Genomic DNA, 53,371 nt, shown 5'->3' on the forward strand with positions numbered 1-53,371 from the left:
CCCCACGAGGGGGGAGATTGGCAGCTTCGGCGCCGCGCTCCTCTGCGCAAATCATTCTCGTTCTCCGAAAGAAGGACACACCCCATGACATCCCCCCATGCCGATGCCCTCGGCAAGGCGCGGACGGCTGCCGATTTTGCTTCCGTCATCGCCTTGCTCGACACCGACCTCAACGACGCGCTCGCCCGCAGGCGCGACCTGCAGCAGGCCGAGGACCGCGCCATCTTCGGCGATGGCGTCCTCAGCGAGGCGCGCGCCGCGCTCGACGCCTGCAACGCGACAATCGCGCTCATCGAAAAGACCATCGAGGCGGCCGGCAAACGCCCCGCCGCCGCCGCCGAAAGCGAGGCCCGCGCCGATATCGCGGCGCTCGGCGAGGAGATCGGCGCCAGGGCCGAAGCGCTTGCCGCGCGCTGGCGCGATGTTGCCTGCCTGGTCGAACTGCTGCGCCAGGAACTGTTCGAGGCCGATGCGCTCGCCCGCGCCATCGCCACCGCCAACGGCCTGTTCGATGCCGCCGGCGTGCCCGACCTCAAGATCAACCTGACGACAACCCGCCGCGCCGCCATGGCCGGCGCGCGCGCCGCCGCACCCGCCCGCCTCAGCCGCCCGGCGATCCAGGCCGACAGGATGCTTCTGTCCTTCCTCAGCCCCGGCGGCGCGCTCGACCCGCGCCCGGCGCTTGGCGCGCCGGTCGAGGGCGTCAGAAGCAAGTTCATCCCCATTGCCGGCGCGCGAGGCTGACCATGTGCACACTTGCTCTTCTCGGCACCGTTCTTTCCGTCGGCGGCGCGCTGGCCGAGGGCCAGCAGCAGAAGCAGATGGCCGACTATCAGGCCAAAGCCTATGAGCAGCAGGCGCAGGCCGACGCGCAAAGCGCTGCCTTCGAGCAAAGCCAGGAACGCCGCAGGCAGGACCTGCTGCAGGCGCAGGCGCGCGCCCAGGCCGGCGCATCGGGCGTCGGCATATCCGGCTCGCCGACCGAGGTGCTGGCCGCCAATGCCAGGCAGGGCCAGCTCGACCTCAAGGCGCTCCAGTACGGCTCGCAGCTGCGCCGGAACAATCTGGCCACGCAGGCGGCCATCTCGCGCTTTACCGGCAGGCAGGCGGCGACCGCCTCGATCTTCAAGGTCGGCGGCAATCTCATGTCGGCCCTCTACGACCCGGCCAAGGCGGTGAAGTTTGGCAAGGGCGCCTTTCCGCCGGCACCGGGCGGCTTTTCCACCGGAGGCCTCTACTGATGGCGACCATTCCTCTCCATGTGGCCCGGCGCCGGCTCGATACCGGCAATGTCGTCTCCTATCCCGAGGGGTCGCCGATCGGCAGGGCGATGCAGGGCTTTGGCGACGAGCTTTCCGCTGTCGCCGAGCACTACCGGCAGATGAAGGAGCGGCAGGAGGCGTTCGACGCCGAGCTGGCGCGCCGCCGGTTCAGTGGCCGGATCGCGCAGGCGGAAGACGAGGTGGCGGCGAACGCGCCGGCCGACGGCGCCGGCCTGCACGACACCATGTACGGCCAGGTCGATCCGCTCACCGGCCGGGTGGTCAAGCCCGGCCTGTTCGACACGCTGTTCGACGATGCCTTGCCGAACATGCCCGAGAGCCAGCGCGCCGCTTTCGCCAGGCAGAAGGAAGCGATGCGGGCGGTCGGCTCGGCACGCATGGCTGCGAGGCAGCAGGCGCGCCGCGACGACTATGAGCTGGCCGAATGGACCAAGGTGCAGGACGCTTCGCTTGTTGCCATCGCGCAGAGCGACCCAGCTGACACCAGCACGTTCCAGGCGATCAGGCAGAGCGGGCTCGACCTGATCGGCAAGATGGGCAACCCGGTGGCAAGACAAGCGGCCGAAGCTGCCTGGCGCAGCAACACGACAAATGCGCTTGCTAGGCGATAACCGTCCGTGTCTCCGTTTGCCGCATTCGGGATAATTGCCACCCCCAAGCCTCGCTTTCGCGGGGCTTTTTTCATGGAGCAATCCTGATGGCCCAACCCGCAACTGCCGCCGTTCGCCTGTTGACCGGCGAACGAGAGCCCGTGCGCCTGGCGACCATCGCCAACATCGCCCTTTACGGCCTGCAGATCATCGACGGTGTTCCGGCGCAAGTCGGCGACCGGGTTCTGGTCAAGGATCAGACGAATGCCACGCAGAACGGCATCTATACGGCGAGCGAAGGCCATTGGCCTCGCGCCGCCGACGCCCACAACGCCCGCACCATGCAGAAGGGCACGACGGTGTACGTGCAGCAGGGAACGGTCTCGGCCCATTTCGTCTATGTCTTCGAAACATTTGATCCGGTGATCGGCGCCGATGCCATCACGCTCGCTTACTACCTTTCTGACGACACGCTGGGCGACGCGGTGGGCGCGGCTGCTGCGGCGCGCTAGGCCAAGCGGCCTGAGCGGTCGTTCCACACTCATTCTGCCAGCACGCGCTGGATCGAAGAATCCAAACCTCGCTGTCGCGGGTTTTTTTTCATGGAGCAAGCCTTATGGCCCGACCTGCAACTGCCGCCGTCCGTCTTCTCACGGGCGAGCGCGAACCTGTACGCCTCGCCACCACGGGGAATATCGATGTCGATACCGGCGGCCTGCTGACGATCGACGGCGTCGTGACGGAGGTTGGGGATCGCGTGCTGGTCAAGGACCAGACCGACGGTTCGGAGAACGGTATTCGCACGGCTTCAGAAGGGCAGTGGTATCGGGCGGCCGATGCGCGGACCGCGCGCACCATGCAGAAGGGGACGACTGTCACAGTGCAGGAAGGCGTAGTGAACGCCGGCAATGTCTTCCGCTTCAACACACTAGATCCTCAGATTGGCGATGATCCGATTGAGATAGTCACCAGTCAGCCGACAGCAGACCAGATTCATGGTGCGAGCAGCAAACCTGTTCCAGTTGATGCAGACGAATTTGGCTATGCCGATAGCGAAGCCAGTTTTGGCCTGAAGAAGGCCACTTGGGGTAATCTCAAGGATGCGATCCAAGTCACCCAGCCGTACACTGGGGCCTTCGCGCGCCCCGCCATCGCAAAACTCAAAAACGGTCCGGTGTGCCTTGAGGATTTCGGCTTCGTCTCGGGCAATGCTTTGGCAGCCCTCAACCTCGCCTTACCGAGCGGCGCCCCGATTAGACTCGACGGCCGGACGTATGATGTCGCCGGGCTTGCCAACGTCGTGACGAACACTCCGGTGAGCATTGAGGGCGTGCCCGGCCTGTCAGCGCTCCGCTTCACCACGGCGAATGCAGGTCTCAGGATTAACCAGGCCGACTACAACGACCCCACGATGATCCGGGGGGTTATGCTTCTGACCACTCAGCAGGAGCCTGGCGCAGCGCTCGACGTCACGTACAGCAAGACGGACAGCATCACCAACAGAGCCGTGGGGCGCTGCATTTTGGAGGATGTCTGGTGCCGTGGTGAAGACATCAACTTGGCCGGCTGGTCGCAGGGCATCAAGATAACCGATGTCTTCGCCGCTGAGATCATTCGCCCCAATGTCGTCGGCCGAAAGAACAATGCACTGTCCGGTGTCGCCGTCTTCAAGAACATGACGGCAGGCATCGACATCATCGGCTCGGATACCCCGACGTTGTCGGCGGTTCCCGGCAACATCATACTCCAGTCGCCATATGTCTCGCACAGCAACTACGGCGTTCGCTCGCGCGGCGAGGTTGAGGGGCTGATTTGCAATTCCCCTGTCTTTGTTGCCGCCGATATTGGCCTCTCAGCCGTCTATACCACCACGCGGGTTTGGACGAAGGTCGAGGGCGGCCACGCATCGATCTTCACGATGGGCGTTGAGCTCGTGAATGGGCCGCAGTCCTTCGTCAACAAGATGTGCATCTACAAGAGCCCCATCACGCACACCAGCACACACGCTGTTCGCATGACCAATTGCGACGCCGGCTCGGTCACCGACATCATCGCCATCAACCAAAGCCAGGCTAACGATGCGCTGGTCGATGGTGAATTCAATGGCGTCATCATGGAGAACTGTAACCGAGGCGCAATCTCCAACATCAACCATGAACGCCCCTCAAAGACCGTCGTCCTGATGGGCACATCGTCCGGTTGCGAGGTTCGCAACCTTCGGCCGAATGCCACCTACCCGAACGCCACTGTCGCGGTATTCGAAGACACTTCCAGCGGCGGCACATGGGGCGCGAACGTATATTCAGCCGGGAACCAGCCTATAGCTGCGGTGCAGAACGTTGGCGCGGTGACGGTTGCCGGTACGCTCACCACCCTCGCGTCATCGCCCTCGCGCGCTGCCTATAAGGGTGAGCGCTATCTGGTGCAGGGCATGGTCATGGCTACCAAAGGCGCGACCGCTGGCGAACTGGTCACACAGCTGACCAAAAGCGGAACCTGTACAGGTGTGTTTGGTCTTCTCTCCCGCGGAGCCCAGGCGATTTCAGCCAATGTCGCCCACAGTGTCTCCGGTATATTCACGGTCACCGTCTCCGGCACGCTGGCCTTTTCGCTCAGCGCCACGTCGACCGGCTCTGATAGCAATGTCGTAGCGGGGGACGGACAGTTGAGCGTGACACTGCTGTAGCGCCCGGAGCCGCCTTTCGTAACATCGCCTATACACCGAGGTATCGCTTGGCTCGAAGCGCTAGACCGCGAGCGCGCTCTTTCCACGGGCGCGACATTCGCTGCGACAAGATCCTCGTCTCGTTCTGGTTGCACAGGTTGCCGGATCGGACGAACTCAAACAGTTGTTCATCGAGGGCATTGTGTCGGCGAAGGAAGGACTCCATTTCCGGCTCACGAAACAGCTGTGGGTCAAAATGCTTGGAGCTTTTATTTTCCCGCCTCGCCACGGATACTTTCTTGCCTGTCATTGTGTATAGGAGGTCCGTGAGCCGGTCAGGCGTGGCAACAAATTTGAACGAGCCGAACGAGCCGCCCGCCACGGGCTCCCTGTCCTTGGCTAGGTAAATAGCCTGAATGTCGAGGAAATGCCATCTGTATTTGAGCAAATTGGCCTGAATAGCTGGTATGCCGTAGCCGGAATTCCGGATTTGCTCCGACATGCCTTTCACCACTTCGAGGTTGCTGTCGTAGCCGCTGCGATGGAATATCTCTATTACCCAGTTATAGTGCGACCGCACCCGATCAGTCGGATCTCGAACACAGGCAAAATACTCAACACGGCGGTTGGTGAACTGCCGGATGCGAGTGCTGGCCACTGAGTAGGGAATGTGACCTGAGACCCACGACAAAGCGTCCAGCCGATGCATATTGGCATCATCGTAGAACCACCCTTCAGAATGGATTGATCCGTCTGGAAGCAGTTTCATCAGATAGGAGTTAACCGTCGATCCGGCGGTCTTTGGAACGTGCACGAAAAAGATGAGCGGCGCGCGCTGGTACCGCTTCTCGCGATAGCCGTGTGACTGAAAATGTTGCCGGCCGCTGGCGAAAACACCCTTTTCTACCGCCGCTCTGACATCCGGATTAGCGATCAGATAGTCGTCTTCGCAAAAATTCTGATCCGTAACGGCTTCCAGTCTCATAGTCCCTCGCTCAACGCTCGAGAATAGAGCGCCGCTCATTGGGAAAAATGTACTGATCGTCATAACCTCAACAGATTCTCACGCGCTCGCGCATGAGGGCCGCCCCAGCAATCATCCTTCCAATCCCCGGGGAGATCCATTCGCCCTCGGATATCATCATAGCTGACGAGGGCGCTCCGCGCTCCCATTCGTTTGCTCGTGCAAACGATGTTGGTCGCCAGCTGGCGGGAAGTCAGTCGGTGCTGTCTTGGATTTTCTTCCGGAAACCTTCGCAGTTTTGCGCCGGGGTCTTTTGGACTCGATCGTCGCTGAGAACGGTCCGCTTTCCAGTTCCTTATAGACATCGAAAAGGGTGACGTGCTCGCCAAGCCGGTAAATAACTTGCTTGGTCTCGTAGAGATACGCACTTGACTCCCGATCGAGACGTCGTGCTGCTGGCCCCAAAAGACGCGGGAACCGCAAGGACATGTTGTGGACTAGGTTGGCTTTCAGCATCCAAAGCTTTTCATCAGCGGCCAGCTTATTCCACATCTCACGGCCCTTCTCCGACCGCAGCCATCGGAAAAGCGATACGTGGGACTTCAAGTACTGCCATATCTGGACACGGCGGTAGTGCTTAAAATCCGGTTGGCGAGATTTGTCGGCAAGAACGTGAGCGAGATATGCCATCGTCACGATGTATTCGGAATGATAGCGCGAACCTGGCAGAAGATGTTTGGCGACGTCGCTGTAGATCGGGTCATTGGCGACATCATGGTTGAGCACCTTGAAGCCATCATCTATCTTGGCATTGATCATCGTGAAACCGAAGGACACTTTCGAGACGCCCTGGAAGGCTAGGTGTCTCGGTTCGGCAACCACTTTGTTTGCCAAAGCCAAGGCAAGGTTGGCGAAATAATAGTCGGGGAAAGGCGAATGCATGACCCTGCCATTGACCCTCATCCGCTCTAGTAGATCGCGGCTGCAGCAAAAGGCGGGCATGTTGAACATGAACGACCGCCGCATTCCTAGCGAGTTGTCAACGGAGCGCCGTACCTCCTTGGCATCCAGAACGAAGGGATAGTCACGGTCCTGAAGGAAGTCGGCCATTTGCAGGTCAGCGACATAGCCTTCCCTGTTGGTCGGAACGACCCCTGGATGCATAAACTGGTACAGATTTGAAAAGACCAGATCGGGGCTGTCGAAGCGTTCGGCCAGATAGTTGATGCGCTGAAAGAAGCCAGGCACGATGCCGTCGTCATCGCCGATCATGGTGACGAATTCGCCCTTGGTCATATCGATCGCGCCGTTCCAGCTTTCTGTCACGGGAAGGAATTTTTCAGACCGCTTGACGTGAATGCGCGGATCGCCAAGTGCGGCGATTGCGGGGGAAATGGGACTCTTCGAGGCATTGTCGAAGACACAGATTTCCCAATTGTCGTAGTTCTGATGCGTGACGGTCTTGATCGCGTCAAGGACGAGATCAAGACGATTGTGCGTAGGAATTGCTATCGAGATGAGGCGTTCTCGGTTCGATTCCTCAGGCGCCATAAGGTGTTCGACCCTCTCAGAGAGAGGGACTTTCTGCTCGAACGAAACACCGAGCAATTTGGTATCAAGCCGAGGGTCGTGACTATAGCCACCCCAAGTCATGATCTGATGGGTGTGTTTCTCGTCCTGCGAAATATGGTCGTAGGAGCGGGTCTGGTTGTCGGAAACCAAGAGGTTTGACTGGTCACCGGAGCGAAACCCACCGCAAGTCGGCCATTGATCCATGCGATAGCCGATGCCATCTGCGCCAACCACCAGCAGATCGAGTCCTTTCTTGAGAATTGAAAGCGAAAGGCCGTTGAGTCCGCTCTCAAAACGGCAACATGCGAGCTTGCCGCTGCCTTCCATCCCGACTGACAGGAAGTCAGCCCGGCGCACCATAAAAGCATTGCTGCGGATATGAGGGTTCGGAAAGTGAGGGACATCCCGAATTTCGCGAAGGCTGCCATTGGCACCAAGACAGTCAACCCAGACTTGTTGCATCATCGTCTGCTGAAGATGCGACAGGGTGGACCGATTGCGCAGAACGTCGCCGAGCATTCGGCGGATACGGTGGCGCTTCGACTTTGCCGCTCGCACGGTGTGCGGAGCCCAGCTATTCAGCAGCCATGCAAACTGTCGGGTTGATGCCCGGTCGAATCTGGTGGTCGGCTGAGGCGACGCCCATGCCAGAAACTGGATGACCTTGTAGCTGCTGAAGAGACTTTCTAACGAACCGGTGGCGCCGACCATGCCAACCCCTGGCTTGGACATATTTGCCCACAGTTTCGCAAGCCAGTTTGCGGTGCGCAGATGGGAAAAGGTGTTCAGGCAGCAAATGTACTCGTTGTCGATCTTCAGCGCAGCTTCGTGGTAGGCGTGGATATCGAGCCCGATGTCGTCCGGCACCGATATGATCTTATGCCGGATGCCGGTGAAAATTGCTTTGACGGCGGCAAATTCGCCGGGCTTCGCAAAGCCTTTGCAGAGAATGAACAGGTCATGTTCCTGGCCGGCGGGATGCTTGCGGTACGTCTCAGCAAAAGCCTCGAAAGATTGAAACCCTTCGTGAAGTCTTGCCAGATAGACGACTGCAATTTTTGCCGGCACGGCAGATCTCCCAGTTTGATTCAGCGGGGGCCCTTATCACTTCAGGCCTCCGTACTGCAATTGATTGTCGTGCGACAGCCGCAACTTTTTGGGCGTATTACCGTCCGCTTAATGCCCCTTCCGAAATACTATGCACGAGAGTCGGAACGGACGCCCCCCCTTGTTACCCGGATTGGTCGTCGACGCCACCATAAAAGATGTCACGTTGGCCAACTTTGGTCGCTGCGCAAAGGCCCTCGGGGCCGATCTAAGGAAGATCACGGATGCGCAGATCGCGACCCTCTACCCGCACCGCCCTCGTGGCGTGCGTTTAGCCTGCAAAGCATCGCCGTCCCTACAAGATCGGAATGGGCTACATAGACAGCCGACGGATTGCCGTCAGCGCCCGTCGGATCGGCGCGGTTACCTTCCAGGATGTACTGTTTCTTAACGCGGCGATCTCGCCCTGTGCTTTCTGCAGCGCCTCGCTGGCAGATTTCAGCTCGGCATCGGATGACTTCAATGCCTCACCGGCGGATTTTAGCTCGGCATCGGATGACTTCAATGCCTCACCGGCGGATTTTAGCTCGGCTTCGGATGACTTCAGTGATGCGTGAAGCTTTTCTGTCTCCAGCCGGCCATCAGAAACCTCGGATCGCAACCGCTCGATCTCGCCGACGTTATCCAGCGCCGAGGCCGTGACGTTCACGAATTGCTCCTGTTTTTCCGTTGCGACTTTCACTTTGTCACCGATACCAAGGTGCGCAACCAATTCAAGGCTTCCTGAGGGCAATTCGGCAGCGCCGTCGTTCACCTTGAAAATACGGCCTGCGATGTGGCGTCTGTTCTCTTCACGCCCGACGCCTTTGCGGACAATGCAGATCGAATTGGCGAAGGCCACCTCATCGATGTCAATGTCGATATCGCTCAAGGCCACATTGTAGCGTTCGGCATAGTTCTTCAGCAGGTTGAAATCGGTGCGACCGTTTCGCCAAAACTCCTTGTTCACCACATCGGCAAGGAGCTTGAAAAACCCCATGGAACTGAGTTCGAGATCAGAACTGCCGCCAAAGCCTTCCCAATAAGAAGTATGAAGGTCTTCCACCACATAAGCGCCGCCGGGCTTGATGCTGGGAAAATACAGCGCGAATGATTCGATGACATCGCTAACGATATGCGAGCCGTCGTCCACTATGATATCGAAAGTCGCTGTGTCGGCAAGGATCGCCTCCCTGGTCTCGGCAGAGTTCGCATCTCCGACATAGACAGCTATCCGGTCATCCTGAAATGTGAGTTCGCGGCATCTCTCGTCAATGTCACAGCCTAGAATACGCGTGGCGCTCCTAAAATACTTTCCCCAGATTTCCAGGGAGCCGCCGTTCTGTACGCCTATCTCCAACAGGGTGATCGGCTGCTGCCGATAGCGAGCAAAATGACTGTCGTAGGCGGCAAAATATGTGGTCCACTTGTCGGAGCCCAGGCCATCATGAGCGTCGAAAATTTCCCGAAGCGTCGGCAGCTCCATATTCTCTCCCGTCTGAGTAAGGGCGACGCTGGGGCGCAAGCCGTGGTCCCGCTTACAACCAAAAACCAGGCGCGAAAGCAACCCCCGATCAACTGGACCTAAGCAAGCTGGGCGCTGCAGGGGCCGAACTCTCCCCGCTGAAATGTGCTTGATGCCGGAAGGATGAACGGGTAACTCCGACGGCCATGCAGCCCCGGCAGACATTCCCGATGACAGACATGCCGCGCGGCCTCGCCGCGGTCTGTGATGCCATCGCGCAGTGCGTGGACTTGCCGACCGCTGGGCAGCTGTCCCGCGTCCGGCGTGGCGATTTCGGCCGCGGACTCTGAGATGCCGGCCGACGCCACAGAGCCGCTGATCCTTTTCTACACGACGGTCTTCGGCAAGCCCGTCGACATCGCCTCCATACAGTGCGACCTTCCCGGACGCTGGACATTGGACAAGCGTCGCATTGCCGAGGCGGCGGCGGTCGTTTTCCACATTCCGGACTATCGCGAGATCGGCGATGCCTGGAAATATCCCGGCCAGTACTGGATCGGCTGGACGATGGAGAGCCGGCAGAACTACAAGCGCTTCGCCGATCCGAACTACATGCGCCATTTCGACTTCACCATGACGCATGAGCGCCGATCGGACGTCTGGACGCCCTATCTTCCTCGCGCGTGCTGGTGGGAGGAGGTTCGGGCAAAACCGGTCGCGGCCAAGACCGAAGCGGCTCCGCTCGTGCTTTTCCAATCGGCGCCGCTGAACCATAGCGGCCGCGTCGACCTGGTGAGCGAGCTTGCCCGCCACATCGGGCTCGATTCCTACGGACGGCATTTCCGCAACCGGACGATCGAAGGCCCCGATCGCGGCCCGGCGACGAAGATCGCGACCGTTTCGCGCTACAGGTTCTGCCTGGCGCTGGAGAACTCGAGCGAGGCGGATTACGTCACCGAAAAGATTTTCGATGCCTTCGAGGCCGGCACGGTGCCGGTCTATCTGGGTGCCCCGAATGTCGACGAATACGTGCCGCCGAATTCCTACATCAACGCGGCAGATTTCAGCGATGCGGCCGATCTGGCGGCATATCTGCGCCATCTGGTCCAAACGCCTGACGCCTACGAGGCCTATTTCGCCTGGCGCTCGCAGCCGCTGCCCGAGCGCCTTGTCGCGCGCCTGGAAGAGGCGGAAGCATCCGGGTTCTGCCGGTTGATGGAGCTCGTGCATCGACAGATGCAGCGCCGTCCCGCCCCACAAGCGGGGCGGCCCCGGCTTCCCTTCGGCTTGCGGTCCTATGTCAGGACGCGGCTGCGCAAATGGCAGAAGAAGGTTCCAGCCTGAGGGCGGCGAAGATATCGGCGTAAGGTTTCGCCTTGCCGGCGACTTGTCCGCTAGCGCGCGTCGTAGTTGAAGGGATTGAGGCGACGCGCTTCAAGCGGCTGCCTGCGGGCTGTGTCGCCGGTGCCCGTGCATTCCGAGCAGTGGACAGTCGTACCGGGGCATATGTGGCGATGCGTGCCTGCGGGACAGCAATGGCCGTTCGAGGCGCGCCATCGCGGACACTCGAAAATCCTGCCGGTGCCGCCGCAGCCCTGGCACTCGCCCGCTTCGGAAGATAACAAACTCATTTCGCCCAAACCCGGCGCTGTCTCCCAAGCGCCAATCCCCAAGCCGACACTGCGACGAGCCCCACTCGCCGGTGGTCAAGCTTAGGGAAGGGTAATTAAGGTTTCTCTAAAACACCAATTCTTTTCTGCGGCCCCGGCCGGAAATCCACCGCTTGGCGTGGCGCCTATCGAACAGCGCGTTTGCCAACCATTTTCGGCCACCACTGCGCGACCATTTCTTCCCCCGCAACCTCAAGAGGTTTTCTATGGACCGCAACTTTGCGCGGGCGCTTGCGCTCGTCTTGAAATCCGAAGGCGGCTGGTCGGACAATCCGGCCGATCCGGGTGGTGCCACCATGAAGGGCGTCACGCTTGCCAATTTCCGCCGCTATGTGAAAGCGGATGCCACCAGGGCCGACCTCAGGAAGATCAGCGACGAGCAGATCGGCACCGTCTATCGACGCTTCTACTGGGATGCCGTTGCCGGTGCCGAGCTTCCGGGCGGCCTCGACTACGCGGTGTTCGATTTTGCTGTGAACAGCGGGCCGGGCAGGGCGGCGAAATACCTGCAGGCGATCGTCGGTGCCACCCAGGACGGCAGGATCGGCCCGGCGACGCTGAGCGCCGTGCAGGCGAGACCCGCCGGCGCAGTCATCGACGCGCTCTGCGATGCCCGGCTGGCCTTCCTGAAGCGGCTGCCGACCTGGCCGACCTTCGGCAGGGGCTGGAGCGAGCGGATCGGCTCGGTTCGCACGCAGGCGCTGTTGCTTTCGGCGGCCGCGCCGCCTCCAGATCCGTCTCCGGCAGCCCCGCGGGCCCAGCCATCGGACGCTTCGCCGGCGCCTGCTGCTGCTCAGGCTATCCCGACCGCGCCTGGCGGGCGCAATGCGTTCTGGCGCCTGGTTTCGGCGATTTTCAAACTCATCCTTGGAGGCAAGCCAGCATGATTGCCGTCATCATCCGCATTGCGCTGCGCTACGGCGCCGGCGTCCTCGTCGCCCGTGGCCTGCTTGGCGCCGGCGATGCCGCCGCCCTGTCCGGTGATCCCGACATCCAGATGGCACTCGAGACCGGCGTCGGCCTGGCGCTCAGCGCCGCAACCGAAGCCTGGTACGTGCTGGCGCGAAAATTCCACTGGTCGAAGTGAGGGGACGCGAAAATGGTCGAGATCTTCACCGAGCTCATCCGCCAGGCGCTGCCCTGGGCTATCGGCGCGCTGCTCGTCGCCGGCGCGCTCGTCGTGTGGTGGCTGTCATGACGGCATTGCTCTCCTTCTTCCTCGGCAACCCGACGATATCCGCTCTGCTGGCGTCGGTGGTTGCCGCACTTGGCTGGGGTCTCCGCCAGCGGCTGGCCGGCGCCAGTGCCGAGCGCGCCCGGCAGGCGGCCAAGGAGGCTGCGGCGCGCGACATCGCCAGCCGGATCGACAACGATATCGGCGCGCTGGGCGCCGACACAGTCCGAAAGGAGCTGAAATCATGGGCAAGGGACTGATCCTCGCACTGCCGGTGCTTGTCGCGTTTGTCGTCGCCGGCTGCACGACCGCCTCGAGCGGCTTCTGCGCAGTCTCTTTGCCGCTGCGCCTGTCGGCCAAGGCTGTCGACGCGTTGTCCGACCAGGAGGCGAGGGCGCTGCTTTCGCACAATCGCAAGGGCCAAAAGCTCTGTGGCTGGAGGCCGTGATGCACGAGCTGTTCGATCTCCTCGGCATCAAGGGGCCGGTGGTGGCCGCCGGCCTTGCCGGCGGCGTGCTCAGGGCGCTGTCGCGCCATCGCTACAAGCTGCGCGAGATGGTCGCCTCGCCGATCTGCGGCGCGCTGGCGGCAGCCTATCTCACGCTGCCGGTCGTATCGTATTTCAAGGCCACCGGCCTGCCGATCCCCGATCCGGCCGACGACACCACCACGCTCGCCGCCGCCTTCCTCATCGGCGTCTCGGCGATGTGGATCTCCGACATCCTCTTCGAGGTCATCGTGCGAAGGTTCAAGGCGGCGGCCAGGGAGGAGTGACACGCGCGTCGATGGCATTCACGACTGGACGAATGCAGCGACAATGCCCACCTTAGGGGAAATCCTAAGGAGACATGGTATGGCGACTTCCACCGAACGCGCAGTCCTTGCCGGCGGCTGCTTCTGGGGCATGCAGGACCTGATACGGCGCTATCCCGGCGTGATCTCGACCCGCGTCGGCTACAGCGGCGGCGACGTGCCCAACGCCACCTACCGCAACCACGGCAGCCATGCCGAGGCGATCGAGATCATTTTCGATCCCGCCCGGATCGACTTCCGGACCCTGCTCGAATTCTTCTTCCAGATCCATGATCCGACAACCAGGAATCGCCAAGGCAATGATGTCGGCATGAGCTACCGTTCGGCGATCTTCTACACCAGTGACGAACAGCGGCGCATTGCCGACGACACCATCGCCGACGTCGATGCCTCGGGGCTGTGGCCGGGCAAGGTCGCCACCGAAGTCGCACCCGTGGGTGACTTCTGGGAGGCCGAGCCAGAGCATCAGGACTATCTGGAGAAGTATCCCAACGGCTATACCTGCCATTTCGTCAGACCGGGCTGGAAGCTTCCGGTTCGTGAAAAGGCCGCTTCATAGGCCCGATCGGCGCGCGGCGAATTTCCCTGCCAGCGCCGGAACATTAGACGACGCTAAGAGTTCTTTTTCCGGCAGCGCGCAACGGTATGCTGCCTCATCGGGACCGGCATCCCGGTCGGCCCGCGTCTTCTGCGAGAGGCGCGGGCTTGCTCTGTGTCGACGATAAGATTCCGACAACCGATATCACCAGGATCCCGCCCGTCGTGCTGAAAGGCACGGCGGGCTTTTTGCGTTTCAGGGGTTCGGCAACGCTCCGCGTCCGCACCGGACTGCTCGCCCGGATACGCCGTCGGCCTCAGCCTTTGGCTCGGCGGCTTTCGGTCTCGTGGCTGCCGATCCAGTGCGCGCGGATGCGGTCGCTGGTTTCAAGGTAAGCCATGTCGATCAGATAGGTCAGCAGCTTCTCGCCATCGGCCTCGGCCTTCTGGCGCAATTCCCGCAATATTCCCTGCGCGAACTGCAGGTTTTCCATTTTGCTAGGCTGGTCCATCGGTGCCCCCAAAGTCTGCAAATGAATTCTGGCTGACTGTGCTTGCATGAAGATTGTAGTGGAACTAACGGCGAAGCTGTACTCGGTTGCAACAGCGGCTGATCAGCGAAGCTGTTGGACATTTTTCGGAAATGTCGATATTTTGCGCGACCAATCGGACCGCGACCATGCACGAAGACGAGGGCAGCACTCCCGACAAGTTGCAGGCCATGCTGGATGCGATCGCCAGAAGCGGTAACTCGACTCAGAGTGCGCAGGCCGATGTCGGCAAGCTGAAGGCGGATGCCGCTACAGCAGCCGCGGTGTTGGTCGAAATTTACGGCGACACGGCCCTGGAACGTGCCAGGCTGCTGGAGAGCCGCTCGCCCCAGTCCCATTTCGCTCGCATGGTGACCGCCGAGGTCAGCAGGCACGGCAAGGTCCCGCCCAGAAGCTAGCAAGGTTTGCGCTAGGACGATTTGCGCCTCCTTGATCCGCCGCCGCCAAGGCGTTGCTGCACTTCGTCCTGGGCATTGTCCAGAAGATAGCCGAGCAGATCCTGCCCGATCGATTGCGAAATTTCCTTGGCCTGCTCGATAAGGCTGTGGATCTCGCGCAGCGAGGCCTCCTCGCTATCGGCTTCCCGCGTGAGGTCGACGAACCAGCCGGGATACAGAGCCGCTTCCCCGAGATTGTCGACATAGCACTGGCCAACGGACAGGATCTTGCGAAGTCCCATCTTTTCCGAGCGCACCATGTAGACCTCGCGGAAGCTCGATGTCCGCTCAACCGCCCTGCGGATCGCCGTATGGACCCTCAGGCGATCCTCGGCCTCGATGCTTTGCATGCATCTTTCGAGCGATGCGCCATGGGAAAATTCTTCAAGCGTCAGCCCGAAATAGTCGGAAAGATTGGCGTCACCGTAGACCCGGTCACGCTTGATGTCCCAGGTCCAGAACCCATCGATCGGTGGATATCGCCGATGAACTCCGCGACCACGTTCAGGTGCCGACTCCATGAAAACCGCCCCGTTCGGTTTCAAGATTCGCAACACTATGTAGCAAAATCCGAAAGAAACAAAGGTGGCCTTTTGTACAAGCCCAGCAAGACTCTCCACGCCAACTCGACCACGTACTTGAGTAGGATAGTTGACATATCCAGAGATATGAACCCGGGAGAATTTTCTTTCATTAAAAGAATATATGATCTGGTAGCGCAACCACAACTTGGTACTTCACCAGATAACCAAAACGCTTGAGTCGCAAAATAATACTAAAAGTTGTATGAATCGCCGGTCAAGAATAGGTTCAGGCATTCTTAGGTTTTACGAGGCCGACGCGGCAATGCTGGAAGTGTTGCCTGAGCCGCGCCGGCCAAAGCGGGTTCCAAAGGTCCACCGCAAGATGATTCTTAGCCGACCATCGCCACCTCGGCAAAGCGACCGCCGGTTGCAAAATGCGGCACCGGCCTGCCGTGCTCGGTTAGAGGGGCCGCTGCTGCACGCTAGGCCGACTTGAGCAACTGGCGGATGCCGCCTGACAGCAGCTCGCCGGCGTCGGGCCTGCCCGTCGGGCCGTCAACGCCGCTCTCCTCGTCGAAGCGGTCATGCTCGAACTGCGGGGCTTCGGGCAGGGGCTGCAACCAGTGCTCGCGCCGGGTGATCCAGAGTTCGTAGTCCGGCTGCAGTTCGGTCGGCGCCACGTCGAGGCTGCCGATCATCACTTCGACCTCGTCCTCGCCGACCGAGGTGACGCGCCCGCCGCAAGTCGGACAAAAGCTCCTGCCGCCGTAGGTGCTGACGATCCCGGCCGTCTCGAACGCTGCGAGCGGCCACACAGCGAAAGCCGAATAGGCTGATCCGCTGGTCTTGCGGCAATCCTTGCAATGGCAAAGCCCGACCCGAAGCGGTTCGCCGATCACCGAGAACTGGACACCGCCGCACAGGCAGCTGCCGCTTCGCCTGATATCGCTGGACATGGCTGTTCCTCCTGCCGGCGCCCTCCTCAAGCCTGCTGCGACATCGCGCCGGAATGTCTGCCCGAATCAATTCGCACGAGGCGTAACGGTTCCACGCCTACATGCGGGGAGGGCGCGAGCTCGCATCAATTCGGGAAATCGAAAACCGGCTCCTGGCAGCGATAGAGGCGGCACTGGCCGTCGCGTGTCGGTACGGCGGCGGCGGTCGGCACCTCCGGCCAGTCGCATTCGTTGCCGAACTGGCGCACATACCGGTCATAAGTGTTCTGCCCGGTGGTCAGCACCGCCGAGCGATGACTTTTGACAAGGGCTTGCGTCTGTTCGCAGGTCATCGTGCGGGTATCCGGCCGCGAATGCGCCGGCGTCGCGGCAACGATCATCGCACCGGCAATGCATGCGATCGCGTGAGCTCTCATCTTGGGATCCCTCCGGCGAGCAAGAGTGTCTAGAAAACCGCAAGATACTTCAGCAGCGAGATGATGCCGATGATGATGACGACGATCTGCGCGATCTGCCGGGTGCGGCCATCGAGAGGCAGCCGCTGGACGAGATAGAGCACCAGGATGATCACCAGGAAGGTGATCAGAATGCCGATAAGGACTGATGACGCCACGTCTTCTCTCCCAAGTCTCTAAAGTAAATCAAGATCAAATACGTGGTGGAAAACGCCGCGGCTGCCCGGTTGGTTCCTCTCGGACAATTCCGCTCGAGCCTGCGATGCTGGCGAAGGTTCCCTCACTATTTTCCCCTTGCGTGATGAAAATGGGCTCGAAAAGCGTCGTAGGCGCCCTGTATCTGCCGATCGGCCGAGCCCGCGTGGTCCGGCACTGGCGCGTGAAAGTTTCAAGGGCGCAAAGCGCGTCCGGCGCTTTCGCTTTGCCGGATGCTTGCTAAAGCTGAAGCGAAATGTCTGCCGGGCCGAGTCTGTCGAGGCAGGGACTGACGAGCTTGGACGGAACTTCTGCCAATGACATTGACGGGCGCGGCCGCACTTCTGATCCTTGTCCTGACCTATGCCGGCGTCGCCGTCGGCCGCATCCCCGGACTGCGCCTCGACCGGGCAGGAATCGCGCTGCTTGGCGGCGCGGCGATGATCGCCGTCGGCGCGCTCAGCATGGAGGACGCCTATCGCGCCATCAATTTCGACACCATCACGCTGCTGCTCGGCATGATGATCGTTGTTGCGCATCTGAAGGTCTCGGGTGCCTTTCGCGCTCTCGGCGGCTTCGCCATCGAGCACGCGCACGCGCCGTTCATGCTCCTGGTGATCTTGACGCTTCTGACTGGTGTGCTCTCGGCCTTCCTGGTCAATGACGCGATCTGCCTGGTGATGGCGCCGATCGTTGTCCACGTCACCCGCGTCATCAACCGCAATCCGATCCCCTATTTGATCGCCACCGCCACGGCCTCCAACTGCGGCAGCGTCGCCACCATCACCGGCAATCCGCAGAACATGGTGATTGGTGCGCTGTCGGGCATTTCCTACCCGGCCTTTTCGGCCGCACTGGCGCCGGTTGCGCTGTTCGGCCTTGTCGTCGTCATCGTCATCGTGCGCATGGTCTACCGGGCCGAATTCGCGCGCACGGCCGAGCTAACACCCGAGGTCTATCGTGGCCGCATGCTGCCGGGGCAGGTGCTGAAGGCGGCGGTCGTCTGCATCGGCCTGGCGATCGCCTTCTTCGCCGGCGTGCCCGTCGCCAAAGCGGCGCTGATCGGCGGCGCCATCCTGCTGCTCACCCGCGCCATCAAGCCGGCCCGCATCTACCGCGAGATCGACGGGCCGCTGCTGTTCATGTTCGCCGGCCTGTTCATCGTCGTTGCCGGTGCCGAAAAGACGCTGCTGACATCAGACATGATCGCCTCGGCAAAGGACCTCGGCCTGGACGACGTCTGGCGGCTCTCCGGCTTCACCGCGGTGCTCTCCAACATCATGAGCAATGTGCCGGCCGTGCTGGCACTGCGGCCGTTCATACCGGGCCTGGAAAATCCGGAGCGCGCCTGGCTGGTCGTGGCCATGAGCTCGACGCTGGCCGGCAATTTCACGCTGCTTGGCTCGGTCGCCAATCTGATCGTCGCAGAGCAGGCGCGGCGCGCCGGCACGCCTCTGTCCTTTGGGGCGTTCTTCAAGGTCGGCCTGCCGCTGACGCTGATCACGCTTGTTGCCGGCACCGCTTGGCTGGCATTCGGGTTCTAACAGCTAGTTCCTGCTCCCAGATCGCGCCCGAACGAGCGTCGCCGCGGCATGTCCGGCCGCCTTGATATAATCGGGGTTGTGGTGGATCAGCATGCTCGAGAAGGCGCCGTCCATGAGCAGCACGATCTCGCGCGCCAGCATATGCGGCGCTGTGACGTTGTGGGCCGACAGTTCGTCGGCGAGCCATTTCTCGAAATTTGTCTTGTGCCGCGATCCGGCCTTGACTGCCGGATGTCCGGGCGTCGAGGCAAGCTCCGCGGCCGTGCGCAGGAACCCACATCCTTTCCATTTGGGATGGCGGGCGACACGCGCCAGATTGGTGAAGATCGCTTCGACCTTGCGGTCGGCACCACCTTCGGCGGCATCGAACCAGCCGGCCATCTGCTTTAGATTGGGCTGGTCGCGGGCATCGAGATAGGCGGCGATCAGGTCGTCCTTGCTCTTGAAATGATAGTACAGCGTCCGCTTGGTCAGCCCTGCCTTCTCGGCGATGGCATCGACGCTGACGCGGCCGATTCCTTCGGCATAGAAGAGCTTCGTCGCGGCATCGACGATGCGTTTGCGGGTAGGGCTGGCGAGGTCGATCATGCCGCTATGTATACCGACTAGTAAATATACAGACAATCCGAAAGCTGATCCCCTGCGGCCCTTCCATGCAGGAGGTGAAAGACATGACCAAGCTGGTGCTTTGCGATATCCGCGACCGCGTCGCGGTGCTGACCCTCAATCGTCCCGAAAAACTCAACGCCTTGAACTACGCCCTGATCGACCGCCTGCTGGCGATGCTCGATGCGGTCGAGACCGACGATGCCATCGGCGCCGTCATTCTCACCGGAGCAGGGGAGCGCGCCTTCTCCGCCGGCGGCGACATCCACGAATTCTCGGCCAGCGTGGCGCTTGGCGCCGATGTCGCCTTGCGCGATTTCGTCATGCGCGGTCAGCGGCTGACGGCGCGGCTGGAGGCCTTCCGCAAGCCCATCATCGCCGCCGTCAACGGCCTCGCCTTCGGTGGTGGCTGCGAAATCACCGAAGCCGTGCCACTTGCCATTGCCAGCGAGCGAGCCCTGCTCGCCAAGCCCGAGATCAGGCTTGCCATGCCGCCGACCTTCGGCGGCACGCAGCGCCTGCCGAGGCTCGCCGGTCGCAAGCGGGCGCTCGAACTGCTGTTGACCGGCGAGGCGTTTTCACCGCAGCGCGCGCTCGAACTCGGCCTCGTCAACCAGGTGGTGCCGCACGCGGAACTGATGTCGGCCGCACTTGATCTCGCCCATCGCATTGTCAGGCACTCGCCAGCGGCGGTGGCGAGCATACTCACCGCGGTGGCTCGCGGCCTCAATCAGAGCATTGCCGAAGGACTGCTGGTCGAGGCCGAGCAATTCGCCCGCATGGCCCCGACTGCCGACCTGCGCGAAGGGCTGGATGCCTGGATCGTGCGGCGCAAGCCGGGCTTTGGCGGCTCGTGGACGCACATCACGCGGCCGGACGAGGCGAGGCGACCCTCATTGGCGCCGGATGAGCCTGGCGCACAGGATCAGGGCGCCGCCGCGACACGACCTTTTATGTCGGGGTGGAAGCGGCAGAAATAGTCCGCCTCCGATAGGCGCTGGGTGGGTAGACCTAATTTTCCTAAGCCTAGGCGCTAGAACTACTCGCTTGCGCATTGGCGACCGGTGGCTCCACCTTAGGCTCCATTCGCAGCCGCATTGTCGGCGGTTGGCAAAGGAGGCATCGATGGTCGCTCTCGCTCGCAGGCCCTGGGTTTCATCGCTCTGCGACGAATTTGCCCAGCAGTTGGCGCAGAAGACGAGCGGTCAGAAGACCGACGCCGTCATGGCGGCGATCAATAGTGGGATCGAGCTGAACCGGTCGATCCACGATGCGGACTGCATCAACCTCAACCCGGCGACCAATGTGATGAACCCGAAGGCCGAAGCCGCACTGGCTTCCGGCCTGGGATCGCGCCCGTCGCTGGGCTATCCCGGCGACAAATATGAAATGGGATTGGAGGGTGTCGAGCAGATCGAGGTGATCGCCGCCGAGCTGGCAGCCGAAGTTTTCGGCGCCAGCTATGCCGAGATCAGGGTGCCGTCCGGCGCCATCGCCAATCTCTATGCGTTCATGGTTGCGGCTCGGCCGGGCGACGGGATCATCGTCCCGTCGCCGGCGATCGGCGGTCATGTAACCCACCATATGGCCGGCTGCGCCGGGCTTTACGGGCTCGACATCCACACCGCACCGGTTGATGCCGACGGCTATACCATCGACGTCGGCAAGTTGCGCGACATGGCCAGATCGGTAAGGCCGAAGATGATAACCATCGGCAGCAGCCTCAATCTTTTGCCGCATCCCATTCGCGAGATCCGGGCGATAGCCGACGAGGTCGGCGCGCTGGTGCTCTTCGATGCGGCGCATCTGTGTGGGATGATTGCCGGACACGTCTGGCAGCAACCCCTACAGGAAGGCGCCCATCTGATGACGATGAGCACCTACAAGAGCCTTGGCGGACCGCCTTCGGGCCTGATTGTCACCAATGACGCCGCAGTCGCCGAAAAGCTCGACAGGATCGCCTTTCCCGGCATGACCGCCAACTTCGATGCCGCCAAGTCGGCCGCTCTGGCGATCACGCTTCTGGACTGGAAAGACCACGGCAGGGCCTACGCCGCGACGATGGCACGAACCGCAAGGGCGCTGGCGGATGGTCTTGCCGATCGCGGCCTGCCGGTGTTTTCGACCGGCAAGGGTTATACGACATCGCATCAGTTCGCCATCGAGGCGGCCGAGTTCGGCGGTGGCCAGGCAGCGGCGAAGAAGCTGCGGCAGGCCAACGTCCTGACTTGCGGCATCGGCCTGCCCATCGACGCTGTCGACGGCGACATGAACGGGTTGCGCTTCGGCACACCCGAGATCGTCCGCTGGGGCATGACCGAAGACGACATGCCGGAACTTGCGGCTCTCATCGCCAGAGCGCTGCGCGGCAATGACGCCAGCGAACAGGTCGCGGCGGATGTCACGGCATTCCGGCGCCGGTTCAACAAGCTTCATTTTGTGAACTGACGCCTGAAGCGGCGGGAAAAGCCCGCCTTTCTCTAAAAAACAGGGGAATGAAAATGCGCATGATCGTGCAGATGATGACTGCTGCCCTAATGACTGCCGCGACTGTCGGTGCCGCGAGGGCGGATATCGTGTTCGGCGTCGCCGGACCGATGTCGGGACCGAATGCCGCTTATGGAGAACAGTATCGCGTCGGTGTCGAAACGGCTGTCGAGCGCATCAACGCCAATGGCGGCGTCCTCGGCCAGAGGCTCGCTGTCTCTGTTGGCGATGATGTCTCCGACCCGAAGCAGGGCGTTTCGGTCGCCAACAAATTCGTCGCCGACGGCGTACGCTATGTCGTCGGGCACTATAACTCGGGCGTAACTATTCCGGCTTCCGAGGTCTACGCCGAGAATGGGGTTCTGTTCGTCACGCCGACGGCCACCAACCCGATGGTGACCGAGCGCGGCCTGTGGAATGCCTTCCGCGCCTGCGGCCGCGATGACCAGCAAGGCATCATTGCCGCCAAATTCATCCTCACCCGCTTCAAGGACAAGAAGATCGCGATCGTCGACGACAAGTCGACGGCGGGCAAGGGCCTCGCCGACGAGATGGCCAAGGCCTACAATGCGGGCGGCGGCAAGGAAGTGCTGCACGAGGAGATCAACCCCGGCGAGAAGGACTACAGCCCGCTCGTCGCCAAGATCAAGCAGTCGGGCGCCGACCTCGTCTATTACGGCGGCCAGCACACCGAGGCTGGCCTGATCGTGCGGCAGATGCACGACCAGGGCGTCACCACGATCCTGATGGGTGGCGACGGCATCTCCAACAGCGAATTCGGCGCCATCGGCGGTGACGGTGCTGCCGGAACCCTGATGACGTCGTTCCCCGACCCGGCAACATTCGCGGAGGCCAAGGATGCCGTCGCCGACCTGAAGGCCAAGAATGTGCCGACCGAGGCGGTGACCCTCTATGCCTATGCAGCAACGCAGATCCTTGCCGAGGCCATCGCCAAGGCCAAGGCCGACGATCCCAAGGCGGCGTCCGAGTATCTTCATTCCGGTGCCAGCTTCTCGACGGTGCTCGGTTCGATTTCCTATGACGACAAGGGGGATATCAAGCAGCCGGGGTTCGTCGTATTTGAGTGGCGGAAGGTCGACGGCAAGGTGACCCCGGTGGCCCTCAAATAGAAACACCACGTCGGCGGCCGCACACCGGCCGCCGACGTTTTCCGGGAACGGACGATGGCCGTCAATCCGCCGCGACCTCGAATGCCGCCGCTCAATGCCTTGCGGGCCTTCGAGGCGGCCGCCCGCCACGAAAGCTTCGCCAAGGCCGCGGACGAGCTTGGCGTGACACCAGCGGCGGTGTCGCATCAGGTCAAGGCGCTGGAGGCGTGGCTGGGCTCGTCGTTGTTCGTCCGCCACCCCCAGGGGCTGCATCTGACCGAGGCCGGTCGCGCGGCCCTGCCGGCCTTCTCCACCGCCTTCGACGCCATGGGCCTTGCCGTCCAGGAACTGCGCATCTCGGCGCCGAGGCCCCAGGTCAGCATCGCCGCCTTGCCGTCGATCGCCCAGCTTTGGCTGGCGCCGCGCCTGCCGGCGCTACGCGCCGCGCATCCAGCGCTGCGCCCATCCATCCATGCGCTCGAGGAGGCGCCGGATTTCAGGCGCGAGCCCTTCGACCTCGCCATCTTCCTGACCAGGCATGCTCCAGCCGGCAGCCGCGCTTTCAAGCTTTGCGACGATGTCATCTTTCCGGTCTGCGCGCCCGCACTGGCCGGGCTGCTGAAAACACCGGTCGATCTCTCATCGCAGCTTCTGCTGTGGGACACCACCTGGACCGGCGACTGGAGCCTGTGGTTCGAGGCTGCCGGGCTGAAAAGTCCGTCGATCGAGTCCGGCTCCGGGTTTTCGCTCTACAGCATGGCGCTGCAGGCGGCCATCGACGGCGCCGGCGTGCTGATGGGGCATGAAGCCTTGGTGTCGCGCGCGCTTTCTGCCGGTTCGCTGGTTGCGCCGTTCCCGGAGCGGCGCGTGCCCACCGGCCTCAGCCTCTCGATCCTTGCGCCGGACCGCCCGCCCGCCCAGGCCGCGCAGATGATCGACTGGCTGCTTGCGCAGAGCGCAGCGAGCCAAGGCTGATCTGATGGCAACCGGCGGCAACAAGCGATGGCTTCGCCGCCGGTCTCAAACTCATCAAGGCGCCACGTCCAAATGGCCCTTCATGTTGGGGTGGAAGCGGCAGAAATAGTCGACTGCTTCCACCTTCTTGAGGGTGATCCGCCGTTTCGATTTTGGCGGGATCATCACCTCCCAGCCGCCTTTTACCGTGGCCGTGTGGGCGAACGCATCCTTGTTCACCCATTCGATCGTGTCGCCGACCTTCGCCTGGATATTTGCCGGCGTGAAGACGAGTTTGTCGATCGTCACCTCGATCGTGGCGGCCAGCGCCGGGCTGGCGACGAGCGCCAGCGCCAGAGCGCCCGCGAGCGATCGTATCAGCATGCCGGCTTTCATTTCAGCATGCCGGCGACATGCTCGGCATGTTGCTGATGACCCTGGAAAATCTTCAGGCCGGTCTCCAGCAGGCTCTTTAGTCCGGCATTCTCCGCCGAGGGGATCAGCAGGGTTTCGAGCGCGCCGTTGACCTGCTTGTGGTAGGCAACTTCGTTGGCGACATAGGCCTTGTCGAAGGCCGCTCCCTCGAGCTTGGCGAGCTTGGCACGTTCCGCTTCCGCTGCCTTGCTTAGCGCCTGGCTGGTGGCGTTGTCTTCGGGCGTGACCTTCAGCTTCTTGACCAGGTCGAGCGCCTGCACGTTCACGGCTTCATGGTCGCGCACCATGTCGTTGGCGAAATCGACGACCTCCTTGGTCTTCGATTTCTCGATCGCCAGCTTGGCCGCCTCAACGTCGATCACCCCTGCCGTGTAGGCGATGTGGGCGATCTGCGGATCGGTCGGCTTGTCGGCGGCCCGTGCGATCGGGGTTGCGGAAACCAGAAGCAGCGCGGCCAGGGCGGCGGTGTGTTTGATAGACATGGCATCTCCTTTGCCCGGGGTGCGTAATCGCATCGGAAGGCGTCGAGCAGCACCGGGCCGATCTCGTCGTCCAGTGCCTTGCGCACCAAAGCACGCGCCCGGTGCAGCCTGGTCTTGACGGTCTCGGGCCGCACGCCGAGCAGGTCGGCGGTCTCCTCGATGCTCAGTCCCTCGATGACGCGGGCCACGAAGACGGTGCGATAGACATCGGGCAGGCTGTCGGTCGCCCGTTCGACCAGACCGAGGATCTGCCGCTGCGCCATCGTCCGCTCCGGATCGTCGCTTGGGTTGAGGGGAAACCGGATGATCTGCGCTTCCAGGTTTTCAGGCATCGCCATGGTACGCCGCCTTTTGCGCAGGCGCCCAAGCGCCTCGTTGATGACGATGCGCGACAGCCAGGTGGCCAAGGAGGATTCGCCGCGAAACGCACCAAGATTGGCGAAGGCGCTGACATAGGCCTCCTGGACAATGTCCTCCGCCTCGGCGTCGTTGCGCACCACGCCGCGCGCGATGCGGTAGAGCTTCTGGTTATGCGTCTTGATGATGGCGCGGAAGGCATCCGGTTCTCGGGCGAGCGCGCGGCGCACCAGCTGCATGTCGCTGGATAGGACGTCAGGTGCGGAAGCTGCGACCGCTGGCATTGCGAGTTTCCTCATAGCGACCCGATCTCCAACGCTTGACCAGGACATTGGATGCGCCTGCCGGCAAAAGGTTCCCGGTCTCTTCTGGGGTCGGCGGCCTCTATCCTACAGCGTCGGCCAGCGCATTGTCTGCCGTCTGCACCCGCGCGGCCGCCGCCAGCAGGTCGGTCTGCGTGATCAGGCCGAGAATATGCCGCTCGCCGTCGACGATGACCACGGCATGGCTGCGCCCGTCGGTGAGCACGGAAAGCAGGCTCATCGCCGGCGTATCGGGCGAAGCCGAACCGGCCCTCGACATCACGCCCTTCACCGTATCGGTGGCCCTTGTCAGCTCGCGCAGCCCGACAGCGCCGACCAGCCTTGCCACGGTGTCGATGACAGGCAAGACATGGTCCGTCTCGCGACGGCCTTCCAGCCGTTCCTTTCAGGATGTTGCACCGATTTTCCGATTCACCGTGGCAAGTGTCGGAATCAGATGGCGGCTGCCGCCTCCAGCCCGCGCACAATATCGGCCTTGAGATCCTCGACATCCTCGAGGCCGATCTGCAGGCGGATCAGCGGCCCGTCATAAGGACCTTTGGCAATCTTGCGGTCGCCGAGGAAGACCGGCACCGCAAGGCTCTCATAGCCGCCCCAGGAATAGCCGAGGCCGAAGATTTTGAGCGCGTCGAGGAAGGCGTGCTGCTGCCTCTGTCCGCCGCCGTTGAGCACGACGGAGAAGATGCCGCTCGAGCCGCAGAAGTCGCGCTTCCACAGAGCGTAGTCGGGATGGCTGGGCAGCGCCGGATGCAGCACGCGCGCCACGCCCGGTTGACCTTCCAGCCAGCCGGCAATTTCGAGCGCGCTTTTCTGGTGATGCGCCAGCCTGACCCCCATGGTGCGCAGGCCGCGCAGCACCTGATAGACGTCGTCCGGTCCGGAACAGCAGCCCATCGTGCAGAAACCTTCATAGAGCTGTTTCCAGCACGCCTCGTTGGCCGAGACGGTACCGAGCAGCACGTCGGAATGACCGGCCGGGTATTTGGTCGCCGCATGGATCGAGATGTCGGCGCCATGGTCAAGCGGTTTGAAATAGAGCGGCGTCGCCCAGGTATTGTCCATCATGACGATGGCGCCGGCCGCACGCGCTGCCTTGGCGATCGCCGGTATGTCCTGCACCTCGAACGTGTTGGAGGCAGGCGATTCCGTGAACACCACTTTTGTGTTTGGCTTGATCAGCGCGGCGATGCCGGCGCCGACATACGGATCGTAATACTCGACCTCGACGCCCAGCCGCTTCAGCATCGTGTCGGCGAAATTGCGCGTCGGATGATAGACGGAATCGACGATCAAGAGGTGATCGCCCGCCGAGACAAAGGTGAGCAGTGGTATCGTCACGGCCGCCAATCCCGACGGCACGACGATCGTGCCGGCCGAGCCTTCCAGCGCGTCGACGGCCAGCGCCAGCGCGTCGGTGGTCGGCGTGCCGCGCGTGCCATAGGTGTATTTCTGGCTGCGCGCCGCCATCGAGGCCGCATCGGGATAAAGCACCGTCGAGGCATGCACGACAGGCGGATTGACGAAGCCGAAATAGTCGCGCGGATTGTTGCCCGAATGGGCAAGCCGCGTGTTGATGCCCATTTCGCTGCCGTCTTTCGCCATTGTTCTTGCCGTCCTTGGTCACGTGGGGAGGGCGCTAGCCATAGTGCGGCGGCACCGGCGGCGCAACCGGCCGAGACCCGCCAGCCGGCAGTCTTCGGATATGCCAATTCACTGCGGCAAAAGCGGTGAGGTCTCCCGCGGGATTCCGGCAGCGTGTCGGTCAGTGCCTCGCCGGCTGCTATCCGGTCTCCGCCGATCGGCCTATTGTCGGTGGCCGCGAAACGCATATACTTGAATTCTAATATTTATCGCCGGATTGCCTCGATCAGAGCTGCCGGACGTTGCCGGTTAATCTCCTGGTCCCCAATCCGGACATCGCGCTCACAGAGCATGAGCGCGGCAACAGGAGGGGAATGTCATGGCCGACGTCAAGTGGATGATCAAGGCGCGCGAATTCGTCAACTGCAACTGTTCCTACGGCTGCCCCTGCCAGTTCAACGCCCTGCCGACGCACGGGTCCTGCCGGGCCGTGGTCGGCGTGGAGATCGAAAGCGGCTATCACGGCGACACCAAGCTGGATGGCTTGCGCTTTGCCGGGATCTTCCGCTGGCCTGGCGCGATCCACCACGGCAAGGGCGAGGCGGCGGTGGTCATCGACGAGCGGGCGACCGAGACGCAGCGCGGAGCGCTGCTTCGCATTCTCAGCGGTGAGGACACCGAACCCGGCGCGACCATATTCCAAGTCTTTTCGACCACGCTGGAGACGGTCCACGATCCGATCTTCGCGGCAATAGACTTCGAGGTCGACATCGATGCCCGAACGGCTCGTCTGGACGTGCCCGGCGTGACCAAGGGCCATGGCGAACCGATCAAGAATCCCGTCACCGGCAACGAGCATCGGGCGCGCATCGATCTCACGCACGGTTTCGAATATGTGCTCGCCGAGGTCGGGCGCGGCTGGACCAAGACTTCCGGCCCGATCAAATTCGAACTGGCTGATTCCCACAGCCATTTCGCCAATTTGCATCTCTCGCAAAGCGGCATCGTGCATTGATCTGACCCGATGAGCGACACAGCCCTGGAGGCGGTGCTGCGGCGCGACCGTGCGGTCGTGGCGGTCGCGCTCGTCCTGATCGCCGGGCTCGCCTGGGCCTATGTCTTGTGGCTTGCCGCCGACATGGCGATGCCTGCCGCGACCGCGCCGGCCGCGGGCGGCGACATGGCCGGCATGGACATGTCGGGCATGGACATGTCGGGTATGGATATGGGCACAACGGCAGCACCGGGTTTCCGCGCCTGGGCGCCGGCCGACTTCGCCTTCATCTTCACCATGTGGGCCGTGATGATGGTCGGCATGATGACGCCGTCGGTTGCGCCGATGCTGCTGCTCTACGCCGGCGTCGGCCGCAAGGCCAAGGCCGGCGGCCGCCCGATCGCCTCGACGGCATGGTTCTTTACCGGCTACCTCCTCGTCTGGATTGCCTTCAGCGTTGCCGCGACCGGCGCGCAGTGGCTGCTTGCTCGCCTCGCATTGCTCAGTCCGATGATGGCCGCCAACAGTGCGGTTTTCGGCGGCGTGATTCTCATCGCTGCCGGCATCTATCAATGGACGCCGATCAAGGGCGTCTGCCTGCGGCAATGCCAGGCGCCGATCGCGTTCCTGGCGAGCCATGGCGGTTTTCGCTCCTATCCGCTTGGCGCGCTTCGGCTCGGCGTCGAGCACGGCGCCTATTGCCTCGGCTGCTGCTGGGCGCTGATGGCGCTCCTCTTCGTCGGCGGTGTCATGAACGTCCTGTGGATTGCCGGCATCGCAATCCTCGTACTTCTCGAAAAGACCATGCCCACCGGGCAATTGATTCCGCGCATCTCCGGCGCGCTGATGGCGGCAATCGGCGCGTGGCTGCTCGTTCGGGCGCTTTGAGCAGCCGTTTCCCGTCCTCCGGCTCATCGCGTGATCAAGCCAGCGACACAAAGCAAATCCAGACCTCGGATTTCGCCGCTGCGGCGCGGATTTGCGATGATCGGACTTTGCCGGCTTTGTATGCGGTGCTGACCAATTTGCGGGCGGCCTTGTATGCAATTCAGGCATTTCCGGCAATTGGTTTTCAAACGCATTCGAATTCGGTCATTTCCCTTGACCTCACAGAAATAATCGCCTTCGATGCAGTTCGTGAATGGGAGGCAGCGCGTCGGTTGCGACGCGGGGTTCCGGTAGTGGGCCGGAATGGGAGCTGTATTCACGCACGGGAAAAGATTCAGGTTTTGCCTGAGAAACAGGGGCACCTGTAAAACAGAAAAGGGTCTGTGGGTTATGAAACACATTGCAATCGGCATTCTCGGCGCCGCCGCGCTTGGATTGACGGCTACGGCCGCTTCGGCCGGCACGCTCGACACCGTCAAACAGAAGGGCTTCATTCAGTGCGGCGTGTCGACCGGCCTGGCCGGCTTCTCGGCGCCCGACGACAAGGGTGACTGGCAAGGCATCGACGCGGACTTCTGCCGCGCAGTCGCCGGGGCTGTCTTCGGTGATGGCACCAAGGTCAAGTTCACGCCGCTCAGCGCCAAGGAACGCTTCACCGCACTGCAGTCGGGCGAAGTCGACATCCTGTCGCGCAACACTACCTGGACCATCAATCGCGATACCGCGCTCGGCCTGAACTTCATCGGCGTCACCTACTATGACGGCCAGGGTTTCATGATCAACGCCAAGAAGCTGCCGGGCGTGAATTCGGCGCTGCAGCTTTCGGGCGCCGCCGTCTGCGTGCAGAGCGGCACCACGACCGAACTCAACCTTGCCGACTACTTCAAGTCGAACAAGATGGAGTACAACCCGGTCGTCTTCGAGAAGCTGGAAGAGGTCAACGCCGCCTATGACGCCGGCCGTTGCGACGTCTATACCACGGACCAGTCGGGCCTCTATGGCATACGCCTGACCCTCGGCGCACCCGCCGACCATGTCGTGCTGCCCGAGATCATCTCCAAGGAGCCGCTCGGACCGGCCGTGCGCCAGGGCGACGACCAGTGGTACCACATCGTCAAGTGGACCTATTTCGCGCTCCTGCAGGCAGAGGAACTCGGCATCACCAAGGCCAATGTCGAGGAGATGAAGGCCTCCGACAATCCCGAGATCAAGCGTGTGCTCGGTACCGAGCCTGAGACCAAGATCGGCACCGATCTCGGCGTCTCCAACGACTGGGTCGTGAATATAGTCAAGGCAGTGGGCAATTACGGCGAAATGTTCGAGCGCAATGTCGGCTCGGGCAGCCCGCTCAAGATCGCGCGCGGCATCAACGCGCTGTGGACCAAGGGCGGCCTGCAATACGCTCCGCCGATCCGCTGATCGAAATGTGATCCGGGAGGCAGATGATCTGCCTTCCGGTTTCTCTTTCCAGGGGACGGTCGCATGGCATCGCAGGAAATTCTTCGCGAGGAGCCAAGTCGGGCTTCCTTCGTAAATGATCCAAAGGTCCGCAGCATATTCTTCCAGGTCTTGGTTGTCGTCTTGCTGGGGGCGGGCGTCTGGTGGATTGTCCAAAACACCATCGACAATCTGGCGCGGCTTCACATTGCATCGGGGTTCGGCTTCCTCAGGGGGCGCGCCGGCTTCGACATTTCTGACACCGCGATCGCTTATTCGTCGGATTCGACCTATGGCCGCGCCATCGTCGTCGGCTTCATCAATACCCTTATTGTTGCCGGCGCCGGTATCGTCACCGCGACCCTCATCGGCTTCATCCTCGGCATCGGCCGGCTGTCGCGCAACTGGCTGATCCGCAAGATCTGCATGGTCTATGTCGAAATCTTCCGCAACATACCGCCGCTGCTGGTCATCTTCTTCTGGTATTCCGGTGTGCTTGCCGTGCTTCCCATACCGCGCGAGAGCATCAACCTGCCTTTCGGCTCCTTCCTCAACCAGCGCGGTTTCTATTTTCCGCGCGCCGTCTGGGGCGACGGCTCCTGGTTGATCTTCGTCGCTTTGCTTGTCGGCATTGCCATGGCGTGGTTCGTCGCCCGCAAGGCGCGTCAGCGGCAAATGGCCACCGGCCAGCAATTCCCGGTGTTCTGGACATCGCTGGCGCTGGTCGTCGGCCTGCCGCTGCTCGCCTACGCGCTGAGCGGCTTCCCGCTGACGTTTGATTTTCCGAAGCAATCGACCTTCAACCTGACCGGTGGCTTCCAGGTCAAGCCGGAGTTCCTGTCGCTCTATCTGGCGCTGTCCTGCTATACGGCGGCCTTTATTGCCGAGATCGTGCGCGCCGGCATTGTGGGCGTCAGCAAGGGCCAGACCGAGGCAGCAGGTGCGCTCGGCTTGCGGCCGGGATCGATCCTGCGGCTGGTCGTCGTGCCGCAGGCGATGCGCATCATCATCCCGCCGCTGACCAGCCAGTATCTCAACCTGACCAAGAACTCCTCGCTGGCCATCGCCATCGGCTATCCCGATTTGACGGCGACAGCCGGTACCGTGCTGAACCAGACCGGCCAGGCGATCGAATGCGTGCTGATCATGATGGTTGTCTATCTCGTGCTCAGCCTGCTGACCTCGGCGGTCATGAACGTGGTCAACGCCAGAATGGCGCTGGTGGAGAGGTAGGGCCATGCAGGAACACGACACCTCCTGGGTTCGCACCGAAATGGCGTTGGCGCAGCAGGCGCCAGCCGGCGTGCGAGGTCCTGGCGCCTGGGTGCGCAAGAACCTGGTCGGTTCGGTTGGCGATGCCATCCTGACCATCATCGGCATCGCGCTGGTGGTGATGATCCTACCGCAAGTCATCAACTGGGCCTTCCTCAACGCACAGTGGACCGGCGCTGACCGCACATTCTGTGCCACGGTGGCGCAGGGCGGCATCCAGCCGGACGGCTGGTCCGGTGCCTGCTGGGCCTTCGTCAATGCCAAGTTCGGCCAGTTCATGTTCGGCCGCTATCCGATCGAGGAGCGCTGGCGGCCGATCCTGATCGCCATCCTGTTCGTGGCGTTGCTGGTGCCGCTGCTCATCCCGAAGGTACCGCACAAGGGGTTGAACGCCATTCTGTTCTTCCTGGCGATGCCGATCCTTGCCTTCATCCTGCTGGTCGGCGGCATGTTCGGCCTGCCGCATGTCGAAACTCCGCTGTGGGGCGGCCTGCTGGTGACGCTCAGCCTGTCCTTCGTCGGCATTGCCGCGTCGCTGCCGATCGGCATCGTGCTGGCGCTCGGCAGGCGCTCGAAGATGCCGATCGTCAAGGCGCTGTGCGTGGTCTTCATCGAGACCGTGCGCGGCATCCCGCTGATCACCGTTCTGTTCATGGCCAGCGTCATGCTGCCGCTGTTCCTGCCGGCCGGCGTCACCTTCGACAAGCTCCTACGCGCGCTGATCGGTGTGTCGCTGTTCGCCGCTGCCTACATGGCCGAAGTGGTGCGCGGCGGCCTGCAAGCCATCCCCAAGGGCCAGTATGAGGGTGCCGATTCGCTCGGCCTCGGTTACTGGCAGAAGATGGGCCTGATCGTGTTGCCGCAGGCGCTGAAGCTGGTCATTCCAGGCATCGTCAACACCTTCATCGGCATGTTCAAGGACACCAGCCTTGTCTACATTATCGGCATGTTCGACCTGCTCGGCGTCGTCAAGCTGAACTTCTCCGATGCCAACTGGGCAACGCCGCAGACGGCTAGGTCCGGCCTGATCTTCGCTGCCTTCGTCTTCTGGCTGTTCTGCTTCGGCATGTCGCGCTATTCAATGTTCACGGAACGCCGGCTCGACACCGGCCACAAACGCTAAGAACAAAAAAGGGGAATTGCCATGGCCACTGAAAACGCCGTCAGCGCGGAAGAAATCAAGGTCAACGCCGCCAAGATGCATATCTCGACCACCGATGTCGCCATCGACATCATCGGTATGCACAAATGGTATGGCGAGTTCCATGTGCTGAAGGACATCAACCTCAAGGTGATGCGCGGCGAGCGCATCGTCATCTGCGGTCCGTCCGGCTCCGGCAAGTCGACCATGATCCGCTGCATCAACCGGCTGGAGGAGCACCAGAAGGGCAAGATCATCGTCGACGGCAAGGAACTCACCAACGATCTCAAGAAGATCGACGAGGTGCGCCGCGAGGTCGGTATGGTGTTCCAGCATTTCAACCTGTTCCCGCACCTGACCATCCTGGAAAACTGCACGCTGGCGCCGATCTGGGTGCGCAAGACGCCGAAGAAGCAGGCCGAGGAAATCGCCATGCACTTCCTCAAGCGCGTCAAGATCCCGGAACAGGCCCACAAATATCCGGGCCAGCTGTCCGGCGGCCAGCAGCAGCGCGTGGCGATCGCGCGCTCGCTGTGCATGAACCCGCGCATCATGCTGTTCGACGAGCCGACCTCGGCGCTCGATCCGGAGATGATCAAGGAAGTGCTGGAGACGATGGTGGGCCTCGCCGAAGAAGGCATGACCATGCTGTGCGTCACCCACGAGATGGGCTTTGCCCGCAAGGTCGCCAACCGGGTGATCTTCATGGACCAGGGCCAGATCGTCGAGCAGAACACGCCGGCCGAGTTCTTCGACCACCCGCGCCATGAGCGCACGAAACTGTTCCTGTCGCAGATCCTGCACTGACCGATCCGACACAGATCGAGAGGGCCCGGCCGCATCGCGGCCGGGCTTTTTGCGTTTTGGCGGTCAGGTAATGATCGCCTGCGTTGAAACGCGACGGGACTGCAGAGCCTGATGAGAAAACTCCTGCGCTTTCTGGCAATGTTGGTTGCCGCGGTTGCGCTTGCCGCCGCGCTTGGCACGCTGGTGCCGCGGCCGCTATGGAGAGCGGCCGCCGCCGCGCCCGCCGGCACGCGTCACATCCTGGTGCTGAACAATCCGATCCACACCGATATCGCCATTCCGGTCGACGACGATGTGCGCCAGCGCTTCCGTTTCCTGGCCGATGCCGGCATTCCGGCCGACGCTCCGGAGGTCCGCTACATCGTCTTTGGCCGGGGCGGCCGCGCCTTCTATCTGGAGACGCCGACCTGGTCTGAGCTGAAGGCTGTGCCTGTCCTCAAGGCGCTGACGCTGGACGCCGCGGTGATGCATGTCGATGTCGCTGGCGCCATCACCGAGCCGCATCCTGACGTCGCCGGCTTCGACATCGGCGAGGAGCGCTTTTCCGCGCTGCTCGATTTCATCGCGACGAGCTTCCAGCAGGGGCCGAACGGCCCCGTCGCGATCGAGAATGCCGCCTATTCCCGCTTCGACCGTTTCTACGAGGCCAACGGCCATTTCAACGCGCTGGTCGGCTGCAACACCTGGACGGCGGCAGCCTTACGCACCGCCGGCCTGCGCACCGGCTGGTGGAACCCGCTGCCGGTGTCGCTGGGGCTATCGATGCGGTTTTATAATTGAAAGGATTGGCAGTCGTACCCGACCTCAGTCAGCCATACGCCGAACGATCACCCTCTGCCAAAACTCTTCGGTCAGCTCAGGAATATCGCTCGTGTCGACATCGCTCTCGGATCGCGCTTTCAAGACTGCGATTTCCGCCTTCTGGGCTTCTGTCAGCGGAGGCGGATTTGCCGGATCCATCTTGTATCGGATGACTTTGGCCATAGTCCATTCTTATTGAGCAATGCTGTCGAACGCCAGCGCCTCATTCCGTCCCGCCAACCTATCGAGCTTTCATCCTTGATCGCAAACCTCCGGCGCTTCCCACCCATAAAGCCAGTCCAGATCGGCCGCGAGTTTCTCCGGCGCCCGCATTTTCAGGAACAGGTTGCGCGCCAACGCCACCGGACCCGCAGCGTGCCAGGCAAGGCGGTTGACGGCGCCGCGGCGTGCGGCCTGGGCGACACGCGGCCGTCGCAGGCCTTCCCAGATTTGAAGACTTCCGGTCAAGTCGGCAGGGGCGGCGGCCATGACGACGTCGGAGAGCGTCACAGCGTCCTCGATCGCCATTGCCGCACCCTGCGCCGCGAAGGGTGTCATCGCATGCGCGGCGTCGCCGATCAGCGCGATGCCGTCCGGCACCGTCCAAGGCTGCTTCGGGTCGACCGTATGGATCGGCCAGGTCATCCACGGGCCGGCTTCCTTGGCCAGGCGGGCAAGTGCGGGCGCGGTGCCGTGCATGGCCTCGGTGAGAATGCGGGGATCGGCATGGCCCGACCACGCCTCGGCGATGCGCTCGCCTTTGGTGAAGGCGGCGAGGTTGAAGGCGGTGCCGCGGCTGACCGGATAGGCGACCAGGTGGAAACCGGGATGCAGGAAGGTGGTGACTGAGTTCGTTGCGCCCACTGCGTCAAAGGCCTTGCCGGCGACACTGTCGGCCGGCACCGTGGCGCGCCAGGCCAGTTCGCCCGAAAACCGGCTTTTACGGGAAATCGCCTTGCGGTCCGGGAACCGCTTCCGAACCTGCGACCAGACGCCGTCGGCGCCGACCAGCAGCGATCCTTCGGCGTCGACTGTCTTGCCGTCGGCTTGAGCCGTCACGGCGATGCCGTGCGGCCCGGCGGCGACGTCGCTGACGCGGGCGCCGGTGACGAGCTCGATCCCCGGCCGTTCCGCCACCTGCGCCGTCAGCGCGGCTTGCAGGTCGGCACGATGGGCGACGAGGTAGGGCGCACCCCAACGGCTTTCGGCTGCCTGCCCGAGCGGTACGCGGGCCAGTTCGCGTAGCGTCGCGGCATCCTTCAGCACGACCGCTTCCGGCCGTACCGCGTATGGCGAGAGCCGGTCGAGCACGCCGAGCTGGCGCAGGATGCGTGTTGCGTTGGGGGAAAGCTGGATGCCGGCGCCGGTCGCTTCGAGGTGCTTGGCTTGTTCGAACAGTTTTACCGGATAACCGCGTTCAGCAAAGGCAAGGGCCGCGGTCAGCCCGGCGATGCCAGCCCCGGCGATGACAATTTGCCGGGACCGCGGGTCGCTCATGGTGGCGAGAGGATCAGGCGGCCTGGTCGATATAGAGGCAGCCGGCGGGCTGCGTTTCCGTTGCCTTCAGCTTTGGCGAATAGCGATAGAGCGTCGAGCAATAGGGGCAGACCTTTTCATTGTCGTCGCCCATGTCGAGGAACACATGCGGATGGTCGAAGGGCGGGTTGGCGCCGGTGCACATGAATTCCCGGACCCCGATGTCGATCGCCGGATGACCCGCATCGTTCTGGAAATGGGGAATGGAACCGCCTGCCATCGTCGTCTCCTTAACTCGGTCTCGTCTGCATCTGGATCATAACCCGTCTGTTTGCAAGATCGATGAAATGAAACTGTCGCAAAAGCCTGTCAGAGGATAAGTTAAGCCGGTTAACGCATGACCCTGAAAATCGATTGCGGTTTTCGGAAAGGGTTGTGCGTGGCATTGAGTTGGGCAGAGCGTCCTATGCGCGTCCTGAAGGACGCGCGGCGCTCTAGCCGGGTGCATTCGGGGCAAGAGCGGAAAAATGAACGAACTGAAGCCGGTACAGAGTGAATTCACCACCGTGGAAAAGGCCAGTCCCCAAGGCGGCAACCCGGACCGTTTCGTCAATCGTGAGTTCTCCTGGCTGCAGTTCAACCGGCGCGTTCTCGAGGAATCGCTGAATGTGAATCATCCGCTGCTCGAGCGGGTCCGCTTCCTGTCGATCTCTGCCGCCAATCTCGACGAGTTCTTCATGGTCCGTGTCGCCGGCCTCGCTGGCCAGGTGCGCGAGGGCATCGCACTGAAGAGCCCTGACGGCCGCACGCCGGAGCAGCAGCTGGAACAGCTGCTGCGCGAGGTCGAGCGCCTGCAGGAGGACCAGCAGAAGAGCCTCTCGGCGCTGATGCTGCTGCTCAACAAGGAAGGCATCGAGAGCATCACCCGCGATGGGCTGACCAGGGACGAGAGGACCTGGCTGGAAGAGCATTTCCAGGACCAGGTGTTTCCCGTGCTCACCCCCCTGTCGATCGACCCGGCGCACCCGTTCCCGTTCATTCCCAACCTCGGCTTCTCGATGGCGCTGCAATTGCGCCACCGCAAGAATGGCGAGGAGATGAGCGCGCTCTTGCGCCTGCCGGTGGCGCTGAAGCGCTTCATCCGCCTGCCGGACCGCAAGAACCATGTCCGTTTCATTCCGCTGGAAGAGGCGGTCGGCCTTTATATCGGCAAGCTGTTCCCCGGCTACGAGGTCAAGGGCTCCGGCACGTTCCGCATCATCCGAGACAGCGATATCGAGGTCGAGGAGGAGTCCGAGGACCTGGTGCGCCTGTTCGAGACGGCGCTGAAGCGCCGCCGCCGCGGCTCGGTCATCCGCATCGAGTTCGACATGCTGATGCCGCCGGCATTGCGCGACTTCGTCGCCGGCGAGCTTGGCGTCTCGTCGAGCCGCATCAGCGTCTTGACCGGTCCCTTGGCGCTCAGCCAGATTTCCGAGATCGTCGCCGTCGCTCGCGATGACCTCAAATTCATGCCCTACAATCCGCGCTTTCCCGAGCGCATCCGCGAACATGGCGGCGACTGTTTCGCCGCCATTCGCGAGAAGGATATCGTCGTCCACCACCCCTACGAATCCTTCGACGTGGTGGTGCAGTTCCTGCGCCAGGCGATGGCCGATCCGGAAGTGGTGGCGATCAAGCAGACGCTCTACCGCACCTCAAACGACAGCCCGATCGTGCGCGCGCTGGTCGATGCCGCCGAGGCCGGCAAGTCGGTGACCGCCCTTGTCGAGCTCAAGGCGCGCTTCGACGAGGAAGCCAATATCCGCTGGGCCCGCGATCTCGAGCGCGCCGGCGTCCAGGTCGTGTTCGGCTTCCTCGAGCTGAAGACCCACGCGAAAATGTCGCTGGTGGTGCGGCGCGAGGACGGCAAGCTGCGTAACTATGTGCATCTCGGCACCGGCAACTACCATCCGGTCACCGCGCGCATCTACACCGACCTGTCTTTCTTCACCACCGACCCGACGATCGCCCGCGACGTCGCCCAGCTGTTCAACTTCATCACCGGCTATGCCGAGCCCGCCGAGGAAATGCGGCTCGCGATCTCGCCCTTTACGCTGCGCAAGCGCATCCTGAAGCATATTTCGGATGAGGTTCAGCATGCGCTGGAAGGCCGTCCTGCCCGTATCTGGATGAAGATGAATTCGCTCGTCGATCCGATCATCATCGACGCGCTCTACGACGCCAGCCGTGCCGGCGTCGAGATCGATCTCGTCGTACGCGGCATCTGCTGCCTGCGGCCGCAGGTGCCCGGCCTGTCCGAGAACATCAGGGTGAAGTCGATCGTCGGCCGCTTCCTCGAGCACAGCCGCATCTACTGCTTCGGCAATGGCCATGGCCTGCCCTCGGACGGGGCGATCCTCTACATCTCCTCGGCCGACTTGATGCCGCGCAATCTCGACCGCCGCGTCGAGACCATGGTGCCGATCACCAATCCAACTGTGCATGAACAGGTTCTTGGCCAGATCATGCTGGGCAACATCATGGACAACCAGCAAAGTTTCGACGTATTGGCTGACGGAACCTCCCGGCGCGTCGTGCTAGAGGAGGGCGAGGAACCGTTCAACGCGCAGGAATATTTCATGACCAATCCGAGCCTTTCCGGACGGGGTGACGCGCTGAAGTCGCACGCGCCCAAGCGCATCGCACAGTTCAAGCGCCGCAAGAAGAACGCAGCGACCAGCGGATGATTTCAGCGTCCCAGGGCCGGCTTCAGGATCGCCGACCGCTGTCCATCATCGACATCGGCTCGAACTCGATCCGTCTTGTCGTTTATGAGGGGCTGGCGCGCGCGCCGACCTTGCTTTTCAACGAAAAGATGCTGGCAGGCCTCGGCCGCGGCATCGTCTCGACCGGCAAGCTCGACCCCCAAGCGGTCACCCGCTCGATGGAGGAGTTCCGCCGCTTTCGCGCGCTCTCGAACCAGGCCGGCGCAGAGCATATGTATGTGCTGGCGACCGCCGCCGCCCGCGAAGCAGTGAATGGCCCCGACTTCATCCACCGCGCCGAGGACGTGCTGAAGACCGAGATCCGGGTGCTCAGCGGGCGCCAGGAGGCGCATTACTCGGCACTCGGCGTCATATCGGGCTTCCATCCGGCCAACGGCATTGCCGGTGACCTTGGCGGCGGCAGCCTGGAATTGATCGACATCAATGGCGAGGCGATCGGCGACGGTATCACGCTGCCGCTCGGCGGCCTACGCCTGCAGGACATGGCGAAGAACTCGCTTGCCCAGGCAGCAAAGATCGCGCGCGAGCACCTGGCGCGGGCAAAGCTGCTCAAGGGCGGGCAGGGCAGGGCCTTCTATGCGGTCGGCGGCACCTGGCGAAACCTTGCCCGGCTGCACATGGAGATGACCAACTATCCACTCGGCGTCATGCATCATTACGAGATCAGCGCCGACAGTGCCCAGACCTTCCTCAAGCAGGTGGCGAAAGCCGAGATTGAAAAGGTCAGGGGCATCGAAGGCGTCTCCAAGAACCGCCGCTCGCTGCTGCCTTACGGCGCCGTCGTGCTGCAGGAGATCATGGCCGCAATGCAGCCGTCGAAGATCGTCGTCTCGGCGCTCGGCGTGCGCGAGGGGTTTCTCTATTCGCTGCTGGACGAGGCCGAGAAGAAGGCCGACCCGCTGATCTCGGCCGCCGAGGAACTTGCCCTGCTGCGCTCGCGCTCGGTCCACCACGCGCATGAGCTGGTCGAATGGACCGGCAAGGCCTTCGCCGCCTTCGGCATCGACGAAACCGAGGACGAGGCGCGCTACCGCCATGCCGCCTGCCTGCTGGCCGACATCGGCTGGCGCGCTCACCCCGAATATCGCGGCAAGCAGTCGCTCAACATCATCGCGCACGCCTCCTTCATCGGCGTCGACCATCCCGGCCGCGCCTTCCTGGCGCTGGCCGGCGCCTACCGCCATGACGGCGTCTTCAACGAGGGGATCGCGCCCGAGATCAAGGCATTGGCGCCGCCGCGCATCCTCGAACGCGCCCGCCTGCTGGCGGCGATGATGCGCGTCGTCTATCTGCTGACGGCGGCGATGCCGGGCGTCATGCCCAGGCTGAAATGGGAACCCCGCCCTAACGGCGCGCTGGCGCTGGTGCTGCCGGCATCGCTCGCCGATCTCTATGGCGAGCGGCCAGCCGGGCGCCTGGCGCAACTGGCAAGGGTCACCGGACGCCGGCTGGTGCTGGCGGTCGAAGGCGGCCCAAGCATTTCGGTGAAATAGGCCGTCAACTAGAATCAGGTGGCGTCAGCGCCGATGCCGAAGCTCCTTCCGTCGATCGCCCAGGCGCCGGCGCCGGCCATCGCCAGCGCCAGGAAGCCGCCAGCAATCGCGATGTCCTTCATCAGCATCTGCTGGTGCAGGAAGGCAAGCGTCGCGTCGTCGGCGCCCTGGCCGTAATGACCGATGAAGCCGGCGGCGATGCAGAACGCGGCGAGCAGCAGCGCCGCGATCCGCGTCTGCAAGCCGACCAGGATCATAAGCCCGGCGATCAGTTCGAACAGGCCGGTTCCCCAGGCGGCGAGCATCGGCAGCGGCAGGCCGAGACCTGCGAAATAGTCTGTCGTGCCGGAAATGTTGACCAGCGCCTGGAAGCCGGACGGCACGAACAAAGCTGCGAGCAACAGCCGGGACAAGAGAAGCAGCGCGTTGCGGGGCATGGAGACCTCCGTCGTCGTCGGCCGACTATCCCGACTACCCGATCCTAGCAGGAATCGGTAATCCGGGCGCCTGGATCGACAACGAAAAAGCAGCGCGGAAAATTCCGCGCCGCCTTTCTCATGGTATCCGGAAATGGCTCAGCCGCGCTTGGCGTCGATCGAATAGGCGCCGGCACCGGAGGAAGCCAGCACAATGAAGCCGCCGGCAATCGCCAGATTCTTCAGGAAGCTGATCATCTGCATCTGATCGGCCCAATTCATATGGGCGACCAGCCCGGTGGCGACCGTGAAGATCGCCAGCACCCAGGCGACGATCCGGGTCTGGAAACCAACGAGGATGGCGAGGCCGCCGAGCAGTTCGATGAGGCCGACCACAATGGCGGTTACGGTCGGCAGCGGCAGGCCGAGGCTGCCGAAATAGCCGGCGGTGCCGGCGATCGCGGTCAGCTTGCCGAAACCGGACAGGAGGAAGATTGCCGCAAGCAGAACGCGGCCAAGCAGGAACGAGGTCGAGGCGCTGGAAGCAGCGCCGGAACCGGCGGCGGAAGTGTTGATGGACATGGTGACTCTCCAGGGGCTTGGGATGATGCCCCTCCAGATAGAGCAGCCCGACTGTTCACCAAAGATGTCAATCTGGCGACAGATCGTTCACAAGGTTACATCGGTGATACTAACTTACCCCGGATGGGTCATGTCCTCCGGCCGCACCAGCCGGTCATAGTCGGCCTCGCTGACCAGCCCGGTGGCCAAGGCTTCCTCGCGAAGCGTGGTGCCCTTCTTGTGCGCGGTCTTGGCGATCTTGGCGGCATTGTCGTAGCCGATGGTGGGCGCGAGTGCCGTCACCAGCATCAGCGAGCGGTCGAGCGCTGCCTTGATGTTGTCTTCCCGCGCTTCGATGCCGACGACGCAATTGTCGGTGAAGGAGACCGAGGCGTCGGCCAGCAGCTGCACCGATTGCAGGAAGTTGTAGGCCATCAGCGGATTGTAGACGTTGAGCTCGAAATGGCCCTGGCTGCCGGCGAAGGTGAGTGCTGCATTGTTGCCGAACACCTGCACGCAGACCTGCGTCAGCGCCTCGCACTGGGTCGGGTTGACCTTGCCCGGCATGATCGAGGAGCCCGGCTCGTTTTCCGGCAGCGACAGTTCGCCGAGCCCCGAACGCGGGCCGGAGCCGAGGAATCGGATGTCGTTGGCGATCTTGAACAGCGCCGCGGCCGCCGCGTTGATGGCACCGTGCGAGAACACCATGGAATCGTGGGCGGCGAGTGCCTCGAACTTGTTCGGCGCGGTGACGAAGCCGATGCCGGTGATGGCGGCGATGCGCTCCGCCACCTTCTCGGCGAAGCCGACCGGGGCGTTGAGGCCGGTGCCGACGGCGGTGCCGCCTTGCGCCAGTTCCTGCAAGCCGGGCAGCGTCATCTCGATGCGCTTGATCGACGAGGCGACCTGCGCCGCATAGCCCGAGAATTCCTGGCCCAGCGTCAGCGGCGTCGCGTCCTGCGTGTGCGTGCGGCCGATCTTGATGATGTGGGAGAACGCCTTGGACTTGGCCTCGAGCGCTGCGTGCAGGTGCTTCAGCGCCGGCAGCAGATCGTGGACGATGCGCTCGGCGCAGGCGATATGCATGGCCGTCGGATAGGTGTCGTTCGACGACTGGCTCATATTGACGTGGTCATTGGGATGCACCGGCTTCTTCGAGCCCATAGTGCCGCCCAGAAGTTCGATCGCCCGGTTGGAGATCACCTCATTGGCGTTCATGTTGGACTGCGTGCCCGAGCCGGTCTGCCACACCACCAGCGGGAAGTGATCGTTGAGCTTGCCGTCGATAACCTCTTGCGCCGCTTCGATGATCGCCTTGCCGATCGCCGGGTCGAGTCGCTTCAAATCCATGTTGGCTTCGGCCGCCGCCCGCTTGACGATGCCCAAGGCGCGTACGATCGAGGCCGGCTGCTTTTCCCAGCCGATCTTGAAATTGCCGAGCGAACGTTGCGCCTGCGCGCCCCAATAACGGTCAGCGGCGACCTCGATTGGACCGAACGTATCGGTTTCGGTTCTGGTCTTCTCAGCGCTCACTGGAGGTCTCCGGTTCTCGAAATTCGGCAACGGCGTATCGCGTTGCACAAATCGCTTCAAGCGGAGATTGCGGCAGTGGCGATGCGAATCGGTTGAAGGTGTAGGCGCAAGAACAAAATACTCACCCCGCCGTATAGCCGCCGTCGATCGCGAAAATCCCGCCGCTGGTCCACGCCGCCTCGTCTCTGGCCAGATACACGGCGATGCCGGCGAGATCGCTGGTCTGGCCGATGCGGCCGAGCGGATAGCTGCGCTCGACATAGGCTTTCAGCTCCGCCTGCGCTTCCGCCGGCAGGTTGACGATCGATTTGCGTCGCATGGCGGTATCGACCGTGCCAGGCGCGATCGCATTGACGCGGATGCCGCGCGGGCCGAGCTCGAAGGCCAGCGACTTTGTCAGTGAGTTGAGAGCGCCCTTGGACAGCGAGTACAGGCTCGACGGCCGCTTCGGGATCATCTTGTTGGCGAAGTAGGACGAGATGTTGATGACGGAGGCGGCAGCAGTGAGACGCGGCAATAGCCGCTGTGTCAGGAAGAACGCCGCCGTCACATTGAGTGCGAAGGATTGCTGGAATTGCTCTTCTGTAACGCTATCGAAGGGCACCAGGAAGGCGACGCCGGCATTGTTGACGAGGACGTCAAGCGGCCGCCCCTGTTTCACATGCGCGGCGATGGCATCGATGCCGGCTGAGGTCGAAAGGTCGGCCGACAGGGCTTCGACCGTCGAGCCGTCCTTGCTTGATGCAATCAGCGTCTGGCGCGCCGCCTCAAGCTTGGCGGCGTCGCGGCCGACGATCAGCACGTCGGCGCCCTCGCGTGAGAAAGCCTCTGATATTGCCAGGCCGATCCCGTCCGAACCGCCGGTCACCAGAGCCCGCTTGCCGTGAAGTCTCATGGGATCCTCGCGCGTTCGCCTGTCGTCAGTCGGCGAGGGCAACGCCGATCGGCGGGAGCGTCAAGGCGTGCGCCTATCGCACAGTATGAAACTTGGCCGGCAGGCCAGGCTACGCGCCGGCGGTCACAGGCTCCCGCATGGCCAACCGCGCGGTCACATGACCCTTGACCTGGCGGATCGCCTGTTCGCGCGACATACTTCCCGGCCGCAGGGCGAGCCGCAGCCATAGCCCGTCAATCAGCGCGGTGACGCCAAGCGCGATGTCCTCGGCCTCCCTGGGCGAAGCAAGGCCACGCAGGCCGGACAGCAGATTTGAGCGCATGCGCGCGTGGATCACCCTCTGGATACGCGCCAGCTTCGCGTCGCGCGGCACCTCGGCGCAGAGCGAAAGCCAGGCATGGCAGAGTGGAGGCTGGAACAGATGCGGCTCGAAATTACCCTCGACCACCGCATCCAGACGCTCCATCGGCGTCCGTGCCCAGCGAAGCCGTGCGATCACCGCATCGCGCAGGACGGTATTGGCCTCGCGCATCGCGTGCTCGAACAATTCCTGCTTGTTGCGGAAATAGTGCAGCACGATGCCCTTCGAGGCACCAGCATGGGCCGCCACCTTTTCCAGCGTCGCGCCGGCAATGCCCTCGCGTTGCAGCACTGCGAAGGCCGCCTGCCGTAGCTCCTTGCGGCGTATGTCACTGAGACGCTTGAGTTTCACCGGATCGATCCATGTATCGAAAAACCACGTTGACATTTTCGTCCATCTAGATCAACAATTGACCAATGGGACAATAAGTAGACCAACTGGTCAATATCATACGGTGAGGAGAACCGAAATGCTGCGCATCTTTGCGAATGGCGTCTGTCTAGCCGTGCTGGCGCTGGCCTCTCACGCTGCCCAGGCGGGCGAGACCGAGCAGTGCAGGACGGTACGCATGGCCGAACCCGGATGGAACGATCTCGCTTTCACGACTGGGGTCGCCAGTGTCCTGCTCGACGCCCTCGGCTATCAGGCGAAAAGCGATGTGCTCGGCCTTAACGTCATCTATGAGGGCATGAAGAACAAGGACCTGGACGCCTACCTCGGCTATTGGGATCCCGCCAGCATCGTCTATTATGAGCCTTACAAGAAGGACGGCTCGGTCGAGAATGTGCGCGTCAATCTCGAAGGTGCCAAATACACTTTCGCGGTGCCCACCTATGTCTGGGAGGCCGGGGTCAAGGACTTCTCCGACCTGCACAAATTCGCCGACAAGTTCGGCAAGAAGATGTACGGCATCGAGCCCGGATCGAACCAGCTGATGATGGATGCCATTGCCGATCCTTCGCTCGGCCTCGATGGCTGGCAGGTGGTCGAGTCCAGCGAAGCCGGCATGCTGTCGGAGGTCGGCTATCAGATCAAGGAAAAGCATTTCATCGTCTTCCAGGCCTGGGCGCCGCATCCGATGAATGCGATGTACGACTTCAAATATCTGACCGGCGGCGACAAGTTCTACGGCCCGAATTTAGGCGCCGCGACGGTGACGACGCAGGCGCGCAAGGGCTATGTGCAGGAGTGTCCGAACGTCGGGCAGCTCTTGAAGAATCTTGTCTTCGACGTCGACTTCGAGAATGTCGGCATGGGCTATCTGATCAATGACGGCATGAAGCCTGAAGAGGCCGGACTGAAGGCGATCACCCTGAACAAGGGTCGTCTCGACGCCTGGCTCGCCGGCGTCACCACTTTCGACGGCAAGCCCGGCCTGGCTGCTGTGAAGGAAAAGCTCGGCCTGTGAGCTTCGTCGAATTCGAGGTCGAGCAGCAAGCCTGGGCAGGCCGCAAGCGAATGGCCGATGTCGATGGCCTCTCTGTGGCCTATGTCGAATTCCCCGGCGCCGAGCCGGCCTTGCTGCTCATCCATGGCTTCACCGACACCAGCCGCAGCTTTTCGCTGCTGGCGCCGCACCTTGCCGGACGCCGGCTGATCATTCCGGACTTGCGTGGCCACGGCGCTTCGCAGGCCGGATTGCGAGCCTTCCGGCCTGCCAGCTTCGCCGACGACATTGCCGGGCTGATCGGGCAGTTGCGGCTCGATCGGCCGGTCCTCGTCGGCCATTCGCTTGGTGCCATGGTGGCTATCGCGCTGGCCGCGCGGCATAGGGAGCTCATCGGCGGGCTGGTGGTCCTGGCCGGCACGTTGAAGCCCGATTTCGCGCCGGATCATCCGTTGGTCGCCGGCGTTCAGGCTCTGCGCGATCCGATCTCGCCGGCCGATCCTTTCTATGACTGGTGGCATGCCTGCCGGCCTGGTGTGCCCCAACCCTTTCTCGCCGGCATGGCGAAAGACGCCTCGACAATGCCGGTGGCGAGCTGGCGCGCGGTCCTCGAAGAAATTCGTCGCACGGATCTGACTGACGCGGCGCGAGCTGTACAGGTGCGAACGCTGATCATCGCCGGTGCAGTCGACCCACTGTTTGGCGAAGCGCATCAGCAAGCGCTGCGGCACTGTCTTCCGGGTTCCGACTTCATCCGCATCGAAGGCTGCGGCCATAATCCGCACTGGGAGGATCCGGCACTTGTGGCCGCGGCCGTCACCGACAAGTTCAGGGCAGGGCTAGCTCAACAGCGATTGCGAGGTCGGTGAAAGCCGCAGGGTCTGCGTCGGTCTGGCGCGGTTCGGTTCCGTTGCCCGGTGGAAGGTCCGCCACATCTGTGAAGCGGCCAGGGTCGCTTCATGATTTGCGTGCGCGTCGGCGCTGTCGAATCCCATGACGCTGATGAAGACGTTTTCGCCTGATCGCACTGGCAGGCGGGGAAAGCTGTTTTCGGCGTGCTCGGTGACGAAGGCGCCGAGCAACCTTGCGCCGAGCGCTTCGATCAGCGGAACGGCCCGGGCCTCGAAGTTTTCGGCAAAGCCAGCCTCGGTGCCAGGCTGCAAATGATGTATCTTGATTGCAACAATGGCCTTCAAGCGGCTGTCATCGCTCGGTTTTTCCTGCTCAGATCCATCAGCTCTTCGCAAACCCGACAGGTCGAAGCCGGCGCCCGGCCATGCCGGTTTCAGCAGCAGCACGTCGTCGGAATCGATCATCGTGGCGTTGGCGGCGTCGCGCCATGCGGCCCACACCGGCCCGTCATAGAAGGCGGCCAGTGCATCTTTCCTCGCGTCCATGCCGTCAAAGCCGCGCATCCAGACGAACATGTCGGGCCGGTCGAGGTCGCGGAACTGGCCGATGATGGTCATGCCGGCCGCTTCCTGGCCCTCGATCAGACGGCTGTCGAAGACATCGATCAGCGTGTCGCGCCGGCCGGGTCTTAGCGTGTACTGCCGCAATTCGACCACGGGCGAGGCGAGCAGGCCGGCTGTCGCGGGGGCTTTCAGGGGCAGGTTCATCGCGCACTCTCCAAAACAGGATGATCGTCCTGTTTACAAAACAGACCGGTTGTCCTGTTTTGTCAATCTGCTATCGTCTGAAAATGTCAGCAGAGATTTCCGCTCGCCCAAGATCGCGGGCTCAAAAACGCACCAACGACCCCGAAGGCATGCGCAACAGGGTGCTCGATGTCGCGGAAGCGTCGTTTCAGGAGCGCGGTTATCACGCTTCCAGCATCGGCGACCTGATGGCGGCGGCCGGCGTCACCGGCGGCGCGCTGCATCACCACTTCCCGACCAAGAAGGCGCTGGCCCTGGCGGTGATCAAGGAGCGGGTGGCTGCGGCCGTCGAAGAGACCTGGATCGCGCCGGTGCAGGCGGCGGGATCGGCCCGCGAGGGCATACGCGCCGTGTTCGAGGCGGTGGCGGCCGAACTCGAGCAGCAAGGTTTCGTGCGCGGCTGCCCGCTCAACAATCTGGCGCATGAATTGTCGCTCGCCGATCCGGATTTCCGCGTTGCCCTTGCCAGCATCTTTGCCGCCTGGCGCGAGGCGATCGCCGGCAAGGTCAGGACCGATCAGCAAACGGGCGAGGAACAGGGTACCGATCCGGATCGCTTCTCTGCCTTGGCGGTCGCCGCCTATTCCGGCGCCATGTCGATGGCCAAGGCGGCGCAGGATGCCGGCCCACTGCGCGATTGCCTGGCGGAATTGGAACGCAGCACCGATTCAGCCGCGTCGTCCCTGGGCCGAGCGGGAGCGAAGCGACGCCGCAGGGTGCTGCTGCGGCCGGGAAAGCCCTAAAGCCGGAGGGGGCGGAAGGGCGCCGTTCTATTTCGCCAGCGGTTTGATCGTCTCGTAGCCGTTCACCGATTCCGCGCTGGTGCCCTCGTCGTAGCGCCGGGCGAGAGCTGCCTGCAGATCTGGCGCATAGAGCGCAGTGAACGCATCCAGCGTCTCGCCGGCCCCATTCTTGAAGGTCTCTTTGACCGCCAGTACCTTGTATTTGCAGTCGCCCAGGCTGAACGTCTCCTTGCCCTTGACGACCAAAGTCAGCGTCTTGGTGCTCTTTGGCTGCTTCTTCGGCGCTAGCTCGACGAATTCGATCGTGCTCTTTGCCCCGGTCTTCAGCGGAAACAGTTTTCGCAGATCGGAAAACGGGATCATCGCCACCCGACCGGTATCACTGTCGCGAAACACCTCGATCAGGCCGTTGAACAGGAACTGCGTCTGCGGCGATTCGGATTCGTATTTGTTGACGACGGCAACCATGCCGCCGGCCGTCGGGCGAAACTCGCTGCGGATGCCGGGCTTTTCCAGCACGAAGCCATCCCTGGCGGATTTCGCGTCGACGCAGTCGGCAGCATGGGCAACGCCCGCCGGCAGCAACGCCGCCAGCATCATCATGATCGGTGCAGCTTTCATGGCGTCCTCCTCGCTCGCGCAAGTTGAGGAGCCAAGACATGCCAGACCTGCGGCGCCATGTCGATGGATGGTTTGGACGAGAAGTGCTGCCGGAGAACTGGACGGCCGGGCGCCGGCTGTGCTGAATTTCGGCGCATGATGTATAGCCTCCCGCCCCGCCTACTGTCCCGGCGCGATTTTTTGGCCCAGGCGCTGGGGGTTGCTGCCGTCGGCGCCCTTGCGCGCCCGGCGCTCGGCCAGACCGGGCAGCGCATCCAGCCCATCGACGCCACCTTCCTGTTCATCGCCGACGTCCATGCCTGCCGCATGGCGAGCGGCCTCAGCCCCAATTGCCAGCAGGAAGGCAAGACCGACGCCGCCTTGCTGCGCAACGTCGCCGCGCTGAACGGCCTCAGTGACAAGGATTGGCCGGCCGAGATCGACGGCGTCGCCACCGGCCTGCGCTCGGCCGGCAGCCGCATCGGCACGCCGCTCGGCCTCGTCGTCGGCGGCGACATCACAGACGATGGCGGCGGCCAGATCACCCAGCCCAGCGAAGGCACGCAGCTTCTGCAGTTTAGCCAGCGCTACCAGCAAGGGATCGGCCCCGGCCGCGTCCACATGCCTGTCTATGTCGGGCTCGGCAATCACGACCTCGACCAGAACGGGCCGCCGCATCATGTCGACTGGTACCGCCGCGAGATGCGCGACTATGTCGAGGTCAATCACCGCCCCGGCGTCTTCTTCAAGCCGCCGGTGCCGGCCACCGAATACGATGTCGACACCGACTGCTATTCCTGGGACTGGGGCGGCCTGCATCTTATCCAGACGCATCGTTTCGCCGGCGATGCGGGCCACGGCGCCATCTCCAGCCTGCCATGGCTGAAGCAGGATCTGGCCACCTATGCCGGCGACGGCCGCCCGGTCATCCTGTTCCAGCATTATGGTTGGGATACTTTTTCGACCGAGAAATGGGATCCGACCAAGCGGACTTACGACAATGAGGGCGCCGGCGCGCCGCATTGGTGGAGCGAGAGTGACCGCCAGGCGCTGCTTTCGGCGCTGAAAGGCTACAATGTCATCGCCATTTTTCACGGCCATCAGCACGAGGTGCCGATGATCTACCAGCGCGACGGGCTCGACCTCATCAAGCCGAAGGCCGCCTATATGGGCGGCTTCGCGCTGGTGCGAGTGACCGGTGACGGCATGGATGTCGTGCTGGGCGAGGCGACCGGCGACCATGGCGAGGTGATGTTCACCAAAGCCTTCTCGAAGAGCCTGAGCTTCTGAGGCGCGCTGGCGGGACGGCGGCAGTGGTCGTATTTTCGGGATCGGCCCGGCTTCTCCCGGGCTAAGCAGGCAGGGTTGGCTGCGCAGGCAAGTCGGGAGAAACCATGGCTGAATTCACACTCTTCATAGGCAACAAATGCTTTTCGTCCTGGTCGCTCCGGCCCTGGGTGGCGATGCGGCATCTGGAGATCCCGTTCGAGGAAGGCTTCGTGCGCCTGCGCACACCGGAAACCGCCGCCAACCTCGCCAGGGTGTCGCCGACCGGGCTGGTGCCCGTCTTGAATCACAATGGCAAAATTGTCTGGGAAACCCTTGCCATCCTTGAATATCTCGCCGACCTGTTTCCGGAGAAAAAACTCTGGCCCGATGACATCGGCACCCGCGCGCTGGCCCGCTCGGTGGCGACCGAGATGCATTCCGGCTTTCGTGAGGTCCGCTATGGCTGGCCGATGAATTTGCGCCGGCCCAAGGCGTATAAACCGCTCGACGCCGAAGGCGAGGCACAGCGGGCGCGCATCGAAGCGATCTGGCGGCAATGCCGTGCCGAGCACGGCAAGGGCGGCCCGTTCCTGTTCGGCCATTTCAACGCGGCCGATGCCATGTATGCGCCGATCGTCACCCGCTTCGACACCTATGGCGGCGAACTGGCGCCGGATACACGCGCCTATGTCGATGCCGTGCTTTCAACGCCGGCGATGCGGCACTGGTACGCGGAAGCCGCCAAGGAGACGTGGCCGGAACCCGGCCCGCACGAACAGGACTGACCAAGAGAGCATCGCCGGACGAGAATCGCTGAGTTCATCCCGCAGCGGCGTTGTTGACGAACAATCGCAATCGGCATAAATACGTAACCAAATGGATACGCATTATGCCGCAGGCTGAATCCGATCGTTCCGTTTTCCGCGCCATCGCCGATCCGACGCGCCGCGCCATCCTGGATCGTTTGCGGCATGGCCCGGCGCCGGTCAACGAACTCGCCTCGGCCTTTTCGCAGAGCCGGCCGGCGATCTCCAAGCATCTCAGGATCCTGCGCGAATTGCGCGTCGTCTCCGAGCAGAAACATGGCCGCGAGCGGCTCTACCGGCTGGAGCCGGCGGAGCTGAAGAACGTCGCCGACTGGATCTTGCCCTATCGCGATTTCTGGCAGGCAAGCCTCGGCAATCTGAAATCCTATCTGGAGAACGAATGATGGCCAGCAACGACGGGCCGCGTGCAGTCGCCGACGTCTCGGTGGGCACCATCCTTGCCACGGTGACGATCGCGGTGCCGCCCGACCGGGTGTTTCGCGCGCTCACCGCCGAGGACCAGATCCCGCTCTGGTGGGGTTCGGACGCGCTTTACCGGACGACCAGGCATACCGCCGATGTCAGGCCGGGCGGCGCCTGGTATTCGGAAGGCAAGGGCGCCGACGGCCATGAATTCCATGTCCAGGGCGAATATCTCGAGGTCGAGCCGCCGCATCGTCTGGTGATGACCTGGAAAGCGCCGTGGGACGGCGACAATGTCACGACCGTCACCTACACGCTCGAAGCGGTCGAGACTGGAACGCGGCTGACGCTGCGCCACGAAGGCTTTGGCGCACGTCAGGACGCATGCCGCGATCATGGCTCCGGCTGGGAGCGAGTGCTCGGCTGGCTGAATGCATTCCTTGCCGCCGAAGCTGGCATCAAGTCGCCAGGCATATTCCACTGTCGGATGATCCCGCCGCGCCCGGATTTCGCCTTTACCTTGACCGAGGAGGAGAGGGCGCTGATGGACCGGCATGCCGACTATCTGCGCGGCAAGCTGGCCGAGGGCACCATGATGCTGGCTGGTCCGGTCGCCGACCCGGCCGGGCCCTGGGGCCTCGCCATCCTGCGCGTCGACACCGAGGCCGAGGCAAGGGCGTTGACCGATGCCGACCCGGTGGTGCGTTCGGGGCAGGGCTTTCGCTACGAAATCCTGCCGCTGATGAGCGTGATAATGTGAACGATTTTGAAAGCCCCAAATACAAGAACGCCCCTCGCGCCTTTTATCGCGCGGGAGGCGTCCTTTTTTGTCAGCCTTTCCAAGATTGCTCTCATGAATTGCTGACCGTATCAAAATGCGCCGGTGCCAGAATGGTTCCCGCCCGTTGCGATTTTTTTTTCAATCTGGCCCTTGGCGGTTTTTGCATCCCGGACGCAACGGGAAAAGGGGCTTCGTCGTGCCTTGCCCGGCAGCCATGCGGCGTTTCGGCTGTCGTCGCCAAAACAAGAAATTTGACATGGCGGCAAAAGAAGTCTACTAGAAGTTTGTCGATATTTGTTTGCCCGACTTTTGTTATCCGCGCGCAATGCGCGCCTTTGACGAACTTCCTCCCATCAAAAATCGAGACAAACGCTGTTGTGCATTCGCATGACGGTGAACGAATATTTGCCATGGAAAGGGTTCGTTATGAGCACTGGCACAGTAAAATGGTTCAACGCCACCAAGGGCTTTGGCTTTATTCAGCCTGACGACGGTTCGGCCGACGTTTTCGTCCATGTTTCGGCCGTCGAGCGTGCCGGAATGCGCACCATCGTCGAAGGCCAGAAGCTTGGCTACGAGATGGTCCGCGACAACAAGTCGGGCAAGATGTCCGCCGATCAGCTTCAGGCTGCCTAAAACGGAATTCAGCCTTCCCGGTGACCACGGATGTACTGGCATCGGTAGATGGCGAAGGAGGGTCAGGCAAATGCCTGGCCTTTTTCGTTTCTGGCTGTGAATTGTGCGCCGCAGGTCCCTTGGTATGTGCTAAGCACCTCGCGCCAACGTGGATCCCCAGAACCAGGAAGAAGAAAGATGTCCCTCACTTCAAAGACATCAGGCGATCAGGCCGAGTCGCTTTTCAGCAAGACCCGGACGCAGTCGATGTCGCTCAATCGCATCATCTCCGAACGGGATGCCGTCAGCGATGCCCGGGAAGCCAAGACCGCGCGGCTGCGCGAACTGCGCCTGGAAAAAGAGGCCGACGAGAGGGCGGCTGCCCTCGCTCAGACCAGCATGCCGAAGCGCGCGGGCAAACGCTGATGGCCACCAAGCGCGTGCCGCCAACGCCGATCGCCGGCGACGCCACCATTGCCGACATGGTCGAACTTCTCGACAAGCCGGTCGAATATGTCCGGCGCGTGCTGGAAAAGCTGGAACGCTGCAGGCGCGCCCATGGCGACGCCCAGGTGCGCGTCGGTGTGCGCGGCCGCGCCGAAGCCCCGAACTATCTGGTCGAATATGTCCGCGAGGACGCCAAGACGCGCGAACGGGTGACCCATCAGGATGCCGCCTACAGCGGCAGCACGCATCGCGAACTGGCGCCGCATCACATCGAGGACGCCAGGAACTGGTCGCCCGAGGAAATGAACATCACGGCGGTGTCGGCGCTGATCGGCCGCCTGCGCAATCCGCGCGCGCCGTCATCGCGTTTCTCTGACGAGGACTGACATGGCCATAAAATTTTCCGCCAAGGACCAGCCGGCAGCGCCGGCCGCCACCGCCAAGCCGGCCAAGCCGGCTGCCGCGCCGAAGGCCGACGAACCGGTCGCAACCGATCTGTTCAAGTCGCCAGCGGATGCGCCCCGGAAGACGGCCAAGAAGAAATAGCGCCTTGCCGCGAAATGCCAACCGCGATCCTGTCGCGCCGGGCCTGCTTGCCCTGGCGGCAGCCGCGGACTTTTCACCGCTAGAGCAAGGGGCCGGTGCGGCCCTGTTCGACTGCCAGGCCTGCGGCGCCTGCTGCTCCTATTCAGCCGAATGGCCGCGCTTTTCCACCGAGGACGATGCGCAGCTCGACCGCATTCCGCAGAAATTCGTCGCTGCCGACGAATCCGGTATGCGCTGCGACGGCGTGCGCTGTTCGGCTCTGTCCGGCGAGGTCGGCAAGCATACCGCTTGCGGCATCTATGACGTCCGCCCCGACGTCTGCCGCGCCTGCATGCCCGGCGGCGACGACTGCCTGATGGCGCGCAAGGCGCACGGGCTGTCACTGTAGGGGCTGTCGGTCGCTCACCGTGGGATGTGGCGGGGCAAAGGCTGGGTTCT

General features: G+C 62.7%; 64 protein-coding genes and 1 pseudogene. 40 read left to right on the top strand and 25 right to left on the bottom strand.

Features of this window, described 5'->3' with window-relative positions; genetic code table 11:
* Window positions 1–84: 84 nt before the first annotated feature.
* From DH08_RS15140 to DH08_RS15160, 5 genes are all read left to right on the top strand, one after another.
* Window positions 85–744, top strand: coding sequence for a hypothetical protein (locus tag DH08_RS15140; RefSeq protein ID WP_192180062.1), 660 nt, complete (start codon window positions 85–87; stop codon window positions 742–744).
* 2 nt (window positions 745–746) lie between these two features.
* Window positions 747–1,241, top strand: a complete 495-nt coding sequence (locus tag DH08_RS15145) for a hypothetical protein (RefSeq protein ID WP_192180063.1) — start codon at window positions 747–749, stop codon at window positions 1,239–1,241.
* Window positions 1,241–1,894 (top strand): hypothetical protein, encoded by a 654-nt coding sequence (locus DH08_RS15150; protein WP_192180064.1) that lies wholly within the window; start codon window positions 1,241–1,243, stop codon window positions 1,892–1,894. Before DH08_RS15145 ends, DH08_RS15150 begins: the two co-directional genes overlap by 1 nt.
* 86 nt (window positions 1,895–1,980) lie before the next feature.
* A complete protein-coding gene (locus DH08_RS15155; protein ID WP_192180065.1) occupies window positions 1,981–2,385 on the top strand; it encodes a hypothetical protein in 405 nt (134 codons plus the stop codon).
* A gap of 104 nt (window positions 2,386–2,489) precedes the next feature.
* Window positions 2,490–4,559 carry a hypothetical protein gene (locus DH08_RS15160; RefSeq protein ID WP_192180066.1) on the top strand — a complete coding sequence of 690 codons (2,070 nt, stop codon included), beginning with the start codon at window positions 2,490–2,492 and terminating at the stop codon, window positions 4,557–4,559.
* 28 nt (window positions 4,560–4,587) lie between these two features.
* Here DH08_RS15160 and DH08_RS15165 read toward each other — a convergent pair whose 3' ends face one another.
* The 3 genes from DH08_RS15165 to DH08_RS15175 form a co-directional block, all read right to left on the bottom strand.
* The gene (locus tag DH08_RS15165) at window positions 4,588–5,523 is read right to left on the bottom strand and encodes a sulfotransferase family 2 domain-containing protein (RefSeq protein WP_192180067.1); all 936 of its coding nucleotides are present in this window, start codon (window positions 5,521–5,523) and stop codon (window positions 4,588–4,590) included.
* 156 nt (window positions 5,524–5,679) lie between these two features.
* Entirely contained in the window at window positions 5,680–8,142 is a 2,463-nt protein-coding gene (locus DH08_RS37130) for a glycosyltransferase (RefSeq protein ID WP_192180068.1), read from the bottom strand.
* A gap of 352 nt (window positions 8,143–8,494) precedes the next feature.
* Window positions 8,495–9,646 (bottom strand): class I SAM-dependent methyltransferase, encoded by a 1,152-nt coding sequence (locus DH08_RS15175; RefSeq protein ID WP_192180069.1) that lies wholly within the window; start codon window positions 9,644–9,646, stop codon window positions 8,495–8,497.
* A 330-nt stretch (window positions 9,647–9,976) separates the two neighbouring features.
* On the opposite strand from DH08_RS15175, the gene DH08_RS15180 reads away from it, so the two are divergent.
* The 7 genes from DH08_RS15180 to msrA all read left to right on the top strand — a co-directional run bounded on the left by DH08_RS15180 (window position 9,977) and on the right by msrA (window position 13,841).
* A complete protein-coding gene (locus DH08_RS15180) occupies window positions 9,977–10,969 on the top strand; it encodes a glycosyltransferase family 10 domain-containing protein (RefSeq protein ID WP_192180070.1) in 993 nt (330 codons plus the stop codon).
* A 532-nt stretch (window positions 10,970–11,501) separates the two neighbouring features.
* Window positions 11,502–12,182, top strand: a complete 681-nt coding sequence (locus DH08_RS15185; protein ID WP_192180071.1) for a glycoside hydrolase family 108 protein — start codon at window positions 11,502–11,504, stop codon at window positions 12,180–12,182.
* Complete coding sequence (locus DH08_RS15190; protein WP_192180072.1) at window positions 12,179–12,382, top strand: hypothetical protein; 204 nt, start codon at window positions 12,179–12,181, stop codon at window positions 12,380–12,382. The genes DH08_RS15185 and DH08_RS15190 overlap by 4 nt, the downstream gene beginning before the upstream one ends.
* Window positions 12,383–12,489: 107 nt before the next feature.
* Window positions 12,490–12,729: an ABC transporter permease gene (locus DH08_RS15195; RefSeq protein ID WP_192180073.1), complete on the top strand. Its 240-nt coding sequence runs from the start codon at window positions 12,490–12,492 to the stop codon at window positions 12,727–12,729.
* Complete coding sequence (locus DH08_RS15200; RefSeq protein ID WP_192180074.1) at window positions 12,714–12,917, top strand: hypothetical protein; 204 nt, start codon at window positions 12,714–12,716, stop codon at window positions 12,915–12,917. Before DH08_RS15195 ends, DH08_RS15200 begins: the two co-directional genes overlap by 16 nt.
* Window positions 12,917–13,243, top strand: coding sequence for a hypothetical protein (locus DH08_RS15205; RefSeq protein WP_192180075.1), 327 nt, complete (start codon window positions 12,917–12,919; stop codon window positions 13,241–13,243). Before DH08_RS15200 ends, DH08_RS15205 begins: the two co-directional genes overlap by 1 nt.
* A 79-nt stretch (window positions 13,244–13,322) precedes the next feature.
* A complete protein-coding gene (gene msrA, locus DH08_RS15210) occupies window positions 13,323–13,841 on the top strand; it encodes a peptide-methionine (S)-S-oxide reductase MsrA (protein ID WP_192180076.1) in 519 nt (172 codons plus the stop codon).
* Window positions 13,842–14,136: 295 nt separating this feature from the next.
* On the opposite strand, the gene DH08_RS15215 is transcribed toward msrA, so the two are convergent.
* Window positions 14,137–14,331 (bottom strand): hypothetical protein, encoded by a 195-nt coding sequence (locus DH08_RS15215; protein ID WP_100084745.1) that lies wholly within the window; start codon window positions 14,329–14,331, stop codon window positions 14,137–14,139.
* A gap of 167 nt (window positions 14,332–14,498) precedes the next feature.
* Here DH08_RS15215 and DH08_RS15220 point away from each other — a divergent pair, with 167 nt between their 5' ends.
* The gene (locus DH08_RS15220) at window positions 14,499–14,768 is read left to right on the top strand and encodes a hypothetical protein (protein WP_192180077.1); all 270 of its coding nucleotides are present in this window, start codon (window positions 14,499–14,501) and stop codon (window positions 14,766–14,768) included.
* An 11-nt stretch (window positions 14,769–14,779) separates the two neighbouring features.
* Here DH08_RS15220 and DH08_RS15225 read toward each other — a convergent pair whose 3' ends face one another.
* The 4 genes from DH08_RS15225 to DH08_RS15240 form a co-directional block, all read right to left on the bottom strand.
* Window positions 14,780–15,529, bottom strand: coding sequence for a hypothetical protein (locus tag DH08_RS15225; RefSeq protein ID WP_192180078.1), 750 nt, complete (start codon window positions 15,527–15,529; stop codon window positions 14,780–14,782).
* Window positions 15,530–15,813: 284 nt separating this feature from the next.
* Window positions 15,814–16,287 carry a GFA family protein gene (locus DH08_RS15230; protein WP_192180079.1) on the bottom strand — a complete coding sequence of 158 codons (474 nt, stop codon included), beginning with the start codon at window positions 16,285–16,287 and terminating at the stop codon, window positions 15,814–15,816.
* Window positions 16,288–16,412: 125 nt separating this feature from the next.
* The gene (locus tag DH08_RS15235) at window positions 16,413–16,703 is read right to left on the bottom strand and encodes a hypothetical protein (RefSeq protein ID WP_192180080.1); all 291 of its coding nucleotides are present in this window, start codon (window positions 16,701–16,703) and stop codon (window positions 16,413–16,415) included.
* A gap of 29 nt (window positions 16,704–16,732) precedes the next feature.
* Window positions 16,733–16,900 (bottom strand): Thivi_2564 family membrane protein, encoded by a 168-nt coding sequence (locus tag DH08_RS15240; protein WP_023694668.1) that lies wholly within the window; start codon window positions 16,898–16,900, stop codon window positions 16,733–16,735.
* Window positions 16,901–17,254: 354 nt separating this feature from the next.
* On the opposite strand from DH08_RS15240, the gene DH08_RS15245 reads away from it, so the two are divergent.
* Window positions 17,255–18,481 (top strand): anion transporter, encoded by a 1,227-nt coding sequence (locus tag DH08_RS15245; RefSeq protein ID WP_192180081.1) that lies wholly within the window; start codon window positions 17,255–17,257, stop codon window positions 18,479–18,481.
* 3 nt (window positions 18,482–18,484) lie between these two features.
* Here the strand turns inward: DH08_RS15245 and DH08_RS15250 are convergent, their stop codons facing one another.
* Window positions 18,485–19,069 carry a TetR/AcrR family transcriptional regulator gene (locus DH08_RS15250; protein WP_192180082.1) on the bottom strand — a complete coding sequence of 195 codons (585 nt, stop codon included), beginning with the start codon at window positions 19,067–19,069 and terminating at the stop codon, window positions 18,485–18,487.
* Window positions 19,070–19,152: 83 nt separating this feature from the next.
* Between DH08_RS15250 and DH08_RS15255 the strand changes: the two genes are divergently transcribed.
* From DH08_RS15255 to DH08_RS15270, 4 genes are all read left to right on the top strand, one after another.
* Window positions 19,153–20,067 (top strand): crotonase/enoyl-CoA hydratase family protein, encoded by a 915-nt coding sequence (locus tag DH08_RS15255; protein ID WP_192180083.1) that lies wholly within the window; start codon window positions 19,153–19,155, stop codon window positions 20,065–20,067.
* A 145-nt stretch (window positions 20,068–20,212) separates the two neighbouring features.
* Complete coding sequence (locus DH08_RS15260; RefSeq protein WP_192180084.1) at window positions 20,213–21,535, top strand: serine hydroxymethyltransferase; 1,323 nt, start codon at window positions 20,213–20,215, stop codon at window positions 21,533–21,535.
* Between the two features lie 47 nt (window positions 21,536–21,582).
* A complete protein-coding gene (locus DH08_RS15265; protein WP_428338369.1) occupies window positions 21,583–22,704 on the top strand; it encodes a branched-chain amino acid ABC transporter substrate-binding protein in 1,122 nt (373 codons plus the stop codon).
* 54 nt (window positions 22,705–22,758) lie between these two features.
* Entirely contained in the window at window positions 22,759–23,658 is a 900-nt protein-coding gene (locus DH08_RS15270; protein WP_246800853.1) for a LysR substrate-binding domain-containing protein, read from the top strand.
* Window positions 23,659–23,712: 54 nt separating this feature from the next.
* Here the strand turns inward: DH08_RS15270 and DH08_RS15275 are convergent, their stop codons facing one another.
* The 5 genes and pseudogenes from DH08_RS15275 to DH08_RS15295 form a co-directional block, all read right to left on the bottom strand.
* Window positions 23,713–24,033, bottom strand: coding sequence for a cupredoxin domain-containing protein (locus DH08_RS15275; protein ID WP_192180085.1), 321 nt, complete (start codon window positions 24,031–24,033; stop codon window positions 23,713–23,715).
* Entirely contained in the window at window positions 24,030–24,548 is a 519-nt protein-coding gene (locus DH08_RS15280) for a DUF4142 domain-containing protein (RefSeq protein ID WP_345892398.1), read from the bottom strand. The genes DH08_RS15275 and DH08_RS15280 overlap by 4 nt, the downstream gene beginning before the upstream one ends.
* The gene (locus DH08_RS15285; protein WP_246800854.1) at window positions 24,431–25,195 is read right to left on the bottom strand and encodes an RNA polymerase sigma factor; all 765 of its coding nucleotides are present in this window, start codon (window positions 25,193–25,195) and stop codon (window positions 24,431–24,433) included. Before DH08_RS15285 ends, DH08_RS15280 begins: the two co-directional genes overlap by 118 nt.
* A 100-nt stretch (window positions 25,196–25,295) precedes the next feature.
* Window positions 25,296–25,580, bottom strand: a pseudogene (locus DH08_RS15290) (CBS domain-containing protein); the annotation flags it as partial.
* An 86-nt stretch (window positions 25,581–25,666) separates the two neighbouring features.
* Window positions 25,667–26,836 (bottom strand): cystathionine beta-lyase, encoded by a 1,170-nt coding sequence (locus DH08_RS15295; protein ID WP_192180087.1) that lies wholly within the window; start codon window positions 26,834–26,836, stop codon window positions 25,667–25,669.
* 358 nt (window positions 26,837–27,194) lie between these two features.
* On the opposite strand from DH08_RS15295, the gene DH08_RS15300 reads away from it, so the two are divergent.
* The 8 genes from DH08_RS15300 (at window position 27,195) to DH08_RS15335 (ending at window position 34,134) form a co-directional block, all read left to right on the top strand.
* Window positions 27,195–27,830, top strand: coding sequence for a DUF1326 domain-containing protein (locus tag DH08_RS15300; protein ID WP_192180088.1), 636 nt, complete (start codon window positions 27,195–27,197; stop codon window positions 27,828–27,830).
* 9 nt (window positions 27,831–27,839) lie between these two features.
* Window positions 27,840–28,697: a DUF2182 domain-containing protein gene (locus DH08_RS15305; protein WP_192180089.1), complete on the top strand. Its 858-nt coding sequence runs from the start codon at window positions 27,840–27,842 to the stop codon at window positions 28,695–28,697.
* Complete coding sequence (locus tag DH08_RS15310) at window positions 28,673–29,065, top strand: hypothetical protein (RefSeq protein WP_192180090.1); 393 nt, start codon at window positions 28,673–28,675, stop codon at window positions 29,063–29,065. Before DH08_RS15305 ends, DH08_RS15310 begins: the two co-directional genes overlap by 25 nt.
* A 22-nt stretch (window positions 29,066–29,087) precedes the next feature.
* Window positions 29,088–30,116 (top strand): amino acid ABC transporter substrate-binding protein, encoded by a 1,029-nt coding sequence (locus DH08_RS15315; protein ID WP_192180091.1) that lies wholly within the window; start codon window positions 29,088–29,090, stop codon window positions 30,114–30,116.
* A 63-nt stretch (window positions 30,117–30,179) separates the two neighbouring features.
* Window positions 30,180–31,367, top strand: a complete 1,188-nt coding sequence (locus tag DH08_RS15320) for an amino acid ABC transporter permease (RefSeq protein WP_192180092.1) — start codon at window positions 30,180–30,182, stop codon at window positions 31,365–31,367.
* 4 nt (window positions 31,368–31,371) lie between these two features.
* Window positions 31,372–32,529, top strand: a complete 1,158-nt coding sequence (locus DH08_RS15325) for an amino acid ABC transporter permease (RefSeq protein WP_192180093.1) — start codon at window positions 31,372–31,374, stop codon at window positions 32,527–32,529.
* 75 nt (window positions 32,530–32,604) lie between these two features.
* Window positions 32,605–33,354, top strand: a complete 750-nt coding sequence (locus tag DH08_RS15330; protein ID WP_192180127.1) for an amino acid ABC transporter ATP-binding protein — start codon at window positions 32,605–32,607, stop codon at window positions 33,352–33,354.
* A gap of 111 nt (window positions 33,355–33,465) precedes the next feature.
* Window positions 33,466–34,134 carry a TIGR02117 family protein gene (locus DH08_RS15335; protein WP_192180094.1) on the top strand — a complete coding sequence of 223 codons (669 nt, stop codon included), beginning with the start codon at window positions 33,466–33,468 and terminating at the stop codon, window positions 34,132–34,134.
* A 24-nt stretch (window positions 34,135–34,158) separates the two neighbouring features.
* Here the strand turns inward: DH08_RS15335 and DH08_RS15340 are convergent, their stop codons facing one another.
* From DH08_RS15340 to DH08_RS15350, 3 genes are all read right to left on the bottom strand, one after another.
* On the bottom strand, window positions 34,159–34,338 hold the full coding sequence (locus DH08_RS15340) for a hypothetical protein (RefSeq protein ID WP_192180095.1): 180 nt from the start codon (window positions 34,336–34,338) through the stop codon (window positions 34,159–34,161).
* A gap of 69 nt (window positions 34,339–34,407) precedes the next feature.
* Complete coding sequence (locus DH08_RS15345; RefSeq protein ID WP_192180096.1) at window positions 34,408–35,652, bottom strand: FAD-dependent monooxygenase; 1,245 nt, start codon at window positions 35,650–35,652, stop codon at window positions 34,408–34,410.
* Window positions 35,653–35,665: 13 nt separating this feature from the next.
* Window positions 35,666–35,911: a zinc-finger domain-containing protein gene (locus DH08_RS15350; RefSeq protein WP_006200489.1), complete on the bottom strand. Its 246-nt coding sequence runs from the start codon at window positions 35,909–35,911 to the stop codon at window positions 35,666–35,668.
* Window positions 35,912–36,158: 247 nt separating this feature from the next.
* On the opposite strand from DH08_RS15350, the gene DH08_RS15355 reads away from it, so the two are divergent.
* Window positions 36,159–38,360 (top strand): RNA degradosome polyphosphate kinase, encoded by a 2,202-nt coding sequence (locus tag DH08_RS15355; RefSeq protein WP_192180097.1) that lies wholly within the window; start codon window positions 36,159–36,161, stop codon window positions 38,358–38,360.
* Entirely contained in the window at window positions 38,357–39,892 is a 1,536-nt protein-coding gene (ppx, locus tag DH08_RS15360) for an exopolyphosphatase (protein ID WP_192180098.1), read from the top strand. Before DH08_RS15355 ends, ppx begins: the two co-directional genes overlap by 4 nt.
* Window positions 39,893–39,906: 14 nt before the next feature.
* Here ppx and DH08_RS15365 read toward each other — a convergent pair whose 3' ends face one another.
* The 5 genes from DH08_RS15365 to betI form a co-directional block, all read right to left on the bottom strand.
* Window positions 39,907–40,329 (bottom strand): DoxX family protein, encoded by a 423-nt coding sequence (locus tag DH08_RS15365; RefSeq protein ID WP_192180099.1) that lies wholly within the window; start codon window positions 40,327–40,329, stop codon window positions 39,907–39,909.
* A gap of 138 nt (window positions 40,330–40,467) precedes the next feature.
* Window positions 40,468–40,890, bottom strand: a complete 423-nt coding sequence (locus tag DH08_RS15370) for a DoxX family protein (RefSeq protein WP_192180100.1) — start codon at window positions 40,888–40,890, stop codon at window positions 40,468–40,470.
* 114 nt (window positions 40,891–41,004) lie between these two features.
* Entirely contained in the window at window positions 41,005–42,402 is a 1,398-nt protein-coding gene (gene fumC / locus DH08_RS15375; RefSeq protein ID WP_192180101.1) for a class II fumarate hydratase, read from the bottom strand.
* A gap of 121 nt (window positions 42,403–42,523) precedes the next feature.
* Window positions 42,524–43,297 carry an SDR family NAD(P)-dependent oxidoreductase gene (locus DH08_RS15380; protein WP_192180102.1) on the bottom strand — a complete coding sequence of 258 codons (774 nt, stop codon included), beginning with the start codon at window positions 43,295–43,297 and terminating at the stop codon, window positions 42,524–42,526.
* 109 nt (window positions 43,298–43,406) lie between these two features.
* Window positions 43,407–44,045 (bottom strand): choline-binding transcriptional repressor BetI, encoded by a 639-nt coding sequence (gene betI / locus DH08_RS15385; protein WP_192180103.1) that lies wholly within the window; start codon window positions 44,043–44,045, stop codon window positions 43,407–43,409.
* An 82-nt stretch (window positions 44,046–44,127) separates the two neighbouring features.
* Here betI and choX point away from each other — a divergent pair, with 82 nt between their 5' ends.
* Both choX and DH08_RS15395 read left to right on the top strand, forming a co-directional pair.
* On the top strand, window positions 44,128–45,066 hold the full coding sequence (choX, locus tag DH08_RS15390) for a choline ABC transporter substrate-binding protein (protein ID WP_192180104.1): 939 nt from the start codon (window positions 44,128–44,130) through the stop codon (window positions 45,064–45,066).
* Window positions 45,063–45,914, top strand: coding sequence for an alpha/beta fold hydrolase (locus tag DH08_RS15395; protein WP_192180105.1), 852 nt, complete (start codon window positions 45,063–45,065; stop codon window positions 45,912–45,914). The genes choX and DH08_RS15395 overlap by 4 nt, the downstream gene beginning before the upstream one ends.
* Here DH08_RS15395 and DH08_RS15400 read toward each other — a convergent pair.
* Window positions 45,885–46,664, bottom strand: a complete 780-nt coding sequence (locus tag DH08_RS15400) for an NIPSNAP family protein (RefSeq protein ID WP_192180106.1) — start codon at window positions 46,662–46,664, stop codon at window positions 45,885–45,887. The two genes, DH08_RS15395 and DH08_RS15400, sit on opposite strands and share 30 nt — an antisense overlap.
* A 149-nt stretch (window positions 46,665–46,813) precedes the next feature.
* Between DH08_RS15400 and DH08_RS15405 the strand changes: the two genes are divergently transcribed.
* The gene (locus DH08_RS15405) at window positions 46,814–47,446 is read left to right on the top strand and encodes a TetR/AcrR family transcriptional regulator (RefSeq protein ID WP_192180107.1); all 633 of its coding nucleotides are present in this window, start codon (window positions 46,814–46,816) and stop codon (window positions 47,444–47,446) included.
* Window positions 47,447–47,473: 27 nt separating this feature from the next.
* Here DH08_RS15405 and DH08_RS15410 read toward each other — a convergent pair whose 3' ends face one another.
* On the bottom strand, window positions 47,474–48,067 hold the full coding sequence (locus tag DH08_RS15410; RefSeq protein ID WP_192180108.1) for a hypothetical protein: 594 nt from the start codon (window positions 48,065–48,067) through the stop codon (window positions 47,474–47,476).
* A 135-nt stretch (window positions 48,068–48,202) separates the two neighbouring features.
* Between DH08_RS15410 and DH08_RS15415 the strand changes: the two genes are divergently transcribed.
* From DH08_RS15415 to DH08_RS15430, 4 genes are all read left to right on the top strand, one after another.
* Entirely contained in the window at window positions 48,203–49,336 is a 1,134-nt protein-coding gene (locus tag DH08_RS15415; protein ID WP_192180109.1) for a metallophosphoesterase, read from the top strand.
* A 104-nt stretch (window positions 49,337–49,440) separates the two neighbouring features.
* Entirely contained in the window at window positions 49,441–50,100 is a 660-nt protein-coding gene (locus tag DH08_RS15420) for a glutathione S-transferase family protein (RefSeq protein WP_192180110.1), read from the top strand.
* A 104-nt stretch (window positions 50,101–50,204) separates the two neighbouring features.
* Window positions 50,205–50,525 (top strand): ArsR/SmtB family transcription factor, encoded by a 321-nt coding sequence (locus DH08_RS15425; RefSeq protein ID WP_192180111.1) that lies wholly within the window; start codon window positions 50,205–50,207, stop codon window positions 50,523–50,525.
* Window positions 50,525–51,304, top strand: coding sequence for an SRPBCC domain-containing protein (locus DH08_RS15430; RefSeq protein WP_192180112.1), 780 nt, complete (start codon window positions 50,525–50,527; stop codon window positions 51,302–51,304). Before DH08_RS15425 ends, DH08_RS15430 begins: the two co-directional genes overlap by 1 nt.
* 91 nt (window positions 51,305–51,395) lie before the next feature.
* Here DH08_RS15430 and DH08_RS15435 read toward each other — a convergent pair whose 3' ends face one another.
* Entirely contained in the window at window positions 51,396–51,737 is a 342-nt protein-coding gene (locus tag DH08_RS15435) for a hypothetical protein (protein WP_192180113.1), read from the bottom strand.
* A 14-nt stretch (window positions 51,738–51,751) separates the two neighbouring features.
* Between DH08_RS15435 and DH08_RS15440 the strand changes: the two genes are divergently transcribed.
* From DH08_RS15440 to DH08_RS15460, 5 genes are all read left to right on the top strand, one after another.
* Window positions 51,752–51,961 carry a cold-shock protein gene (locus DH08_RS15440; protein ID WP_192180114.1) on the top strand — a complete coding sequence of 70 codons (210 nt, stop codon included), beginning with the start codon at window positions 51,752–51,754 and terminating at the stop codon, window positions 51,959–51,961.
* A gap of 177 nt (window positions 51,962–52,138) precedes the next feature.
* Window positions 52,139–52,366, top strand: a complete 228-nt coding sequence (locus DH08_RS15445; RefSeq protein ID WP_192180115.1) for a hypothetical protein — start codon at window positions 52,139–52,141, stop codon at window positions 52,364–52,366.
* Window positions 52,366–52,773 (top strand): hypothetical protein, encoded by a 408-nt coding sequence (locus tag DH08_RS15450; protein ID WP_192180116.1) that lies wholly within the window; start codon window positions 52,366–52,368, stop codon window positions 52,771–52,773. Before DH08_RS15445 ends, DH08_RS15450 begins: the two co-directional genes overlap by 1 nt.
* A 1-nt stretch (window position 52,774) precedes the next feature.
* A complete protein-coding gene (locus tag DH08_RS15455; RefSeq protein WP_192180117.1) occupies window positions 52,775–52,933 on the top strand; it encodes a hypothetical protein in 159 nt (52 codons plus the stop codon).
* 4 nt (window positions 52,934–52,937) lie between these two features.
* Window positions 52,938–53,321, top strand: a complete 384-nt coding sequence (locus tag DH08_RS15460; protein WP_246800856.1) for a YkgJ family cysteine cluster protein — start codon at window positions 52,938–52,940, stop codon at window positions 53,319–53,321.
* Window positions 53,322–53,371: the final 50 nt, after the last annotated feature.

Origin of the sequence: Mesorhizobium amorphae (genome assembly GCF_014843845.1) — a bacterium.
Classification (GTDB): Bacteria; Pseudomonadota; Alphaproteobacteria; order Rhizobiales; family Rhizobiaceae; genus Mesorhizobium; species Mesorhizobium amorphae_A.

Excerpts from the sequence above, each read along its gene's own strand:
- DH08_RS15140 (WP_192180062.1), top strand. The coding sequence starts at position 85 with ATGACATCCCCCCATGCCGATGCCCTCGGCAAGGCGCGGACGGCTGCC.
- DH08_RS15145 (WP_192180063.1), top strand. The coding sequence starts at position 747 with ATGTGCACACTTGCTCTTCTCGGCACCGTTCTTTCCGTCGGCGGCGCG.
- DH08_RS15150 (WP_192180064.1), top strand. The coding sequence starts at position 1,241 with ATGGCGACCATTCCTCTCCATGTGGCCCGGCGCCGGCTCGATACCGGC.
- DH08_RS15155 (WP_192180065.1), top strand. The coding sequence starts at position 1,981 with ATGGCCCAACCCGCAACTGCCGCCGTTCGCCTGTTGACCGGCGAACGA.
- DH08_RS15160 (WP_192180066.1), top strand. The coding sequence starts at position 2,490 with ATGGCCCGACCTGCAACTGCCGCCGTCCGTCTTCTCACGGGCGAGCGC.
- DH08_RS15165 (WP_192180067.1), bottom strand. The coding sequence starts at position 5,523 with ATGAGACTGGAAGCCGTTACGGATCAGAATTTTTGCGAAGACGACTAT.
- DH08_RS15175 (WP_192180069.1), bottom strand. The coding sequence starts at position 9,646 with ATGGAGCTGCCGACGCTTCGGGAAATTTTCGACGCTCATGATGGCCTG.
- DH08_RS15180 (WP_192180070.1), top strand. The coding sequence starts at position 9,977 with ATGCCGGCCGACGCCACAGAGCCGCTGATCCTTTTCTACACGACGGTC.
- DH08_RS15185 (WP_192180071.1), top strand. The coding sequence starts at position 11,502 with ATGGACCGCAACTTTGCGCGGGCGCTTGCGCTCGTCTTGAAATCCGAA.
- DH08_RS15190 (WP_192180072.1), top strand. The coding sequence starts at position 12,179 with ATGATTGCCGTCATCATCCGCATTGCGCTGCGCTACGGCGCCGGCGTC.
- DH08_RS15195 (WP_192180073.1), top strand. The coding sequence starts at position 12,490 with ATGACGGCATTGCTCTCCTTCTTCCTCGGCAACCCGACGATATCCGCT.
- DH08_RS15200 (WP_192180074.1), top strand. The coding sequence starts at position 12,714 with ATGGGCAAGGGACTGATCCTCGCACTGCCGGTGCTTGTCGCGTTTGTC.
- DH08_RS15205 (WP_192180075.1), top strand. The coding sequence starts at position 12,917 with ATGCACGAGCTGTTCGATCTCCTCGGCATCAAGGGGCCGGTGGTGGCC.
- msrA (WP_192180076.1), top strand. The coding sequence starts at position 13,323 with ATGGCGACTTCCACCGAACGCGCAGTCCTTGCCGGCGGCTGCTTCTGG.
- DH08_RS15215 (WP_100084745.1), bottom strand. The coding sequence starts at position 14,331 with ATGGACCAGCCTAGCAAAATGGAAAACCTGCAGTTCGCGCAGGGAATA.
- DH08_RS15220 (WP_192180077.1), top strand. The coding sequence starts at position 14,499 with ATGCACGAAGACGAGGGCAGCACTCCCGACAAGTTGCAGGCCATGCTG.
- DH08_RS15230 (WP_192180079.1), bottom strand. The coding sequence starts at position 16,287 with ATGTCCAGCGATATCAGGCGAAGCGGCAGCTGCCTGTGCGGCGGTGTC.
- DH08_RS15235 (WP_192180080.1), bottom strand. The coding sequence starts at position 16,703 with ATGAGAGCTCACGCGATCGCATGCATTGCCGGTGCGATGATCGTTGCC.
- DH08_RS15245 (WP_192180081.1), top strand. The coding sequence starts at position 17,255 with ATGACATTGACGGGCGCGGCCGCACTTCTGATCCTTGTCCTGACCTAT.
- DH08_RS15250 (WP_192180082.1), bottom strand. The coding sequence starts at position 19,069 with ATGATCGACCTCGCCAGCCCTACCCGCAAACGCATCGTCGATGCCGCG.
- DH08_RS15255 (WP_192180083.1), top strand. The coding sequence starts at position 19,153 with ATGACCAAGCTGGTGCTTTGCGATATCCGCGACCGCGTCGCGGTGCTG.
- DH08_RS15260 (WP_192180084.1), top strand. The coding sequence starts at position 20,213 with ATGGTCGCTCTCGCTCGCAGGCCCTGGGTTTCATCGCTCTGCGACGAA.
- DH08_RS15265 (WP_428338369.1), top strand. The coding sequence starts at position 21,583 with ATGAAAATGCGCATGATCGTGCAGATGATGACTGCTGCCCTAATGACT.
- DH08_RS15270 (WP_246800853.1), top strand. The coding sequence starts at position 22,759 with ATGGCCGTCAATCCGCCGCGACCTCGAATGCCGCCGCTCAATGCCTTG.
- DH08_RS15275 (WP_192180085.1), bottom strand. The coding sequence starts at position 24,033 with ATGAAAGCCGGCATGCTGATACGATCGCTCGCGGGCGCTCTGGCGCTG.
- DH08_RS15285 (WP_246800854.1), bottom strand. The coding sequence starts at position 25,195 with ATGCCAGCGGTCGCAGCTTCCGCACCTGACGTCCTATCCAGCGACATG.
- DH08_RS15295 (WP_192180087.1), bottom strand. The coding sequence starts at position 26,836 with ATGGCGAAAGACGGCAGCGAAATGGGCATCAACACGCGGCTTGCCCAT.
- DH08_RS15300 (WP_192180088.1), top strand. The coding sequence starts at position 27,195 with ATGGCCGACGTCAAGTGGATGATCAAGGCGCGCGAATTCGTCAACTGC.
- DH08_RS15305 (WP_192180089.1), top strand. The coding sequence starts at position 27,840 with ATGAGCGACACAGCCCTGGAGGCGGTGCTGCGGCGCGACCGTGCGGTC.
- DH08_RS15315 (WP_192180091.1), top strand. The coding sequence starts at position 29,088 with ATGAAACACATTGCAATCGGCATTCTCGGCGCCGCCGCGCTTGGATTG.
- DH08_RS15320 (WP_192180092.1), top strand. The coding sequence starts at position 30,180 with ATGGCATCGCAGGAAATTCTTCGCGAGGAGCCAAGTCGGGCTTCCTTC.
- DH08_RS15325 (WP_192180093.1), top strand. The coding sequence starts at position 31,372 with ATGCAGGAACACGACACCTCCTGGGTTCGCACCGAAATGGCGTTGGCG.
- DH08_RS15330 (WP_192180127.1), top strand. The coding sequence starts at position 32,605 with ATGCATATCTCGACCACCGATGTCGCCATCGACATCATCGGTATGCAC.
- DH08_RS15335 (WP_192180094.1), top strand. The coding sequence starts at position 33,466 with ATGAGAAAACTCCTGCGCTTTCTGGCAATGTTGGTTGCCGCGGTTGCG.
- DH08_RS15340 (WP_192180095.1), bottom strand. The coding sequence starts at position 34,338 with ATGGCCAAAGTCATCCGATACAAGATGGATCCGGCAAATCCGCCTCCG.
- DH08_RS15345 (WP_192180096.1), bottom strand. The coding sequence starts at position 35,652 with ATGAGCGACCCGCGGTCCCGGCAAATTGTCATCGCCGGGGCTGGCATC.
- DH08_RS15350 (WP_006200489.1), bottom strand. The coding sequence starts at position 35,911 with ATGGCAGGCGGTTCCATTCCCCATTTCCAGAACGATGCGGGTCATCCG.
- DH08_RS15355 (WP_192180097.1), top strand. The coding sequence starts at position 36,159 with ATGAACGAACTGAAGCCGGTACAGAGTGAATTCACCACCGTGGAAAAG.
- ppx (WP_192180098.1), top strand. The coding sequence starts at position 38,357 with ATGATTTCAGCGTCCCAGGGCCGGCTTCAGGATCGCCGACCGCTGTCC.
- DH08_RS15365 (WP_192180099.1), bottom strand. The coding sequence starts at position 40,329 with ATGCCCCGCAACGCGCTGCTTCTCTTGTCCCGGCTGTTGCTCGCAGCT.
- DH08_RS15370 (WP_192180100.1), bottom strand. The coding sequence starts at position 40,890 with ATGTCCATCAACACTTCCGCCGCCGGTTCCGGCGCTGCTTCCAGCGCC.
- DH08_RS15380 (WP_192180102.1), bottom strand. The coding sequence starts at position 43,297 with ATGAGACTTCACGGCAAGCGGGCTCTGGTGACCGGCGGTTCGGACGGG.
- betI (WP_192180103.1), bottom strand. The coding sequence starts at position 44,045 with ATGTCAACGTGGTTTTTCGATACATGGATCGATCCGGTGAAACTCAAG.
- choX (WP_192180104.1), top strand. The coding sequence starts at position 44,128 with ATGCTGCGCATCTTTGCGAATGGCGTCTGTCTAGCCGTGCTGGCGCTG.
- DH08_RS15400 (WP_192180106.1), bottom strand. The coding sequence starts at position 46,664 with ATGAACCTGCCCCTGAAAGCCCCCGCGACAGCCGGCCTGCTCGCCTCG.
- DH08_RS15405 (WP_192180107.1), top strand. The coding sequence starts at position 46,814 with ATGCGCAACAGGGTGCTCGATGTCGCGGAAGCGTCGTTTCAGGAGCGC.
- DH08_RS15410 (WP_192180108.1), bottom strand. The coding sequence starts at position 48,067 with ATGAAAGCTGCACCGATCATGATGATGCTGGCGGCGTTGCTGCCGGCG.
- DH08_RS15415 (WP_192180109.1), top strand. The coding sequence starts at position 48,203 with ATGATGTATAGCCTCCCGCCCCGCCTACTGTCCCGGCGCGATTTTTTG.
- DH08_RS15420 (WP_192180110.1), top strand. The coding sequence starts at position 49,441 with ATGGCTGAATTCACACTCTTCATAGGCAACAAATGCTTTTCGTCCTGG.
- DH08_RS15425 (WP_192180111.1), top strand. The coding sequence starts at position 50,205 with ATGCCGCAGGCTGAATCCGATCGTTCCGTTTTCCGCGCCATCGCCGAT.
- DH08_RS15430 (WP_192180112.1), top strand. The coding sequence starts at position 50,525 with ATGGCCAGCAACGACGGGCCGCGTGCAGTCGCCGACGTCTCGGTGGGC.
- DH08_RS15435 (WP_192180113.1), bottom strand. The coding sequence starts at position 51,737 with ATGGCAAATATTCGTTCACCGTCATGCGAATGCACAACAGCGTTTGTC.
- DH08_RS15440 (WP_192180114.1), top strand. The coding sequence starts at position 51,752 with ATGAGCACTGGCACAGTAAAATGGTTCAACGCCACCAAGGGCTTTGGC.
- DH08_RS15445 (WP_192180115.1), top strand. The coding sequence starts at position 52,139 with ATGTCCCTCACTTCAAAGACATCAGGCGATCAGGCCGAGTCGCTTTTC.
- DH08_RS15450 (WP_192180116.1), top strand. The coding sequence starts at position 52,366 with ATGGCCACCAAGCGCGTGCCGCCAACGCCGATCGCCGGCGACGCCACC.
- DH08_RS15455 (WP_192180117.1), top strand. The coding sequence starts at position 52,775 with ATGGCCATAAAATTTTCCGCCAAGGACCAGCCGGCAGCGCCGGCCGCC.